Origin of the sequence: Streptococcus wuxiensis (assembly GCF_040888245.1) — a bacterium.
Classification (GTDB): domain Bacteria; phylum Bacillota; class Bacilli; order Lactobacillales; family Streptococcaceae; genus Streptococcus; species Streptococcus wuxiensis.
Genome location: NZ_JBFNFE010000004.1, coordinates 115,344 through 173,014, shown reverse-complemented (window position 1 = coordinate 173,014; position 57,671 = coordinate 115,344). Strand labels below are relative to the sequence as shown.

Sequence of the window (57,671 nt, the reverse complement as noted above, 5' to 3'; positions counted from 1 at the left end):
TTGGAAAACCGCATCTCTTCTATAGAGGAAGAAATGCTAGCAAATGGGTCTGACTTTGGGAAACTAGCTACCCTTCAAAAAGAGTTAGACGAGAAAAATGAAGACTTACTGGAAAAATATGAACGCTATGAATATTTAAGTGAGTTAGTATAATGGAAGAAACAATTATTAAATGGAGTAGTAAGAAAATCGTCTTGAGCCTTATTCTTTACCTACTAGAATTGGCTCTTCTACTTTGGATTTTTTCGTTTTTGCTGAGCTATCCCGAAGAAGCACCTGCGGGATTGGTGGCTTTAATTCTCTTTATCGGTTTCTTAATCATCATCGTTTGCTTCATTTTGTATCAACATTTGCGACGGCTTTTTTCTGATAAAGAGTATTTGAAATGTACGGCTCAAGGATTTTTCTATAAACCATATCCAAAGAAAGACTGGCAGTTTTATTCCTGGGGACAGGTAGAAAAGTATGCTCTCACGAGAATTAAGGGTAGTAGAAATGCAAGGGATTTTTATATGATTGAGGTTCAGTTTTATGACAAGGAACTTTTAAAATCCAACTTTTTCTGGTATCGTCTTCGAAGTAGATTTACAAGTTCAAAACATTCTAATGTTTTGAACTTGTAAATCTATTTGCTGAATGTGGGTTTGCCGCGAAGAGTATTTGAAACCATGTCTTACTTTGAGCGAGAGTGGCGCATCGAACAAAATCGTCAACGAAACCAAAACTCTAAAAGCAAAAAGAAGTAAGTACTTCATTCAGCGAATGCTAGCAACAATTGAAGAAAAAATGAGAAGTCTTGTACCAAGTATCAAGGCTTCTTTCTATTTTGCTTTTCTAGGAATTATGGTATAATAGGGAGTAAAAACTTTAAAAGAAAGAAACGCTATGAACTTAAAAGATTACATTGCAAGCATTGAAAATTATCCACAAGAAGGAATTACTTTCCGTGATATTAGCCCATTGATGGCAGATGGAAATGCCTACAGCTACGCTGTTCGTGAAATTGTTCAATATGCTACTAACAAACAGATCGATATGATTGTAGGACCAGAAGCGCGTGGATTTATCGTTGGATGTCCAGTCGCTTTTGAGTTGGGAATTGGTTTTGCACCTGTTCGTAAACCAGGGAAATTGCCACGTGAAGTGATTTCAGCTGACTACGAAAAAGAATATGGTGTTGATACTTTGACCATGCACGCAGATGCTATCAAACCAGGTCAACGTGTTCTTATTGTAGATGACCTCTTGGCAACAGGTGGTACTGTTAAAGCAACCATCGAAATGATTGAAAAATTGGGTGGAGTCGTAGCAGGTTGTGCCTTCTTGATCGAACTGGATGAACTCAAAGGTCGTGAAGCTATCGGAGATTACGACTATAAAGTGCTGATGCATTATTAATGAAAAACAGTCCCTAGGGCTGTTTTCTCTTCATTTGATATAAAAATAAGCTATATCTAGTTAGAGAAAAACTATAATTGAAAACTATATCTTCATACAGTATAATAAAGGGAAAGAGAAACGTCAGCATTTTTCCCCGTTGACGATACCATGTTTACTTGAGTCCAATATGATACAGTAAGGAGATTTCTATGCCGATTCGAATTGATAAAAAATTACCAGCAGTTGAGATTTTACGAACGGAAAATATTTTCGTCATGGATGACCAGAGGGCGGCTCATCAGGATATTCGACCACTGAAAATTCTGATTTTAAACTTGATGCCACTGAAAATGGTTACAGAAACTCAGCTTTTACGCCATTTAGCCAATACTCCTTTGCAGTTAGATATTGAATTTTTATATATGGAAAGTCATCAGTCGAAAACAACTCGTTCTGAGCATATGAAGACTTTTTATAAGACCTTCTCAGAAGTTCAAGACCAGTATTTTGATGGCTTGATTATTACAGGTGCTCCAGTTGAACATCTCCCTTTTGAAGAAGTGGACTATTGGGAGGAATTTACTAAGGTTATCGATTGGTCTAAGACTCATGTCTTTTCAACCCTGTATATTTGCTGGGGGGCACAGGCGGGTCTATACTATCGCTATGGCGTAGATAAATACCAGATGGACCAGAAGCTTTCTGGGATTTATCCTCAAGATGTTTTGAAAGAAGGTCATCTCCTATTGAGAGGATTTGATGATTTATATGTATCTCCTCATTCTCGCCATACAGAAGTCCACAAAGAAGATATCCTGAATAAAACAAATCTAGAGATTTTAGCATCAGGAAAAGAGGTGGGAATCTCTATCCTTGCGAGTCGAGATTTGAGAGAAGTCTATAGCTTTGGGCATTTAGAGTATGATCGCGATACGCTTGCAAAGGAATATTTTAGAGATCTAGATGCTGGTTTAGATCCACATATACCAGAAAATTATTTCAAAAATGATGACATTCATGAGCTTCCTTGTATGCGGTGGAGTTCATCTGCAGCTCTCTTCTTTAGTAACTGGGTAAACTATGCAGTTTACCAAGAAACGCCGTTTGAGTGGAAAAGTGTGGAAGATGATGTGTCTCATTTTGGATATTTATAAGAGGAATTATGACATATTTAGATGCTTTCAAATCAGGAAACTTAGTGTTACCGAGTGACCTGCTCTTACATTACAATCAACTGTTCTCGTCAAGCGATGATTTCTTGGTTTGGCAGTTCTTTTACCTACAGAATACAACGGCTTTAGGTGAATTGTCTCCAAGTCAGATTGCTGAAAAAATCGGCAAAAATGTCACTGAAGTCAATCAAGCTATTTCACGATTGACTGAGAAAGGGTTGCTTCAATACCGAACCATTGAACTGAATGGCGAAATAGAAGTAATCTTCGATGCAACTCTTGCCTTGGAGCGCCTAGACCAACTGTTTGAAAAACAAGCTCCAAACCAGGTGCAATCTGCCCCAAATGATTTAAAGAGCTTGGTAGATACTTTCCAACAGGAGCTAGGTCGTCTATTGAGCCCGTTTGAGATTGAAGACTTGGAAAAGAGTTTGAAAGAAGACGGAACTAGTGCGGATTTGATAAAAGAAGCCTTACGAGAAGCTGTTCTAAATGGAAAACCAAATTGGAAATATATCCAAGCTATCCTACGAAACTGGCGTCATGAGGGGATTAGGAGCGTAGCCCAGGTAGAAGCGAAACGTCAAGAGAGAGAGGCAACAAACCCTCAAAATGTTCAGGTTTCATCTGATTTTAAAAATGCTATGGATCTATGGAAAGACTAATAATGAATAACAAAAAAACTTGCCTGCTTGGCAAGTTCTTTTATTTTTAATTAGCAAGTCCCCAAACACTTACAGAACGTTCAGAAACTGGGAAGTCACCATATCCTTCAGCATTAATAGTCACTTGGTCTGAATGGTTGCCAAGAATATCAACAAAAGTATGATCAGCCCATTCTGGACCTACAAACATGGTTTTGTAATTCTCTTGAGCGTTTGAGATAAGAACAGCTAAAGGTGATTGGTTGTCAGCTCCAGAACGAACCCAACCGATACAATTAGGGTCATCAAAGTAGTCTGTCTGCTCTCCATAAGCCAAATCTTTTCGGATAGCTAAGAGACAGTCAAGAACTTCTTTAAAATCTTGCTGAGCATATTGACCAGAGATACCGTAGTAGTCTCCGTAAAATACACAAGGAAGCCCTTGTTCACGTAGGAGGATGAGAGCATAGGCTGCTGGTTTAAACCATTCTTCTACAGTAGATTCTAAAGCTTGTCCTCGTTGAGTATCATGGTTTTCGACAAAGGTTACAGCTTTATCTGGTTTGATTTGAACCAGACTATCATTAAAGATGGTACGCAAATCGTAGTCTGCACCAGCCTGGCTTGCTTCAAAGAGATTCATATGGAGGCGGACATCGACAAGGTCAAAGCGCTCTTCGATTTTATCAAGGTATTCTAGGTTTGCATCCTTGTCTGGATTCCAGAATTCTCCAAAGACATAGAAGTCTTGTCCATATTTCTCTTTGATGTCACGAATGAAATTACGCATAAAGAAGGAATCGATATGCTTGACTGCATCTAAGCGAAAACCAGCTACGCCAGTCGTTTCCATGAACCAATCAGCCCAATCGTATATATTTTGTATGACTTCTGGATGCTTAAAATCTAAGTCCGCATACATGAGATAGTCATAGTTACCATTTTCGTTATCGACTAATTCTTCGTGGGCCCAGCCCTTATTATCTCCCTGGATAAGGTAGATACCAGACTTCCGTCTTTTGGCATCATAGTCAGTTCCAGTGAAATGGTACCAGTGCCAGTGGAAATCATTGTAGGTGTTTTGTCTTCCATCAAAAGTAAAGTTTGTCCAACCATTGATGGTGAAAGGTTCTCCAAGTTCAATTGTGCGATCTTCTGGGTCGACTTCAATAACCTGGAAGGATTCTAAATGATCGGCAGCTGCCTTGTGGTTTAAGACGACGTCAGCCATAGGTTGAATCCCGTGAGATTTAAGTGTTTGAATGGCTTGAAGATAGTCTTCTTTGAAACCGTACTTGGTACGGATAGTTCCTTTTTGGTCAAATTCACCGAGGTCAAAAAGGTCATAGACACCATAACCGACATCTTTTTCGTTGGTAGCTTTAAAGGCAGGTGGCATCCAGACGTGGCTAATTCCTAGATTTGCAAGGTGCTCAGCATCATCGGTAAGTCGCGTCCAGTGTTGTCCATCGTGGGGAAGGTACCACTCAAAATATTGCATTAGGGTTTGATTTTTCATAGATAGTCCTCATACTTAACAATTTGAGAATCATTTTACCACAAAGCAAGTAAATGCACAAACGTTTGCGCTATAAAAATAGACCTCAGGATGTGAATGTCTATTTTTACGGTAATAGAATGAAATTTCTCAACACAAATGACCATTCTCATTTAGAAATCATCAAGCGGAAACAAAAAGCTTGGATAGTTCCTATGACATCAATGGAGAAATCACTTTCTACTTTGTGAATTTTCAACAAATTTGATATAATTGTATCTATGAATAAAGTATTCGTCAGTCGGCGTGTCGAAAAAAAGCTCCACAAAGGTCAGGCTCTTTTGGAAGAAGTTGATTTTCCAGACTTATCTGAAACTGATCAGGAAGTTGAACTTTTCAGCCAACGCAAAGAATTTTTAGGGAAGGCTTATTTATCCCGACAAAATAAGGGAATTGGTTGGTTTGTAACCAACCAGAACATTTCTTTTAAACAAACCTTCTTTGAAAGTTTGTTTAAGCAAGCCAAACTAAAACGTTCTTCCTACTATCAAGATGAGTTGACAACTGCCTTTCGTTTGTTTAATCAAGAAGGTGATGGATTTGGTGGAATGACGCTGGATCTCTATGGAGATTATGTTGTTTTCTCTTGGTACAACTCCTATATCTATGGAATTCGACTAGAGATTATAGCAGCCTTCTCTCAGGTATTCCCGGAAGTCTTAGGTGCCTATGAAAAGATTCGCTTTAAAGGTCTAGACTATGAGTCTGCTCATATCTATGGTCAAGAAGCAGCTGAATATTTCACTGTTCTCGAGAATGGAGTCTTGTACCAAGTCTTTATGAATGATGGTCTTATGACAGGGATTTTCTTGGATCAGCATGAAGTTCGTGGGAGCTTAGTTGATGGTTTAGCAATGGGGAAATCCTTGCTTAATATGTTTTCCTATACAGCGGCCTTCTCAGTTGCTGCAGCTATGGGAGGAGCTAGTGAAACAACCTCTGTAGACCTAGCCAAACGTTCAAGAGAACTATCAGAAGCTCATTTTCATGCTAACGGTTTGAGTCTAGACAATCATCGACTGCTTGTCATGGATGTCTTTGAATACTTTAAATATGCTAAAAGAAAAGGTTTAAGCTATGACGTGATTGTTCTGGATCCGCCTAGCTTTGCCCGAAATAAAAAACAAACATTCTCTGTAGCTAAGGATTATCATAAGTTGATTTCCCAAAGTCTAGAGATTTTAAACCCAGGTGGAATCATTATTGCTAGTACCAATGCGGCTAATGTTTCCCGTCAAAAATTCACAGAACAAATCGACAAAGGATTTGCAGGTAGAAAGTATCAGGTCCTTCATAAATATGGACTTCCAGCAGACTTTGTCTACAATGAAAAAGATGAAAGTAGTAATTACCTCAAAGTGATTACCATGAAGGTTAGTAAATGAAATTAATTGTTTCTGTCATGCCAAGAAGTATAGAAGAGGCTCAGGCTATTGATGTTATGCGGTATCATGATGCAGATATCATTGAGTGGAGAGCAGACTTCTTACCCAAGGAAGCTATCTTGCAGGTAGCGCCAGCTATTTTTGAAAAATTTGCAGGTCGTGAGCTTGTTTTTACTTTACGTACTCGTTCCGAGGGTGGTCAAATTGAGCTCTCTTCAGAAGAATATGTCCAAATCATTAAGGAAGTGGCACAGCTTTATCAACCAGATTATATTGATTTTGAGTATTTTAGCTACAAGGATGTTTTTGATCAGATGTTGGACTTTCCAAATCTCGTCTTGAGCTACCATAACTTCCAAGAGACACCTGAAAATCTAATGGAAATATTGTCTGAGTTAACAAGTTTAAATCCTAAGGTTGTGAAAATAGCTGTTATTGCTAATACAGAACAAGATGTGTTGGATCTGATGAACTTTACACGTGGCTTTAAAACACTGAATCCTGAACAAGAATATGTAACGATTTCTATGGGAAAAGTGGGCAAGGTCTCTCGTATTACTTCAGATGTGACTGGTTCTAGTTGGTCTTTTGCAAGTCTAGATGAAGCTAGTGCTCCAGGACAAATTTCACTATCTAGCATGAAAAAAATTAGGGAGCTTCTAAATGAAGATTGATGGCTACACACGTTTAGCAGCTGTAGTCGCAAATCCTATCAAACACTCCATTTCTCCCTTTATTCACAATAGCGCTTTTGAAGCAACCAATACCAATGGTGTTTATCTTGCTTGGGAAGTAGATGCTACTGAACTAGCAGAAACAGTTGCTAATATTCGTCGCTACCAGATGTATGGAATCAATCTTTCCATGCCTTACAAGGAACAAGTGATTCCTTATCTGGACCAGTTGAGCGAAGAGGCTTGTTTAATTGGTGCAGTTAATACAGTTGTGAATCGAGAGGGAACATTAATTGGATATAATACAGATGGCAAGGGATTCTTTAAGAGCTTGCCTTCTTTTAAAATATCAAGGAAAAGACTGGTTTTGTTAGGAGCAGGCGGTGCAGCCAAGGCAATTTTGGCACAGGCAATCTTGGATGGAGTCAGTCAGATTTCTGTCTTTGTTCGTTCTTCATCCATGGAAAAAACAAGACCTTACTTAGAAAAAATACAGAATGCGACTGGATTTAGAGTAGATTTATTTGCATTAGAGGATGTTCAAGATCTTCAAGACAGCATCACTCAAGCAGACCTCTTGGTTAATGCTACTAGTGTGGGCATGGATGGAACCTCTCAGCCGATCCCAACCAGCATCGTTTTACCTGAGAAACTCATGGTAGCAGATGTGATTTATCAACCCTTTGAAACACCATTTTTAAAATGGGCAAGAAACCAGGGAAATCAATCTATCAATGGCCTTGGCATGCTGCTTTACCAAGCTGCTGAAGCTTTTGAGTTCTGGACAGGCAAGGAAATGCCAACAGATCAAATCTGGGAATTATTAAAACAAAAGTACCAATAAAGAAAAAGGAGACCTGCTATGAAAATTAGAATAGACCTTCCACATCATCCTTACGATATTCAGATTGAAAAAGGATGCTTGTCTCAAGCAGGAAAATGGTTGCGCGAACTTTGGCAACCACAAAAAATTGTTATCATAACGGATAACCGTGTGGCTTCACTCTATGCAGAAAAGGTTAAATTGAGTTTGGAGGATGCTGGCTTTCAAGTGGCAGTTTTTGACTTTTTAGAGGGCGAAGAACGAAAAAATCTGACTACAGTTCAAAAAGTCTATGAATTTTTAGTCAAACAGGATATGACTCGTAGTGATGGAATAGTAGCCCTCGGCGGTGGTGTAGTTGGCGATTTGGCTGGTTTTGTGGCTTCAACCTACATGCGAGGAGTTCATTTCGTTCAAATTCCAACTAGTTTGACAGCCCAGGTGGATTCTTCAATCGGTGGTAAGACAGGAGTGAATACTCCTTTTGCTAAGAATATGGTAGGAACTTTTGCCCAGCCGGATGGTGTTTTGATTGACCCAACTGTTCTTGAGACCTTGGGTAAGAGAGAGTTGATTGAAGGAATGGGTGAAGTCATCAAGTATGGCCTGATCGAAGATTCAGAGCTTTGGGACCTATTATCTGATATGGATGGTTCTGTCGAAAGCATATTGGAACATTCCGAGAGTTTGATTGAGCATTCTTGTCAGGTTAAGCGCAAGATGGTAGTTGAGGATGAGTTGGATAATGGCGTTCGTTTATATCTCAACTTTGGTCACACAATTGGCCATGCCATCGAAGCAACTGCTGGTTACGGAAAAGTCATGCATGGTGAGGCAGTAGCTATGGGAATGGTTCAGGTCTCTAAGGTAGCCGAAGAAAAAGGCCTCATGCCAGTGGGAATAACTCAGTCCATCCGAGAGATGTGTCAGAAATTTGGGCTTCCTGTTGATTATGAAAACTGGGATCTTGAAAAGCTCTATCAAGCTTTGACTCATGATAAAAAAGCGCGTGGGAATACCATGAAGTTAGTTTTGGTACCTGAGCTTGGTTCAGCGACGATTCACCCAGTTTCTCTCGAAGAAATGAAAGATTACTTAGTAAAATAAGGAGAATGTATGAGATATTTAACAGCAGGAGAATCACATGGTCCTCGTCTGACAGCAATTATTGAAGGAATTCCAGCAGGACTGCCTTTGACTGCAGAAGATATCAATGAGGATCTCAAACGTCGCCAAGGCGGTTACGGTCGTGGTGGACGCATGAAAATCGAGAGTGATCAGGTTGTCTTCACTTCTGGGGTTCGTCATGGTAAGACGACAGGGGCTCCCATTACCATGGATGTCATTAACAAAGACCACCAAAAATGGCTAGATATCATGTCTGCCGAGGATATTGAAGACAAACTCAAAAGTAAACGAAAAATCACACATCCTCGTCCAGGTCACGCAGACTTGGTTGGGGGCATCAAATACCGCTTTGATGATTTACGAAATTCTTTGGAACGTTCATCTGCTCGTGAAACAACTATGCGAGTGGCAGTTGGAGCTGTTGCTAAGCGGCTTTTAGCTGAGCTTGATATCGAAATTGCTAACCATGTTGTTGTCTTTGGTGGTAAGGAAATCAATGTTCCAGAAAACTTAACAGTCTCAGAGATTAAGAAATTGGCTGCCCAGTCTGAAGTTTCTATCGTCAACCAAGAACGTGAGCAGGAGATTAAGGACTATATTGACCAGATTAAGCGAGATGGGGATACCATCGGTGGAGTTGTTGAAACGGTTGTCGGTGGTGTTCCGGTTGGTCTTGGTTCTTATGTTCAATGGGATCGTAAACTAGATGCAAGGCTAGCTCAAGCTGTTGTTTCTATCAATGCCTTTAAGGGTGTGGAGTTCGGCCTCGGTTTTAAAGCAGGCCATCTTAAGGGTAGCCAAGTCATGGATGAAATTCTCTGGTCATCAGAAGATGGCTATACTCGTCGGACTAATAACCTTGGAGGCTTCGAAGGTGGTATGACCAACGGCCAACCGATTATCGTTCGTGGAGTTATGAAGCCAATTCCGACTCTCTACAAGCCGTTGATGAGTGTTGATATTGAAACTCATGAGCCTTATAAAGCAACAGTAGAGAGAAGTGATCCTACTGCTCTTCCAGCAGCAGGTGTCGTTATGGAGGCAGTCGTAGCAACGGTTTTGGCTCAAGAAATCCTTGAGAAATTCTCCTCTGATAATCTGGAAGAATTAAAAGAAGCTGTTGCGAAACATCGGGAGTATACAAAGAATTATTAAGGAGTTCTTATGGCAAAAACCATCTATATCGCAGGACTAGGTTTGATTGGTGCTTCCATGGCACTCGGAATCAGGCGGGATCATCCTGATTATGAAATTTTAGGATACAATCGTAGTCAAGCGTCTAGAGATATTGCCTTGGAGCGAGGGATGATTGATCGTGCGACGGATGACTTTGCCAGTTTTGCTCCACTTGCAGACGTCATCATTCTTACCCTGCCAATCAAGCAAACTATTGCTTTTATCAAGGAATTGGCCAACTTGGACTTGAAAGAAGGTGTCATTATTTCCGATGCTGGATCGACCAAGTCAGCTATCGTGGCTACAGCTGAGAAGTGTTTTGCTGATAAGTCTGTTCGCTTTGTTGGAGCTCATCCTATGGCAGGGAGTCATAAGACAGGAGCAGCCTCTGCTGATGTCAATCTTTTTGAAAATGCCTACTATATTTTTACACCGTCAAGTCTGACCACTTCAGATACTCTTGAAGAAATGAAGAACCTGTTGTCTGGTCTCCATGCTCGCTTTATCGAGATTGATGCTGAAGAGCATGACCGAGTGACTTCTCAGATTAGCCATTTTCCGCATATCTTAGCATCAGGCCTAATGGAACAAACTGCAAGTTATGCTGAAGAGCATGAAATGGCGCGACGCTTTGCGGCAGGTGGTTTTCGTGATATGACTCGGATTGCCGAAAGTGAGCCTAGTATGTGGACTTCTATCCTCTTATCCAATCGGGATACCATTATTGAACGCATCGAGGATTTCAAGGGCCGTTTGGACGAGATTGGACAAGCTATCAGTAAGGGTGATGAAAACCAAATCTGGAACTTTTTCAATCAAGCGCGTGAGCAACGTCAGGCTATGGAAATCCATAAACGTGGTGGTGTAGATAGTTCTTATGACCTTTATGTTGATGTTCCCGATGAGGAAGATGTGATTTTACGCATCTTGGAATTGCTACGTGGAACTTCTTTGGTCAATATCCATATCAATGAGGAAAACCGTGAGGATGTTCACGGGATTCTGCAAATTTCCTTTAAGAATGCTCAGGATTTAAAACGTGCTGAGCAAGTCATTACAGAAAATACTGACTACACAGTCGTTATTAAATAAGGAGGACAATTATGTCAAATATTTATGATAGTGCAAATGCACTAAGTCGTGGACTACGCGAATTGCCTGAATACAAGGCAGTTAAAGAAGCTAGAGATGCCATCCAAGCGGATGCAGAAGCAAGCAAAATTTTTGCAGATTATATTGCTTTTCAACATGAAATCCAAATCATGGCACAGACTGGTCAAATTCCAGATGTTTCTTTCCAAGAAAAAATGGAAAGTTTTGGCAAGCAGATTCAAGGTAACTCTCTCTTGTCAGAATTCTTTGCCAAACAGCAACAACTTTCGATTTACCTTTCTGATATTGAAAAAATTGTCTTTGAACCAATATCAGAACTTTTAAAATAAGAATTTACCTCATAAAGTCAGGAATTTTTAAGAAATTTCTGACTTTTTATGATAAAATAAGAAAAAGTATTGTCAGTATGAGGGCCTGTATGAAATTAAAAACAAACGTTAACCATTTGAATGGTAGTATTCGCGTACCTGGGGATAAGTCCATCAGTCATCGCTCGATCATTTTTGGGAGCTTGGCTGAAGGTGAGACAATGGTTTATGATATTTTACGTGGTGAAGATGTCTTGTCAACCATGCAGGTATTTCGTGACCTCGGCGTAGAGATTGAGGACGAGGATGGTGTCGTTACTATTCAAGGTGTTGGCATGGGTGGATTGAAAGCCCCTCAGAATGCCCTGGATATGGGGAATTCTGGGACATCTATTCGTTTAATTTCAGGTGTCCTTGCTGGTGCAGACTTTGAAGTAGAGATGTTTGGAGATGATAGTCTTTCTAAACGCCCAATGGATCGTGTAACTCTTCCCTTGAAAAAAATGGGAGTTAGCATTTCAGGTCAGACAGAGCGAGACTTGCCACCGTTGTACTTGAAAGGAACGAAAAACTTAAGACCTATTCGATACGAATTGCCAATCGCTTCTGCACAAGTCAAGTCAGCCTTGATTTTTGCAGCTTTGCAGGCTCAAGGACAGTCAGTCATTATCGAGAAGGAGTGCACTCGTAATCACACAGAAGATATGCTACGTCAATTTGGTGGGGAGTTAAGTGTCGATGGTAAGAAAATCACTGTTCAAGGGCCACAGAAACTTAGTGGACAAACGGTTGTCGTGCCAGGAGATATTTCTAGTGCAGCCTTTTGGTTGGTAGCAGGTTTGATTGTGCCAAATTCTCGAGTGGTACTTAAGAATGTCGGTATTAATGAAACACGTATAGGTATTATCGATGTTATCCGAGCTATGGGCGGGAAATTAGAGATTACTGATATGGATCCAATTGCCAAATCTGCAACCTTGACTGTCGAGACTTCAGAACTAAACGGGACAGAAATTGGTGGAGCCTTGATTCCACGTTTAATTGATGAATTGCCGATTATCGCGCTTCTTGCTACCCAAGCTCAAGGTCAAACAGTTATCAAAGATGCAGAAGAACTCAAGGTTAAAGAAACGGATCGCATTCAAGTTGTCGCAGATGCTTTAAACAGCATGGGAGCAACTATTACTCCGACAGCAGACGGAATGATTATCAAAGGGAAATCTGCCCTCCATGGGGCCAGAGTCAACACCTTTGGAGACCATCGTATCGGTATGATGACAGCCATTGCAGCTCTCTTGGTTGCAGATGGAGAAGTTGAATTGGATCGAGCCGAAGCTATTAATACTAGCTACCCAAGCTTCTTTGATGATTTGGAGACTTTGATTCATGGCTAAGGTTTTACTAGGTTTTATGGGTTCAGGAAAAACGACTATTGCTAGAAAGCTAGATCCTGACTTCGTAGATATGGATGCCTTGCTGGAAGACCGACTGGGGATGCCGATTGCTCGTTTCTTTGAAGAAAAAGGAGAAGCAGCCTTCCGTCAGCTGGAAGAAGAGGTCCTATCTGATTTGCTAAAGACAGATAAAGTTATTTCCACAGGAGGAGGAATAGTCATTTCTCCACGTAATCGTGCCTTGCTCAAGCAAAATCCAGACAACATTTACCTTAAAGCAGATTTTGAGACACTTTACCAGCGAATTTCAGCTGATAAGGACAATCAACGTCCACTATTTTTAAAGAATAGCAAGGAAGGTTTAGCTGTGATTTTTAAAGAAAGACAGGCTTGGTATGAGGAAGTGGCTAGTCAGATTGTAGATGTATCAAGTTTAAACCCAGATGAAATTATAGAGGAACTGAGATGAAAATTGCCTATCTAGGTCCCAAAGGATCTTTTTCGCACCATGTGGTGCAAACGGCTTTTCCTCATGAGGAACTAGAGCCTTTTTCAAATATTACAGACGTTATCAAGGCTTTCGAACAGGGCTTAGTAGACTATTCAGTAGTGCCAGTTGAAAATTCCATTGAAGGTAGTGTTCATGAGACCTTAGACTATCTTTTTCATCAAGCTCGTATTCAGGCTGTGGCGGAGATTGTGCAGCAAATTCATCAACAGTTGATGGCGGTACCAGGGCAAGTTAAAATTGAGAAAATCTTTTCTCATCCGCAGGCCTTGGCGCAGGGGAAGAAATTTATCGATGAACATTTTCCAAATGCTCAACTAGAAGTCACTGCCAGTACAGCCTACGCTGCGCGCTATGTTTCCGAGCATCCAGATCAGCCTTTTGCGGCCATTGCCCCCAAAAGTTCGGCTGGTGAATATGGTTTGGAATTAATTGCTCAAGATATTCAAGAGATGGAAGCCAATTTCACTCGCTTTTGGGTGTTAGGTCCCAAGGCACCGCAAATGCCCTTGAATGCAAATGCTAAGAAAATGAGTCTAGCATTGACCTTGCCAGACAATCTTCCAGGCGCTTTATATAAGGCACTTTCTACCTTTGCTTGGCGCGGGATTGACCTAACTAAGATTGAGAGTCGCCCCCTAAAAACAGCACTAGGTGAGTACTTTTTTATCATTGATGTGGACTATGCTGATAAAGAATTGGTCCATTTTGCTCAAAAAGAATTAGAAACGATTGGGATCCACTATAAAGTACTAGGAGCTTACCCTATCTATACCATACAGGATAAAGGGAAGGAGAAGGAATGACTAGAGAAAATCCTCTAACACACCATGAGAAACTACGTTACGACTATCTATTAAAAAACATCCACTATCTAAATGATAAAGAAAAGAGAGAGTTTGCTTTTTTACAAGCTAAGCTGGATGGTCAACAAGAAGCTCGTTCAGTTGTCGTAGAAGAAGCAGAAAGCCAAGACTATACAGAACCTAACACAGGGCTTCCGAGTTATACTAATCGAAGTCGAGCTACTCGACGTAGTAGTCTACCGCAACCAAAAGCTAAGATTCCTAAGCAGAATAAACCAAAGAAAAAAAGAGTCTTTCGCTTTAAACGCATACTTGCTTGGTTAGGAATGCTGTTGCTTTGTGCTGCAGTGGGAATGATTTTCATGTTCTTGAAAGGTTTCCAGTCAGCCAATCCGAATGGCTCAAGCGGGTCGAAAGATGCCAAGGCTGCCCAAGTTGAAGTTTTCAATGGACAGGATACAAGAGATGGTGTCAATATTCTTATCTTAGGAACAGATGGCCGTATTGGACAGAATAGTTCAGAAACACGGACGGATTCTATAATGGTTCTAAATGTAAGTGGTAAGGATAAAAAGCTTAAGCTTGTAAGTTTTATGCGTGATAACCTAGTATACATTGATGGCTACAGTCAGGTTGTTGATGGTCAAAAACAAGCTGACCATAAGTTGAACTTGGCCTACGAATTGGGGGAACAAGAAGGAAAACAAGGGGCTGAAATGGTACGTAAGGTTCTCAAAGATAACTTTGACCTAGATATCAAATACTATGCTCTTGTAGATTTTCAAGCCTTTGCGACTGCCATTGACACCCTTTTCCCTAATGGTGTGACTATTGATGCTCAATTTTCAACTCTAAATGGCGTTCCAGTTACAGAAGCGACAGTTGGTGATGACTTGCATGCGACAGAAACCGAATCACCTACACAAACTATTAAAGTTGGAACGCAACAAATGAATGGTTCTACTCTTCTCAACTATGCACGTTTCCGTGATGATGATGAAGGGGACTATGGCCGTACTCGTAGACAGCAACAAGTCATGACTGCTGTTTTACAGCAAATTAAAGATCCTACAAAACTTTTCACAGGTTCAGAAGCACTTGGTAAAGTATTCGCTATGACATCTACAAACCTTCCTTATACCTTCTTATTGACCAACGGTTTATCCGTCCTTGAAGGAGGTCAGAACGGTATTGAAAGACTAACAGTGCCGGAACTTGGAGACTGGGTAGATGACTATGATGTCTATGGAGGCCAAGCCCTTCGAGTGGATCAAAAAGCTTACCAGAATAAGCTAGCCCAAATGGGATTCAGATAAAAAAATTAATTAAAGTCAAAGCTTGAAACATCTAACTAAATGGGTGTCTCAGGCTTTGATTTTTCTTAGTATCTGATGGATTTTTTGGGCTTCTTTATGGTATAATAAAACGATATAACTCGTTATTGGACAGAAGAGGAGAGACATGAGTGATTTGAAAGCGATTCAAGCTCGTAGTTTAGAGATGGCTGAATATTTTGTCGCCTTTTGTAAAGAACATGGCTTGCTCTGTTATTTGTGTGGCGGAGGAGCAATTGGAGCTTTACGAAATAAAGGTTTCATCCCTTGGGATGATGATTTGGACTTCTTTATGCCACGAAAGGACTATGAAAAACTAGCAGAGTTATGGCCTCAATATGCGGATGAACGTTACTTTCTATCAAAGAGTTCTAAAGACTATGTAGACCGTAACCTCTTTATTACCATTCGTGATAAGGAGACGACTTGTATCAAGCCTTATCAACAAGATTTAGATCTTCCCCACGGCTTAGCTTTGGATGTTCTTCCCTTGGACTACTACCCTAAAAATCCAGCAGAGCGCAAGAAACAGGTCCGCTGGGCTTTGATTTATTCTCTATTTTGTGCACAAACAATTCCAGAAAAACATGGAGCTCTCATGAAGTGGGGTAGTACCATTTTACTAGGGTTGACTCCTAAATCGCTTCGCTATCGTATCTGGAAAAAGGCTGAGAAAGAAATGACCAAGTATGGACCAGCCGAAAGTGATGGCATTACAGAATTATGTTCAGGGCCAGGATACATGAAGAAAAAGTATCCAATTCAGGCCTTTGAAGACAACATCTTCCTACCATTCGAAGGAACAGAAATGCCTATTCCGGTTGGTTATGACGCTTATCTTAGCACAGCTTTTGGTGACTATATGACACCACCGCCTGCAGACAAGCAAGTACCTCACCACGATGCCATAATAGCAGATATGGATAAGAGCTATACAGAATATAAGGGAGAATACAATGCAAGAAAAAATTAGTATCATTGTTCCTGTATACAACGTAGAAAATTATCTTGAACGATGTGTTGAGTCGATTTTAAAGCAGACTTATACCAATTTTGAATTGCTACTTATCAATGATGGTTCGACAGACCAGAGTGGTGACTTGTGTGATCAGCTGGTTTCTAAAAATGAAAATATCAAGGTTTTTCATCTTGAGAACGCTGGAGTTTCCAATGCCAGAAATGTAGGTATCCAAAACTCAACTGGAGAATGGATTACTTTTATTGATAGTGATGATTTTATTACGCCAGATTATTTGGAAACTTTGATAAGCGCAGTAAAATCAGATATTTCTGTTGGTTTCTCAGTTGCTCGTTTGCATCATGTAAAAAATGGACAAGTGACAGATTTGCCTGAGTTTTCAGGTCAAGAGTCAATATGGTCTGCTGAGCAAACCATGAAAGAACTATTGATGACTACTCGAACTTCTTTTTTCCCTGTTGCAAAATTATTTAAAAAGGAATTAATTGAAGATTTTAAATTTAGTACAGATTATCATTTAGCAGAAGATGCTCTATTCTTAACAGAAGTTTTACTTGAAACAAAATGTAAGAGTGTATTTATAGACAAACCAATATACTATTACGATCATAGAGAAGGGAGCGCAACTACATCTGTTAATAGTCATGTTTTTGACACTATAGAAGTATATAAAATCATTATTCCTAAAGTTTACCAATGTTTCCCTCAATTAAAACCTGAATTAGTAAATAGAGAATCTTGGTCTTATATTACAGTCTACGATAAAATAATCTTCACAGATTCGACTGAATATCAAGATGAGAAAACTCAATTGAGAAAGTGGATAGTTAGTCATACCTCGCAAATATTGAGTGATCCTTATTTTACTAGTTTTCGGAAAATAGCCATTTTGTCACTGGGAATTTCTCCATGGATTTATAGACAAATTGTAGGCTTGAATAAATAATGTCATTAAAGGAGTTGAAGATGAATTTTTCAAAAATGAATGAATGCTTTGAAAAATCAAAACTGTGGATTTCATATCTTTTTGTTTTCATTTCGATTTTAAGTATGAGTTCACTAATTTATAAAATAACAAATCCGATTTATAAGGGACTTTCAGCAGTTGTTGTTCTGTCAATTTGTTTAACTTTATTTTTTAATTGGAAACGAATAGAGATAGATAAGAAGTTTCTTACCCTATTTGGTCTTTTAGTGGGCAGTCACTTTTTATCAGCGCTCATTAATAGATCTGGACACCTGCTCGGAAATATGGTTGAAATTTTCTTTATGCTGGCTTATGTTTTATTATTTACCATGGTAAAACCTGATCAGCTAAGGAAGTTATTAGGTATGATTGCAGGAACCATACAGATTGTCTCATTTGCTTCGGCTATATTTGCTTTTGCTTTATTACTTTCAAGAGTTTTAATTCTATTTCAGATTGGAGAGAACTCTTATTATTACGGAGTAATGAATGGCCGATTATGGGGACTTGTTAACCCTAATGCCAGTGCGATTTTCTCATACATTAGTATAGTTTTTGCTATGTATTTAATACATAAGGGAAGCAAATACTCTGTTTATCTTAAAATTAATAATGTCGTTCAGTTAGTTTATTTTGCAACTATGCAGAGTAGAGGCGCTCTCTTATCAGTTCTTCTAATGCTAGTATTCTATTGTATTTTTATCACTAGGGGAAAATTTGCCAAAAAATGGCTAACTTTTCTAGTAGCTAGTATCTTACTAACAGGTAGCAATATTGGTATTAGTTATTTAACTTCAGTATATATTTCAGCAGCCAAGGCAACTGTACTTGACTTAAATAAAGGTAAATCTTATTCTGAAACTGATTCGGATGTTTCTAAGAAAAATGGGGAACTTCACTTGATTGAAACAACTCCAAGTGGACGTACATATATTTGGAAAAATGCAATCAAAATGGGAAGTGCAAAACCTCTATTTGGTTATGGTGTTCGAAACGTATCAGATTATTACACAAAATATTTTAGTAAATTTGAAATTGAAAACTCACTTATTGGAGGTAATTTCCACAATATCTTTGTTACGATTTTTGTGAGTTCCGGATTCTTGGGTCTTATTTCTTTCATACTCATCATTGTTTATGTTGGTTTCCGCTTTGTTTCTTACTTAGTTAAATCAAAGAAAAATAGTGAAAAACTGATTATGATTCTATTCTTTGGAATTTTATTTGGTCAGTTGTTTGAGAGCCAAATTATGTATTCGACTAACTTCATCAACATCATTTTTTGGTTAGTTGTAGGATATGGTCTAATGATTTGTGAGAAAGAAAAAAATATTCGTTACAAAGAAGTAACTGATATTTCTGAAATTCAACAAATGGAGTTAGGAATCATGGAGTATATCCATGAAGTGTGTCATAAAATTGGTGTCAAATACTTCTTGTCCTATGGTAGTTTAATTGGGGCTGTTCGTCATAAAGGTTTTATTCCTTGGGACGATGACATGGATATTTGTATGCTTCGTGATGATTATGAAAAGCTGCAAGATTATATGATTGCACATCCAGACGAGCGCTATGAATTAATGTCTTATAAAAATAATGTCAACTATGTCTATCCATTCATGAAAGTTCAAGATAATCATACCTATTTGGTAGAAGAAGATGTTCGAATTGATTCAGACATGGGAATTTATGTTGATATTTTCCCTGTTGACGGGTATGAAGATGATCAGGCATTTAAAGATAAGATGACCAAGATTATTAAAAAGCGTCAATTAAGTTGCTACACTTTCAAAGGAATTACGAATAGTAAAAGTGTAGTGAATTCAATTATCCGCTATATTTCTGTTATTATCTTTTATTTCACTAACACAAATAAGTATGTTGCCCAAATTGATGAGCTTGCTAAATCTAGAAAAGTAGAAGATTATGAACTTGTAGACTATGTTATCTATAAGGATATGAATAAGCCTGTTTGGAAACGTGAATGGTTAGAACAAGTTGAAAGTGGTAGCTTTGAAGGTAAGGAATTTATGATTCCAAAACATTATCATGAAATTCTAACTTCAGATTATGGAGATTACATGCAGTTACCTCCAGTCGAGCAGAGAGTATCTCACCATGATTTTAAGTTGTGGAAGATTATAGGGAAGTAATAGATTTTTGTTTAGATAAAAAAGAAGTAAAGATTAGGAGTGACAAATAATGTCAGAAAGAATCTTAAGCCTTGAAGAAATCAAGCAAATTGAGCTTGGAATTCTAGAATACTTACACCAAGTTTGTGAAAAAAATGATATCAAATATTTTATCGATTTTGGAACTTTATTAGGAGCAGTTCGTCACAAAGGTTTTATTCCTTGGGATGATGATACAGATATTTCTTTAGCTAGAGATGAATTTGAAAAGTTATACGCAGTTCTAAAAAACGATAACCACCCATACTATAAGCTGATTTCTTTTAGAGAAACGAAGGGTTATCCATATAGTTATATGCGTGTTTACGATATTCGAACACGGAGAGATTCGAATCTTTTAGATCCAAGTGTTGTGCTTGGAACTTGCGTAGATGTCTTCCCGTACGATGGTCTTGTTACAGACGAACAAGATCGTAAGAAAATGAAACTATATAAACAACTAATTCGTCTATCGTCTTTGAACTTTAAAGGAATTAAATACGAAAACGGAGGGATTAAAAATCTTCCTCGTTATATCGCTTCAGCAATATTCAGATTTACATCTCCTCAATTCTGGAATCAAAAGCTAGAACAACTTGCCTTAAAATACAGTGTTGAAAATTCTACAGACTTGGTTTGTTCAACTTATGACTCTTACTATCCAGCTGGTATTAAAACAGAATGGTTATACGATACAATTGATATGCCTTATGAAAATCTAATCCTAAAAGTACCAAGAAGATATCATGAGATTCTTGTCTATGAATTTGGGGAAGATTATATGACTCCACCTCCTGCTGACAAACAGATACCAGGAAATGAGAAGAATTATTGGATTGATTAGCGAAAGAGTAGAGAATTAATAGAGAAAGCTGAATGCCTTATGAAAAGTTTTACAAAATCAATATTACTTAGTGCCGTGCTTCTATCTGCAACAATAATTCATGCACAAACAGTAAATGCAGATACTATCTCAGCAGGTGCAGGGAATCGAATCCATTTTATCAATACAAAAGCTAAATCTGGAAGTGATGCTATTCTTTTAGAGAGTAATGGACACTATGCTTTGATTGATATGGGAGAGGATTATGATTTCCCAGACGGAACTGATCCACGATACCCTAATCGCTGGGGAATTTCCATGAAAAATTATCAAGTGTTGGAAGATCGTTTAATTCGCCATCTTGATCAGTTAGGAGTAAAGAAATTAGATTTTATACTGGGGACTCATGTCCATAGTGACCATATAGGAGGAGCAGATGAGATTCTCAATCGCTATCAGGTAGATAAGTTTTATTTAAAAAAATATTCGGACCAACGAATTACAAGTTCTTGGGGATTGTGGGATAACCTTTTCAATTACGATAATGCTCTTCGTGCTGCACAGAATAAGGGTGTTACATTAATTCAAGATATCAAAGATCAGGATAGTCATTTCAAATTTGGTGACATGGATATTCAGCTTTATAATTATAAAAATGAATATGATTCTGACGGGAACTTAAAGAGAGTTCTTGATGATAATTCCAATTCAATTGTAGCAGTAGTAACTGTAGCAGGAAAAAGAATTTATCTTGGTGGTGACTTAGATAACGCTGAGGGAGCAGAAGATAAGCTAGGTCCTGTGATTGGCAAAGTAGATATGATGAAATGGAATCATCATTATGATGCTAAAATTTCTAATACAATCAACTTCATCAATCATCTATCTCCTAGTATGGTTATTCAAACAACTGGAGGGGATATTAATGTTGCTTCAACGAGAGAATATCTCCAAAAGAAAAATATTCAAGTGATTCACGCATCTAGCCAAACTCAGGATGCAACAGTATTTGATATTAGTGATAAAGGTTTTACAAACGTTTCAGGAGATTTCCCAAATATTCCTACTGTTGATGAGAAATGGTATCAAGAAGATGGTCATTGGAAATATCGCTTGAAAGATGGCCAGATGGCTATTGGTTGGCAAGAAATCGGTGGTAGTAGCTATTTCTTTAACGGAAAAGGCCAAATGCAGGCAGATCGCTGGCTTAATGTAAATGATAGTTGGAACCCATATGGTGAAGGAAATTGGTATTATCTTAATAAAGATGGTAGAATGCAAACTGGTGGGTGGTTCTACCATGATAATACTTGGTACTATATCCAATCAAATGGTGCAAGACGATTTAATGAATTAGCCGAAATCGGTGGAAAAAAATATCTCTTTGATAAAGATGGTAAAATGCTGACTGGCTTACAAGTCTTTAATGGTAAGAAGATGCTCTTTGCAAGTAGTGGTGCCCTTCAAACAGAAGGAAGCGCATCTAGTTGGCAAAAGCTTGGCTCTAGCTGGTATTATTATGATGAAGATGGTATTCGATCAGTTGGTAAAAAGAATATCAACGGCACTGCCTATTACTTTAATCAAAATGGTATCATGCAAACTGGCTGGGCCTTCCTTGATGGTCATTGGAACTATTTTGCTAGTTCCGGAGCTATGAAAACTGGCTGGGTCAAGGATAAAGATACTTGGTACTACTTAGATAAAGAAGGTGTGATGCTAACAGGGCTTCAAGAGATTAATGGTTCTCGCTATTATCTCAATGCAAGTNCTGGCTGGGTCAAGGATAAAGATACTTGGTACTACTTAGATAAAGAAGGTGTGATGCTAACAGGGCTTCAAGAGATTAATGGTTCTCGCTATTATCTCAATGCAAGTGGTGCTATGCAGACCGGTTGGAAATGGCTCGATAACCATTATTATTACTTCACAAGCAGTGGAGCGATGAAGACTGGCTGGTTAAAAGATAAGGACATCTGGTATTATCTAGATAAAGACGGTGTGATGCTAACAGGGCTTCAAGAGATTAATGGTTCTCGCTATTATCTCAATGCAAGTGGTGCTATGTAGACCGGTTGGAAATGGCTCGATAACCATTATTATTACTTCACAAGAAGTGGAGCTATGAAGAGTGGCTGGTTAAAAGAGAAGGACAACTGGTATTATCTAGAGAAAGACGGTGTGATGCTAACAGGCCTTCAAGAAATTAATGGTTCCCGTTATTATCTCAATGCAAGCGGTGCTATGCAGACCGGTTGGACATGGCTTGATAACCATTACTATTACTTGACAAGTAGTGGTGCTATGAAGATAGGTTGGCTCTAAGACAAGGAACAATGGTACTATCTCGACCAAGACGGTGTGATGCTAACAGGCCTTCAAGACATTAATGGTTCCCGTTATTATCTCAATGCAAGCGGTGCTCTGCAGACCGGTTGGAAATGGCTTGATAACCATTACTATTACTTCACAAGTAGTGGTGCTATGAAGATAGGTTGGCTCAAAGACAAGGAACAATGGTACTATCTCGACAAAGACGGTGTGATGCTCACAGGCCTTCAAGAGATTGATGGTTCCCGTTATTACCTGAACAAACGTGGCGCTATGCAGACCGGTTGGAAATGGCTGGATAACCATTACTATTACTTGACAAGTAGTGGTGCTATGAAGAGAGGTTGGCTCAAAGACAAGGACCAATGGTACTATCTCGACAACGACGGTGTGATGCTAACAGGCCTTCAAGAGATTGATGCTTCCCGTTATTACCTGAACTCAAGTGGCGCTATGCAGACCGGTTGGAAATGGCTTGATAACCATTATTATTACTTCACAGGAAGTGGTGCCATGAAGACTGGTTGGTTCAAAGACAAAGGTCTTTGGTACTATCTCGACAAGGAAGGTATCATGCTAACAGGCCTTCAAGAGATAAATGGGGCACGCTATTACCTCAATGCAAGTGGTGCCATGGAAACTGGTTGGAAACAACTGAATGGTAACTGGTACTATTTCCAAACAGATGGTTCTCTCCTAAGAAATGGAACAAGTCCTGACGGGTATAAGCTCAATGCAGATGGAATTTGGACGACTGTTACAACCGAGGTGACAACTCAGGAACAAACTGTGGCAAATAGTCAGGGGCATATTTTCGAAACAACAGAAGTTGAGAGAACTCAACAAACAGAAAGCTCATCTGTTACGTCTGAGGAAAAGAATCAATCTACTGAACCTAAGACACAAACGATCCAAGAAAAGAATTAAGTTTCTAACTGATTTTTAATTAAATTTTTCTACAATAAAAACACCTATAAAGCATAAGCTTTATAGGTGTTTTGTTAACTTCGTTTGATTTTTGCACGAACTAGATCTATTGCATAGTGAAGGGTTTTATCCTTAATGATAAAGAGAGCGAAAGCATAATAGATAGCACATCCGGCAATTGTAGCTACTACCATACTGAGCATAGCCATATTTACTGTGTATGAATCAACTTGGAAGAGAATTTTACAGATATAGTAAATTGGAATAAAGCCTAGTGACACAATTGTGTAGCGAGCTAATGTTCCAAAAATTTCTTTCAAATCTAAGAGTTTATGCTTCTGAATAAAGTAGATTTCAAGTAGAACGACGATTGACTCGGCAATAATCGTTGTTCCGATGTAGTAGGCAGGAGTAAAGATGTTGTTGAAAAGGAGGAGAGAGTTTAGGACTACATTGACACCACCGCCGATAAAGTAAAAGGCTGTTAGTCGGTTTTCGTGGTCATTGATAAAGATGATTTGCTTTCCAAGGATTAATTCGATAGCCCAGATAATAGTTCGAAAGGCAAAGACGCTGGTTACAATTCCTGCTTCTATGTATTTCTCAGAAGAGTAAATAACAGTCGCGTAGGTTCCTAAAACCATGATTCCGATACTAGTCGGAATTATAAGGAAGAAAAAGAGGGCTGCTCCTTGATTAACCAAATACTTATAAGAATTAAAATCTTTTTTTCCTAAATAGTAACCAAGTCGAGGAATGCTGACATTGATAGCTCCACTGAGGACACTAGCAATCAGCATAACAATACTTGAAGCAATAGTGTAGTAGGAGATGTAATTCTCATCCGGTCCTTTGGTAATGAACATACGGTCTAGCAAGGTGTAGAGCATATTGGCATTTGCTAGAAGCAACATGGTCAGAAGAGGCTTAGAAGCTTTGATGAGTTCAATGACTTCAATCTTGACAAAGGAAACTTCTCGTTTAATCCATAGGAAGCTGAGTAGATAGTTGATAATGGTTGTCGCACTCATGATTGTGGCATAAGGAACAATATCATCAGGTGTCTTAACGAAGGCGAAGATAGCAACCAACATTCCAATACGAATCACTAGTGTTTTATAAAGGATAAATGAATAATTCTCATAGGCTTCATTCATCCACTCGATATTCAGAAATTGGAAGAGAGCTTGGATTCCAAGGATATAGTAAAGAATTTTTAGATTGACAATACTAGTATCAAAATAAATAAAGAGGAAATAAATAGCGGTTGTTACAACGGAAGTAATGAGCGAAATATAGAACAACTTAGAAAAGACATAATTAATCTTATTTTTGTCATCCTTTACTTTACTAATTGCTCGAATCCCATAATTGTATATCCCAAAGGCAGCTAGTGGAATGACGAAGCTCGCCCAGGTGTTAGCTGTGTTAAAGTAGCCGTAATTTGATTTACTAAGAATCCGTGTTAGATAGGGATTGGTAATCAGGGGAAAAACGATGTTTAAAATATTGACCAGCAAGCTAGCCAGAGCATTAACTTTTATATTTTTCATGAAACTTTCTTTCTTACATTCTAAAATAGATACTAGTATTATATCACATTCCAACGCCATTCTTTTGATAAAATCATTTAAATCTTGTATAATAGATAGAACTGAAAGTATGAGGTTACGAACTATGAAAATGAAACAAATCAGTGATACCACACTAAAAATCACTATGTCTTTAGAAGATTTGATGGATCGTGGAATGGAAATCGCAGACTTTCTCGTTCCACAAGAAAAAACAGAAGAGTTCTTCTACGCCATTCTGGATGAGTTAGAGATGCCAGACAGTTTCTTGGATACAGGTATGCTTAGCTTCCGAGTGACACCGAAGCCTGATAAGGTCGACGTCTTTGTAACCAAGTCTAAGATTGACCAAAATTTGAATTTTGAGGACTTGGCAGACCTTCCAGATATGGATGAACTAGCAAAAATGTCTCCAGATGAGTTCTTGAAAACATTAGAAAAAACCATGGCAGAGAAAACTAAAGAAGATATTGAAGCTATCCAATCTCTAGAGCAGGTTGAAAAAGAAGAGGAAGCAGCGATTGATGAAATTTCTGAGGTAGATGAAGGGAAAAGAGAACCTTATATCTACTACATCCTACGCTTTGACGACTTAACTAGTTTAGTTTCTTTTGCGAAAACAGTTGATTACCAAATGGAGACTTCAGAACTTTACAAAATGAACGACCAATACTATCTAACAGTCTTGGTTGATGTAGAGGATCATCCAAGTCTTTATCCAGCGTGGTTATTGGCTCGCATGCGTGAATTTGCGGATGATAGTGATATCAGCCGTTCAGTTCTCCAAGAATACGGTCAAATCATCATCAATCACGATGCCGTCCAAGGACTCCAGAAAGTATAAATAGAATTATAAATGAGACAGAGATGGACATTCTCTGTCTTTTTTAGTTAAAAAATAGATGAGTCAACAGAACGTGCGCTATGTCCCTAGCTTGCTAAAATGATGAAAAAACGATATCATAGAAAGGAGTAAGTGAGGTAAAGTATGGACCAAGGACAATTACAAAAAGAGGTAAAGGAAATCCTAGAAGATGTATTAGCAAAAGCTTCTCTCCATGAGGGAGCTCTCTTTGTTTTGGGTTTATCTTCCAGTGAGGTGATAGGAGGACACATCGGGAAAGCCTCTAGTCAAGAAATTGGAGAATTAATTGTTCAAAAAATCTTAGAAATTTTGTCATCAAGAGGTATCCATCTAGCAGTTCAGGGATGTGAACATGTCAATCGGGCCTTGGTAGTAGAACGAGAGGTTGCAATCAAATACAATCTCGAAATTGTGAGTGTTCTTCCGACACTGAACGCTGGAGGATCAGGGCAATTGGCGGCCTTTCTCTATATGAAAGACCCAGTTGAGGTCGAATTTATCAAGGCAGATGCAGGACTCGATATTGGAGATACGGCTATAGGGATGCATATCAAGCATGTTCAAGTACCGATACGTCCAGTTTTGAAATCAATCGGCCAAGCCCACGTAACTGCCCTAGCTAGTCGTCCAAAACTAATCGGAGGGGCGCGTGCACAATATCCTCAAGATTTTATAAGAAAAATATAGATAAAAAGTTGAAAGCTCTCATCTGCTCAGCAGGTGGGAGTTTTCTTGTCATCAAGAAGTGCTATTAATTTCCGAGCAGATTCCAAGTATTTTTAGAAAGGTAGGTATATAATAGAGCTATGAAATCGTTATCTATATTCATATATCTAATAAGAAAGGTGATGGAAATGAAAAAATGGCAAGCAACTGTATTGGTCTGTGCTAGTCTGGTCTGTCTATCGGCTTGTAACAATCAGACGACGAGCGAGGCTGATAAACAAAATGAAGACAAACAAGCGCAAGTTAGCTCTCAGGTAGCAAAAAAAGGAGAAGAAGTTCCAGATTTTGAGCTTACGGGAGTTGATGGAAAAACTTATCGTCTATCAGATTACAAAGGCAAAAAGGTCTATCTCAAATTTTGGGCTTCATGGTGCTCTATTTGTCTAGCTAGTCTGCCTGATACAGATGAACTGGCAAAAGAAGCTGGCGATGACTTTGTCGTTTTGACAGTCGTTTCTCCGGGTCAAAAAGGGGAGCAGTCAGAAGAAGCCTTTAAAAAATGGTATCAGGGTTTGGACTATAAAGCTTTACCAGTATTGCTAGACCCTTCGGGACAACTTTTAGCGAGTTACGGAGTTCGTTCTTATCCGACTCAGGCATTTATTGATAAAGAAGGCAAATTGGTGAAGACTCAACCAGGCTTTATGGACAAGGAAACTATTTTAGAGAATTTAAAGACTATGAATTAGAGGCTTATTATGAATGATAAATTGAAAACAATACTCTTAATTGGAGTGTTCATTTGCATCATCATCGGAATTTTATTTCTTTTGGAAAAAAGAAGCGCTAGCTACACCGATACCTCTCAAATTGAGAAAGCAGCTGTTAGCCAAGGTCAAGGTGCTAAGAAAAAAACGGAGCCAGATAAAGATGCTGACTTACATGATATTTATCTAGCGGGAGGCTGTTTCTGGGGAGTTGAAGAGTATTTTTCAAGAGTAACAGGTGTGACAGATGCTGTTTCTGGCTATGCGAATGGTAGAGGAGAAACAACCCAGTATGAATTGATCGGCCAAACAGGACATGCTGAGACTGTTCATGTGACCTACGATGCCAATCAAATTTCTCTAAAAGAAATCTTGCTCCATTATTTCCGCATTATCAATCCAATTAGTAAGAATAAGCAGGGAAATGATGTGGGGACTCAGTACAGAACGGGAGTTTACTATAAGGATGAGCAGGACCTAGAAGTCATCAATCAAGTCTTTGATCAAGTTGCTCAAAAGTATGACCAGCCTATAGCGGTTGAAAAGGAAGCCTTAAGAAATTTTATCGTAGCTGAGGACTATCACCAAGATTATCTCCAGAAAAATCCAAATGGATATTGCCATATCAATGTCAATCAAGCAGCCTATCCTGTCATTGATGCGAGTAAATATCCAAAACCGAGTGACGATGAATTGAAAAAACTCCTGTCTCCAGAGGAGTATGCTGTAACTCAAAACGGTCAAACAGAACGCGCCTTTTCAAATCGTTACTGGGATAAGTTTGAAGCAGGAATTTATGTGGATGTGGCAACTGGAGAACCTCTCTTTTCTTCAAAAGATAAATTTGAATCGGGCTGTGGTTGGCCAAGCTTTACCCAGCCTATCAGTCCAGATGTTGCGACCTACAAGGAAGACAAGTCTTATAATATGGTCAGAACAGAAGTCAGAAGCCGAACTGGTGATTCCCACTTAGGACATGTCTTTACAGACGGACCTCAGGACAAGGGAGGGCTTCGCTATTGTATTAACAGCCTGTCTATCCGTTTTATTCCAAAGGATCAAATGGAAGAAAAGGGTTATGGTTATTTGTTAGATTATGTTGAGTGAGTTTTCTCAACCATATTAGTTAAAAAGCCAGATCTCCTGCTTGGGGTCTGGCTTTTATGGTATACTTAGGATATGCATAGAAAAACAGTGATTGATTTTAGGTCTTTGGGCGAGAGATACACCTTTACCCAGCCAATTAAAGAGTTAAAAACCAGAGATTTAGCAGAAGTAGCAGACTTGCTAGCTCAAGTAGAAAGCTACCAAGAGCAGGGCTATTATATAGTTGGTTATGTTAGTTATGAGGCCGCACCTGCTTTTGAGGAAAAATTAGCAGTTCACAAGGCTCCCTTACTGGGGGAGTATTTGCTTTACTTCACTGTTCATAACAGTGTTGAAACCTCTAACATTCCTCTGACTTATGAGGAGGTGGATTTGCCATCAAACTGGCAGGAAGTAACATCTGCTGAGGACTATAAAAAGGCTATTGCCCAAATTCACCATCATTTACGACAAGGCGATACTTATCAGGTCAATTATACTGTCCAACTCAAGCAGAATTTAAGTGCTAATCCTTTTGCTATCTACAATCGTATGGTGGTGGAGCAGGAAGCGGGCTATAATGCCTACGTGGAGCATGATGATATGGCAGTGATTTCCATGAGTCCAGAACTCTTTTTTGAACAAAATGATCGTGAATTGACGACTCGTCCTATGAAGGGCACAACTAAACGTGGTTTGAATAACGATGACGACTTGAAAGAGGCGGCTTGGTTGGAACAGGATCCCAAAAATCGTTCAGAAAACATGATGATAGTGGACCTCTTGCGAAATGACATGAATCGTATTTCTGAGGTTGGTAGTGAGCATGTGGAGCGTTTATGCCAAGTTGAGCAGTATTCTACAGTTTGGCAGATGACTTCAACTATCAAGAGTCAGTTACGACCAGATGTTGATCTAGTTGAAATCTTTCGTTCGCTCTTTCCATGTGGCTCCATCACAGGGGCTCCCAAGATAGCGACCATGGAAATTATCAAGAACTTGGAACCACAAGCTAGAGGAGTTTACTGTGGGACTGTTGGTCTCTTACTGCCCAATGGACGACGGATTTTCAATGTGGCTATTCGAACTATTCAACTGCATGGAGGGCAAGCCATCTATGGTGTCGGAGGTGGCATCACTTGGGATAGTACTTGGGAGTCAGAATACCGTGAAGTCCAGCAAAAAGCAGCGGTTCTTTACCGAAAACAACCTCGTTTTCAGCTGATTACGACAGGGAAAATCAGCCAGAAAAAATTGCTCTTTGAAAAGCAACATCTAGAAAGATTGAAAAAGGCTAGTCGTTATTTTGCATTTCCATTTGACCAAGAAGTTTTAAGACAAAAGTTAGAGAAGGAGTGCCAGGCTTTTGACCTTCATCAAGACTACCGTTTGCGAATCAGTCTCAGCAAGTCTGGAGAGATTGAAATTGAACGACAAGTATTGACACCACTTAGCTCTAGTTTTTGTCAGGCCAAGCTTTGTCTACAAGAAGCTGATTTGGAGCAGGCCTTTACCTACTTTAAGACAACACACCGACCGCATTTGACAGTGGGAGAGCAGGAAATCATCTATCACACTGCTGATGGAAAATTGCTTGAAACCTCTATTGGGAATCTGGTCTTAAAAATGAATAGCAAGCTCTATACCCCACCTAGTAGTCTTGGCATTTTACCAGGGATTTATCGCCAGCATTTACTTGAAAGCGGGCAGGTAGAAGAGAAGGTCTTAACTTTATCAGATTTGAAACAAGCAGAAGTTATTTATGCCTGCAATGCGGTTAGGGGCTTGTATGAGTTAAAAATATAATGGCTATTAAATATTATTTGTGAACATTAAATATTGAAATTGAAATAAAGTTAAGCATTTGATATAATGTAGGCGTCATTAAATTTAAAAATAGGGATAGTTTAAGATGAAATCAAAAAAATATATAGTAACAAGCATAGCGACAGCAACACTTGGACTTGCTTTGCTTACAGATACAGCAGGTATGTCCCCTTTTTCAATACAGCAAGTTTCTGCTCAAGAAAAGAGTACGCCTAAGAATGGTAACGTAAAAGAAAATAATTTACCTAAGCAATCAGAGAAGCCTAAAGATAGTGCTCCAAATCAATCAGAGAAGCCTAAAGATAGTGCTCCAAATCAATCAGAGAAGCCTAAAGATAGTGCTCCATAACAATCAGAGAAGCCTAAAGAGAGTGCTCCAAAACAATCAGAGAAGCCTAAGGATAGTGCTCCAAAACAATCAGAAAAACCTAAATCTAGCGCTCCAAAACAAACAGAGAAGCCTAAATCTAACGCTCCAAAACAGTCAGAGAAGCCTAAATCTAGCGCTCCAAAACAATCAGATAAGCCAAAAACTAGCACTCCAAAACAAACAGAGAAGCCTAAATCTAACGCTCCAAAACAGTCAGAGAAGCCTAAATCTAGCGCTCCAAAACAATCAGATAAGCCAAAAACTAGCACTCCAAAACAAACAGAGAAGCCTAAATCTAACGCTCCAAAACAGTCAGAGAAGCCTAAATCTAGCGCTCCAAAACAATCAGATAAGCCAAAAACTAGCACTCCAAAACAAACAGAGAAGCCTAAATCTAACGCTCCAAAACAGTCAGAGAAGCCTAAATCTAGCGCTCCAAAACAATCAGAAAAGCCAAAAACTAGCACTCCAAAACAAACAGAGAAGCCTAAATCTAGCGCTCCAAAACAAACAGAGAAGCCTCAATCTAGCGCTCCAAAGCAAACAGAGAAGCCTGAATCTAGCGCTCCAAAACAATCAGATAAGCCAAAAACTAGCACTCCAAAACAAACAGAGAAGCCTAAATCTAGCACTCCAAAGCAATCAGAGAAATCCAAAGGTACTGCACCAAAGCAATCTGATAAACAAAAAAATACGACACCTAAACAGGATAAGCCAAAGTCTACAGTCCAATCTGGCTGGGTAGGGTCTTCGTACTATGAAAATGGTGTTAAAGTCACTAATAAGTGGATTTTTGATAAAAAAGCTAATTCTTATTTCTACCTAAATGCTTCGGGAAACGCTGTCCGAAATGCTTGGGTAGGGAATTACTATCTTAAATCAGATGGTAAGAGGGCAAAAAGCGATTGGATCTATGATAAAAATTCTGGTTCTTATTACTATTTGACAGCTGAAGGAAGTTCTGCCCGTAATAAATGGATAGGAAATTACTATCTAAAATCAGACGGTAAGATGGCCAAGAATGAATGGGTAGATGGTGGCCGTTCCTATGTTGAATCAGATGGTAAAAAGGCTAGGGATAAATGGGTAGATGGTGGCCGTTCCTATGTTGAATCAGATGGTAAAAAGGCTAGGGATAAATGGGTAGATGGTGGCCGTTACTCTGTTGAATCAGATGGTAAAATGGCTAGGGATAAATGGGTAGATGGTAGCCGTTACTATGTGGGAAACAATGGTGTCCGGCAACCAAAACCAGCAGTCGGGAATCAAAACAATGCTGCTTTAACTAAAGCGAAAAGCTATAATTCGGCTTTACATATGTCAAAAAAAGCTCTTTATGAACAGTTAACATCACAAGTTACTCATGGTTTTTCAAGCTCAGCAGCACAGTATGCCATTGATCACTTGAATGCGGATTACAAAGCAAATGCCTTAGTTAAAGCAAGAGAATACCGAAAATACAGCAATTTATCAAAGAAAGAAATTTATGAGAGGCTAACTTCTCCTCGTATTGGAAAATTTACAAAAGAAGAAGCAAACTATGCCATTCAAAAACTAGATTTAACACCAGAAGGAAGCCCTGCCCGCAATAAATGGGTAGGATACTATTATTATAAATCAGATGGTAAGATGGCCAAGAATGAATGGGTAGATGGTGGCCGTTACTATGTTGAATCAGATGGTAAAATGGCTAGGGATAAATGGGTAGATGGTGGCCGTTACTATGTGGGATACAATGGTGTATGGCAACCAAAACCAGCAGTCGGGAATCAGTACAATGCTGCTTTAACTAAAGCGAAAAGCTATAATTCGGCTTTACATATGTCAAAAAAAGCTCTTTATGAACAGTTAACATCACAAGTTACACATGGTTTTTCAAGCTCAGCAGCACAGTATGCCATTGATCACTTGAACGCAGATTACAAAGCAAATGCCTTAGTTAAAGCAAGAGAATACCGAAAATACAGTAATTTATCAAAAACAGAAATTTATAACAGGCTAACTTCTCCTTGGATTGGAAAATTTACAAAAGAAGAAGCAAACTATGCCATTCAAAAACTAGGGGATAAATAGTTATTGATTATTAGATGTAACTTTTTCATGCCAAACTTTGTCAGCAAGAAGCTGATTTGAAGCAGTCCTTTACCTACTTTAAGACGACATACCGACCACATTTGACAGTGGGAGAGCAGGAAATTATCTATCACACTGCTGATGGAAAATTGCTTGAAACCTCTATTGGGAATCTGGTCTTAAAAATGAATAGCAAGATCTATACCCCACCTAGTACACTTGGCATTTTACCAGGGATTTATCGTCAACACTTGCTTGAAAATGGGCAAGTGGAAGAAAAAATCTTAACCATAGAAGATTTGAAGCAAGCAGAAACTGTCTATGGCTGTAATGCAGTTAGGGGCTTGTATGAATTGAAAATAGATTTTTAAAACTCTGTATATTAATTATGATTAATTGTTTGAATTGTAGAATAAAGTTTGATAGAATAAAAGTAAAACGATTTCATTTTTAGGAGGATATGATGAGAAACAAAGGTCTTTTTAAAGCTAGCTTGCTAAGTCTTCCAATTTTAGTTATGCTCGTTCAACCCGTTAATGCTGAAGAAAACATACATTTTTCTAGTTGTACGGAAGCCTGGCGAAATGGCTACTCCGATATTCATAGAGGAGAACCTGGATATTCTTATAGACTAGACAAAGATGGTGACGGGGTTGCTTGTGAACGTTCAAAAGCTCCTCGCGGCGTATTTAAACCGCGCCAATCAAATTCTCAAGCAAGGCAAACAACTAGTGGTTGGATAAATAAAGATGGGTATTGGTACTATCTAAAAGCAGATGGTTCTTATGTAAAAAATAGTTGGAATGGTAATTACTATCTTAAGTCAGATGGCAAAATGGCTAAGAATGAGTGGATTTATGATGGAGCTTACCAAGGCTGGTATTATTTTAAATCAGATGGATCCTATGCTAAAAACAGCTGGCAAGGCAACTAGTAGCTTAAATCAGACGGTAAAATGGCTAAAAGCGAATGGCTATATGATAGCACCTACCGAGCTTGGTATTACCTTAAATCAGATGGATCCTATGCTAAAAACAGCTGGCAAGGCAACTATTATCTTAAATCAGACGGTAAAATGGCTAAAAGCGAATGGCTTTATGATAGCACCTACCGAGGTTGGTATTACCTTAAATCAGATGGATCCTATTAAATCAGATGGATCCTATGCTAAAAACAGCTGGCAAGGCAACTATTATCTTAAATCAGACGGTAAAATGGCTAAAAGCGAATGGCTTTATGATAGCACCTACCAAGGTTGGTATTACCTTAAATCAGATGGATCCTATGCTAGAAACAGCTGGCAAGGCAACTATTATCTTAAATCAGACGGTAAAATGGCTAAAAGCGAATGGCTTTATGATAGCACCTACCGAGGTTGGTATTACCTTAAATCAGATGGATCCTATGCTAGAAACAGCTGGCAAGGCAACTATTATCTTAAATCAGACGGTAAAATGGCTAAAAGCGAATGGCTTTATGATAGCACCTACCGAGGTTGGTATTACCTTAAATCAGATGGATCCTACGCAAAAAACAGCTGGCAAGGTAATTACTACCTTAAGTCAGATGGTAAAATGGCTAAGAACGAATGGGTTTATGACAGAGCTTATCAAGCTTGGTATTATCTTAAGTCCGATGGCTCCTATGCTAAAAACAGCTGGCAAGGTAATTACTATCTCAAGTCAGATGGTAAAATGGCCAAGAATGAATGGGTCGATGGCGGTCGATACTTTGTTGGTGTCGATGGTAGTTGGCAAAAACAGAAGGATGATAAGCAAACTACAACACAATCTATCACAACACAAACTACCACAACTGAACCAGCAACACAATCTACTACAACTGAACCAACAACACAAACTACCACAACTCAGCCAACCACTAATTAGGATGATTTTGAATATATAATCCTAAAAAATAAAATATCATAGAAAATCATGAAACCCTTTGCCTAGTCAAAGGGTTTTTGATATACTATTCCTGTAGGTATTTAAAAAAGATTGAAAATATAAAGGAGAAAAAGATGAGTCAAAAGATTATTGGGATTGACCTTGGTGGAACTTCTGTCAAGTTTGCAATTTTAACTCAAGAAGGAGAAATCCAAGAAAAATGGTCTATTAAGACTAACATTTTGGATGAAGGAAGCCATATCGTAGACGATATGATTGAATCAATTCAACATCGTTTGAACTTGCTTGGATTGTCAGCTACGGATTTCCAAGGGATTGGTATGGGTTCACCTGGTGTGGTTGACCGTGAAAAAGGAACTGTTATCGGTGCCTACAACCTCAACTGGAAAACTCTTCAACCGATCAAAGAGAAAATGGAAAAAGCCTTGGGTATTCCATTCTTTATCGACAATGACGCCAACGTAGCTGCTCTTGGTGAGCGTTGGATGGGTGCTGGTGAAAACCAACCAGACGTTGTCTTTATGACTCTGGGTACAGGTGTTGGTGGCGGTATCGTGGCAGAAGGGAAATTGCTCCACGGTGTTGCAGGTGCTGCAGGTGAACTTGGACATATCACAGTTGACTTTGACCAACCAATCGCATGTACGTGTGGTAAAAAAGGTTGTCTTGAGACAGTAGCTTCAGCTACAGGGATTGTCAACTTGACTCGTCGTTATGCAGATGAATACGAAGGCGATGCAGAGTTGAAACGCTTGATTGATGACGGAGAAGAAGTAACAGCTAAAACTGTCTTTGACTTGGCAAAAGAAGGGGACGACCTTGCTTTGATCGTTTACCGTAACTTCTCACGTTACTTGGGTATTGCATGTGCCAACATTGGTTCCATCCTAAACCCATCAACAATCGTTATCGGTGGTGGTGTATCAGCTGCAGGAGACTTCCTTCTTCAAGGCGTGCAAAAGGTTTATGATGAAAATACCTTCCCACAAGTTCGTACAACAACTAAATTGGCTCTTGCAACTCTAGGTAATGACGCTGGAGTTATCGGAGCAGCATCTCTTGTCTTGCAATAAGAAACAAAATAAGGAGAAAATCACTATCTTGGAGCGAGTGATTTTCCTCCTTTCTTTTTTTATGCTATACTAGTTAAGAATAAACGTTGAGGAGAGAGTAAATGACAAAAGCAGATAAGATTTTTAAAGAAAATATTGAGCGAATTCTCAATGAAGGTGTCTTTTCAGAACAAGCTCGTCCCAAGTATAAGGATGGAACAGTAGCTAACTCCAAGTACATTACAGGTGCTTTTGCGGAGTATGATTTGTCCAAGGGTGAATTTCCCATCACAACCCTACGTCCAATTGCTATCAAATCAGCTATCAAAGAAGTTCTTTGGATCTACCAAGACCAGACAAATAGCCTAGAAGTTCTCAATGACAAGTACAATGTTCACTACTGGAATGATTGGGAAGTTGGAGATACAGGGACAATCGGTGAGCGTTATGGGGCTGTGGTTAAAAAGCACGACATCATTAACAAGATTCTCAAACAGTTAGAAGCTAATCCTTGGAACCGTCGCAATATCATCTCTCTCTGGGATTACCAAGCTTTTGAGGAAACAGACGGCCTTCTTCCATGTGCCTTCCAGACCATGTTTGATGTCCGTCGTGTAGATGGGGACATCTATCTGGATGCAACCTTGACCCAGCGTTCTAATGATATGCTGGTGGCCCACCATATCAATGCCATGCAGTATGTGGCTCTTCAAATGATGATTGCCAAACACTTTGGTTGGAAAGTTGGGAAATTCTTCTACTTTATCAATAACCTTCATATCTATGACAATCAATTTGAACAAGCTCAGGAATTGCTCCGTCGTGAACCTTCAAATTGCCAACCACGTTTGGTCTTGAATGTACCAGACAAGACCAACTTCTTTGATATTAAAGCAGAGGATTTTGAGTTGGTTGACTATGATCCAGTGAAACCGCAGTTGAAGTTTGACCTAGCTATTTAATATTCTTCGAAAATCTCTTCGAACCACGTCAGCGTCGCCTTACCGTAGATATATGTAACTGACTTCGTCAGTCATATCTACAACCTCAAAGCAGTGCTTTGAGCAACCTACGGCTAGCTTCCGCGTTTGCTCTTTGATTTTCATTGAGTATAAAAGAATAGAAAAAAAAGAAGTTGGAAATTCCAACTTCTTTTTTTTAATTAGCGTGATACGCGACGGCGAGCTGCTTTTTTACGATTTTCTTCGATGAAAGCTGCTTTTTGTTCTTCTGGTTCAATCACTTTCTTTTTGAATGCGTATACTGCACCTGCAACAGCAGCAACAGTTCCTGCAACACCTGTTACGAGACCTTTAGCAAATCCTTTAGCCATGAGTCTTCCTCCTTTTATTTATAAATCAGACGGAAAAAGCTTAAGATATAGCATTTTTCTGACTGTGCTTTTTGTGATATAATAATAGTAACGAAAAAATGGGAATTTTTCAAGGAAAAACGATGAAAAGCAAAATAATTGTGATTGTTGGCCCAACAGCTGTTGGAAAGACTGCCCTAGCCATTGAAGTTGCTCAGCGATTCAATGGTGAAGTAGTCAGTGGGGATAGCCAACAAGTATACCGAGGACTGGATATTGGAACAGCAAAGGCTAGTCCGGAGGAGCAGGCAACTGTCCCTCATCATTTGATTGATGTGAGAGATGTAACCGAGTCTTACTCGGCTTTTGATTTTGTTTCTGAAGCCAAGATGGCCATTGAGGATATTCAAAATCGTGGTAAACTTGCTATTATCGCTGGTGGAACAGGCCTTTATATTCAGAGTCTACTAGAGGGATATCATCTAGGTGGAGAGACACCACACGAGGATATTTTAGCCTACCGAGCTAGCTTAGAACCTGTTTCAGATGAGGAGTTAGTTCATCTCGTAGAGAAAGCAGGTCTTGAAATTCCCCAATTTAATCGTCGTCGTGCTATGCGTGCCTTGGAAATTGCTCATTTTGGTCGAGACTTGGAAAATCAAGAAAGTTTATATGATCCGCTGATTATTTGCTTGGATGATGAGCGTAGTCAGCTTTATGAGCGTATCAATCACAGAGTGGACCTGATGTTTGAAGCTGGACTTCTAGACGAAGCCAAGTGGTTGTTTGACCATTATCCAGATGTGCAGGCTGCTAAAGGGATTGGCTACAAGGAACTCTTTCCCTATTTTCGAGGAGAGCAGAGTTTGAAGGAGGCTAGCGATAGTCTCAAGCAGGCGACTCGTCGATTTGCCAAGCGCCAGCTAACCTGGTTCCGTAATCGCATGCAGGTGACCTTTTATCAGATAGGAGAATCTGGTGTAAAAGACCGTATTTTAAGCCAGATTGAGGAGTTTTTAAATGATTGAAACGGAGAAAAAAGAGGAGCGAGTCCTGCTCATTGGTGTTGAACTCCAGGGCATGGATAATTTTGACCTCTCCATGGAAGAGCTGGCTAGTCTGGCTAAGACAGCTGGAGCTGTTGTAGTTGATAGCTACAGACAGAAGCGTGAAAAATACGATTCTAAGACATTTGTTGGTTCTGGTAAGTTGGAAGAAATTGCTCAAATGGTGGACGCAGAAGAAATCACGACTGTCATCGTCAATAACCGTCTGACACCACGGCAAAATATTAACCTAGAGGAAGTTCTCGGTGTCAAGGTCATTGACCGTATGCAGTTGATTTTAGATATCTTTGCTATGAGAGCTCGAAGCCATGAAGGTAAGCTACAAGTTCATCTTGCACAACTCAAGTATCTCTTGCCTCGTTTGGTTGGTCAGGGGATTATGCTCAGCCGTCAGGCAGGGGGAATTGGTTCCCGTGGTCCAGGTGAAAGTCAGCTGGAGCTTAACCGTCGTAGTGTTCGCAACCAGATTACAGATATCGAACGTCAACTCAAGGTGGTTGAGAAAAACCGAGCGACAGTTCGAGAAAAACGTTTGGAGTCAAGTACCTTTAAGATTGGTTTGATTGGTTACACCAATGCTGGGAAGTCAACTATTATGAATACTTTGACCAGCAAGACCCAGTATGAAGCGGATGAGCTTTTTGCAACTCTAGATGCGACAACTAAAAGCATCCATCTGGGGGGCAATCTACAGGTAACCTTGACAGATACCGTTGGATTTATCCAAGACCTACCGACAGAGTTGGTGTCTAGTTTTAAATCAACCTTGGAAGAAAGCAAGCATGTAGATCTCCTGGTCCATGTCATCGATGCTAGCAATCCTTACCATGAGGAACATGAAAAAACGGTCCTCTCCATCATGAAAGATTTGGAAATGGAGGATATTCCTCGCTTAACCCTTTATAATAAAGCAGATTTGGTGGAGGATTTCACACCTACTCAAACGCCTTATGCATTGATTTCTGCTAAATCTAAGGATAGTCGCGAACAGCTGCAGGCTTTATTGCTAGATAAGATTAAGGAAATTTTTGAACCCTTTACTCTGCGCGTGCCTTTTTCTAAATCTTACAAAATTCATGATTTAGAAAGTGTAGCGGTTCTGGAAGAACGTGATTACCAAGATGATGGCGAAGTCATTACAGGTTACATTTCTGAGAAAAATAAATGGAGATTAGAAGAATTTTATGACTGATATCAAAACGTTAGCTCTCAAATATGGTGGCTATACAAGTCTAGACAAGGTCTATCTGGACCAATTTTTAGCTGGTAGATCTGAAGAGGAGCAACTAGCTCTCATTACACCTCCACCCAGCGTAGTGAATGCCTACTTTGCCGAGCTCTACCAGAAAAAAAGTCCTGAAGCTGCGACGGATTATTTTTCAGAAGTCAGCCAAGAACTGAACCTCTATAATGCTGAGCCAAGTTTCGCTTTGGAAAGCAAGCCCTTTATTCGCCTCAATCTATCTGGTAAATCCTTTGGATTTTGCTACGAGAAAGAAGGACTAGGTCGCATTTTCTCAGAGAACGAGGAAGCAATTACGGATGAATTACTCTTTGAGATAGCGCAAATTTTTCCTCATCAGCTAGTTTTTGTGGAGTCTGGGAAGATTTACATGAAGGCGATTGGAGAAGAGGAAGTTGTTAACGTGGAAAATCTCACAGCTTTGACAGATTTGGAAACCTTGGCAGATGGAAGCAAGCGACTTAAAGGCTACAGCCAAGAGGATTTACTACAAGAAGCTAGAGCGTTTTCTGGCAAGTTTTATTATCGCTCGGAAAATAGAACTGCTATGTTATATATTGATTAATTAGAAAGTATCGAATGGATATTCAATTTTTAGGAACTGGGGCTGGTCAGCCCTCTAAAGCCCGCAACGTTTCAAGTCTCGCCCTGAAACTCTTGGACGAGATTAACGAAGTTTGGCTCTTTGACTGTGGAGAAGGAACGCAAAATCGCATTCTGGAAACTACGATTCGACCACGAAAGATCAGCAAAATCTTTATCACCCACTTGCATGGAGATCATATCTTTGGATTGCCTGGTTTTCTCTCTAGTCGTGCCTTTCAAGCCAATGAAGAGCAGACAGATTTGGAAATCTATGGTCCCCAAGGCATTAAATCTTTTGTCTTGACAAGTCTACGAGTGTCAGGTTCACGCCTGCCCTATAAGATTCATTTCCATGAGTTCGACCAAGTTTCTCTAGGGAAAATTCTTGAAACCGATAAATTTACAGTTTATGCGGAAGAGTTGGATCACACTATTTTCTGTGTTGGCTACCGTGTCATGCAAAAGGATCTAGAAGGCACTCTGGATGCTGAAAAATTAAAGGCTGCCGGTGTACCATTTGGACCACTCTTTGGAAAAATCAAAAACGGGCAGGATGTCATCCTAGAAGACGGCACCGAGATTAAGGCAGCAGACTATATCTCAGCCCCACGCCCTGGTAAGATTATCACTATCTTAGGTGACACTCGAAAAACTAATGCCAGCGTGCGTCTGGCTGTCAATGCAGATGTCCTTGTCCATGAATCCACTTATGGTAAAGGTGATGAGAAAATTGCCCGCAATCATGGCCACTCAACCAATATGCAGGCTGCGCAGGTGGCAACAGAAGCGGGAGCCAAACGACTCTTGCTCAACCATATCAGCGCCCGTTTTCTTTCAAAAGATATCAGCCAGCTTAAGAAAGATGCTGCAACGGTTTTTGAAAACGTCCATGTGGTCAAAGACTTGGAAGAAGTGGAAATCTAGAAGATTGAGAAAGGAAAAGTATGTCTACTATTCTCATTACAGGTGCTAGCGGGGGTCTAGCCCAAGAAATGGTCAAACTCTTGCCTCAAGACCAACTCATTTTGCTAGGTAGAAATAAGGAAAAACTAGTTCAACTATACGGAAATCATCCTCAGGCTGAATTGGTTGAGATTGATATTACCGATGCTCAAGCCTTAGAAGAACTAGTTGTTGAACTTTACCAGCGTTATGGCAAGATTGATGTTTTAATTAACAACGCTGGTTACGGAATTTTTGAAGATTTTGACAAGATTTCTAATCAAGACATTCATCAAATGTTTGAGGTTAACACCTTTGCTCTCATGAATCTATCACGTTTGGTTGCTTCTCGTATGAAGGAGACTCGAAAAGGCCATATCATCAATATCGTCAGCATGGCAGGATTGATTGCGACTTGCAAGTCTAGTCTATACTCTGCGACCAAGTTTGCGGCTATCGGTTTTTCAAATGCTCTTCGACTTGAGCTCATGCCCTATGGTGTCTATGTGACAACTGTTAATCCAGGACCTATCCGTACAGGATTTTTTGACCAGGCAGACCCAGATGGGACCTACCTCAAATCGGTCGATCGCTTCCTACTCGAGCCAGATGCAGTAGCTAAAAAAATTGTTAAGACTATAGGCAAAAACAAACGCGAGCTCAATCTCCCAGCCTTGCTAAATTTAGCTCATAAATTTTATACCTTCTTTCCCAAGTTAGCAGATAAGTTGGCAGGAGAAACTTTTAATTATAAGTGAAAAGGCTGTTCCCTTGAGGAATGGCTTTTTATTTTTTTCGGTTGCTAAATTGTAGAAAAATACCACATGATAAACAGGCAGTTTATAACGATTAAGCCCATTTAAGGTATAAATAGAGATAAGAAAGCAGAAAAGAGAGGATAAACTTCGAGTCTAACATAACTGAAAGTATATCTATAGCCGAAGCTTATGAAGTCAAGATAAAATAGGATTAAAAGAACTTGCCCTTTGTCAGATTGATTAGACTGTAAATTGGAGTTAGGAATATTCTTAGAATAGATGAAGAAAATAAAAAAAAGTAAAAATGTTAAAACATCTTGACATTTTATCGATTTAGAGTATAATAAGAAATGTAAAGAGCTCTTGACATTATTACAAAAATTTGGAGGAACAAAGCCATGAAAAAGATGGATGAAATGGACAGAGATATTCAGTTGCGTTCTGAGGAGTGGGGCTATAAAACAGCGCTTTTGGGTTTATGTGCATGGACAGGATTTAATATCTATCAAGCACTTGTTGGTGGTGGCAAACTTGAAATGCTTCCTTGCTTAATTTTGATCTTATCTGTAAGTGTGCAAGGATTTGCTCAAACCGCAATGAAACGTAATATGATTGCTGGTGATGAAGAGTATAAAGAACCAAATAAACTTGTTCAAGGAGTGATTTTGATGGTTGTTATCCTTATCGTAGTATTGGCTGTTGGCGTTTATTTTTTTCAGAAAGACTAATGCTGTATGAAAAATAATATCAAACAGTTAAGAAAATCTGAGGGACTACGTCAGGAAGATATGGCAAAAATATTAGGCGTTAGTCGACAAACCATTATTGCTATCGAGAATGACAAGTACAATCCTACACTTGAACTAGCAATGAAAATTGCAAGGCTGCTACGACTACATGTTGAAGAAATTTTCATTTTAGAAGATTAAAGATATCAGATAGCATTTATTCTAATCATCTGATTCGTAATGATGGAGAGTTTTCCGGTTCATGGAAACTCTCTTTTTAAAGCTCTTAAAGAGTCTACTCAATTTTACCTTGTCCATCTATATATCTATCTATCTATCGTAAAACTGGTATAAAAATTGCAAATCGAATCTTAAAATAGTATACTAGTTCTGTTAGTTATGAAACGTTTGCGTTTTATTAATTTTAGGAGACAAATGATGGAATTAACAGCCATTTATCATAGACCAGAATCAGAGTATGCTTATCTTTACAAAGAAGGTCAGCTACATATCCGAATCAGAACCAAGAAAAATGATGTCCAGAAGGTTATCTTACACTATGGAGATCCCTTTATTTTCATTGAGGATAAGTATGAAGCCAAGAAAGAAATGACTAAAGTAACCTCGGATGCTTTATTTGATTATTGGCAGGTTACGGTCTCTGTTGATTTTGCACGGATTCAATATCTCTTTGAGCTCCTTGATAAAGAAGGTCAAGGTGTTTTTTACGGTGATAAGGGTTGCGTAGAACATACTCAAGAAAACTTGGATGCTGATGGAAACGGCTTTAAACTTCCATACATTCACGAAATCGACGGATGTCAGGTTCCTAGCTGGGTTTCAAATACCGTTTGGTATCAAATTTTCCCAGAACGATTTGCTAATGGAAATCCTAATTTGACTCCAGATGGAGCTCGAGAGTGGGATGCTGTTATTGCACCTAACATGGATGATTTTTTTGGTGGAGATTTACAAGGGATTATTGACCATTTAGACTATCTTAAAGATTTGGGAATCACTGGACTTTACCTATGTCCAATTTTTGAAGCAACGACCAATCACAAGTATGATACGACGGATTATTTTGGAATTGACCATCACTTTGGAGACAAGGAAGTCTTTCGTAATCTAGTCGAGGAAGCCCACAAACGGGGCATCAAGATTATGCTAGATGCTGTTTTCAATCATATCGGCTACCAGTCTGCCCAATGGCAGGATGTTCTAAAGAATGGAGAAAAGTCACCTTATAAAGATTGGTTCCATATTCAAGAATTCCCAATTACAGAGGATAAACTTAAGAGCCCAAGAGAACTCCCTTATCATACCTTTGCCTTTGCTAGCTATATGCCTAAGTTGAATACAGCTAATCCGGAGGTTAGGGACTATCTTTTAAGTGTTGCGACCTACTGGATTGAAAATTTTGATATTGATGCTTGGCGCTTGGACGTTGCCAATGAAATTGACCATCAGTTCTGGAGAGATTTCAGAAAGGCAGTTCTAGCTAAAAAGCCTGATTTGTATATTTTAGGTGAAATCTGGCATACGTCTCAGCCTTGGCTACAAGGGGATGAGTTCCATGCGGTTATGAACTATCCACTCTCTGAAAGTATCAAGGATTATTTCTTGCGTCAGCGTAAAAAGACAGAGCAGTTTATTTCAGAAATCAACAGCCAGTCTATGTACTACAAGCAACAAATCTCAGAGGTGATGTTTAACCTTTTAGATTCTCATGATACAGAGCGTATCCTTACAACTGCCAAAGGAAATATCCAGCATGTCAAGGCTGCCCTAACTTTCCTCTATCTTCAAAAAGGGACCCCTTGTATCTATTACGGAACAGAGCTTGCATTAATAGGTGGACCAGACCCTGATTGCCGTCGTGTCATGCCTTGGGACCGTGTTTCTGAAGACAATGACATGCTGAATTTCATGAAGAAATTAATCAAGGTCCGTAAGGAAGTTGCAAGCATTATTCAGCATGGAAATTATCGCTTGGAAGAAGTGGAACCAGATGTTATTGCCTTGAGATGGAACTACCAAGGGAAAGAAGTTCAGGCCATCTTTAATCAGTCTTCTGAGAAATATACTTTAGACAGAGATTCAGTTGACTTAGCGAGCCATTGCCAGTTTGAAGATGGTCAGCAAGTCATCTTACCAGATGGATTTGTCATTACTGTTTCGAAATAAAGCAATCACCTGCAACAAGTATCTAGTTACAAAAAATGAAGGGATTATGTGACTTTAGATGCATAAAAAAACAAGAAGCTGTCCTCTAGTAGGACAGTTTTTTGGTAAATTTCACTAAATGTACATTCAGATTTTTATAGTTTTCTACAAAATATAGAAAAAACAATCAAAAGTATGATTTTTACAGTCATAGTATTGAAGTTTCCTATATTATTTTATAAAATAGAAGTAATCATTACAAAAAAAGTATAGCGCTTTCAACGAAAATGGAAGCGGTTACTTAACAAGGAGAACCCTATGGGAAAAGATTATTGGAATCGCAAAAGTATCTATAGCATCCGTAAATTTACGGTCGGAACATGCTCGGTACTTATTGGGACTTGCTCTGTTTTATTTGGAGCAAATCTAGCAGGTGTAAATTCTGTATCTGCGGATGAAACTCCAGTCGCTGTTGCTACAGAAAAAGTGGAGAAAGAAACTCCTACAGAGGAGGCTGTAGATTCAAAAGCTTCTGAACAACCTGTAACAACAGAAACTGTTAACAGTGAAGCAGTAGAAACTAAGCATGAAGTAGAGAAAAAAGTGGAAGCCTCAACTACTGAGACTACTCCTGAGAAAAAAGAAACCTCTGATGTAGAAAAGCAAGCTCCAGCTGTGACTCAGGATCAATCTGCTCAAACAGAAAAACCAGAGCTCAAACCTGCAACTAATGATGAGGTAAAACAGTTGATTGAGGATAGAAAAGTAGAATTCAACCAAAACTGGCATTTCAAGCTCAATGCCAATGCTAAAGATGCGGTCAAGCCAGATGCCGATGTTTCTAGTTGGAAGAAATTAGATCTTCCTCATGATTGGAGTATCTACAATGACTTTGACCATGACTCACCTGCCCAAAATGAAGGTGGGCAACTCAATGGTGGTGATGCTTGGTATCGTAAGACCTTTAAACTTGATGAAGAAGACCTCAATAAGAATGTACGCATCACGTTTGATGGTGTTTACATGGATTCTCAAGTTTATGTAAATGGTCAGCTAGTTGGTCACTATCCAAATGGTTACAACCAATTCTCGTATGACATCACTGACTATCTCCATAAAGACGGTCGCGAGAATGTCGTAGCAGTGCATGCCATCAACAAACAACCAAGTAGCCGTTGGTACTCAGGAAGCGGGATTTACCGTGATGTTACTCTTCAAGTCACAGATAAGGTCCATACTGAGAAAAATGGAACAACTATCTTAACTCCAGACCTTGAAAAACAACAAAATGGTAAGGTTGATACTCATGTAACCAGTAAGATTGTCAATACTGATGATAAAGATCATGAAATTCTTGCTGAGTATCAAATCATTGAACGTAATGGTCAAGCTGTAACTGATCTAGTTCGTACCGCTAGTCAAGTCTTGAAAGCTCATCAATCAGCTAGCTTGAATGCTATTTTACAAGTTGATAAACCAAAACTTTGGACAGTTAATAGCGACAAGCCTGCCCTTTACGAATTGGTGACACGTGTTTATCGTGATGGTCAATTGGTCGATGCTAAGAAGGACTTGTTTGGTTACCGTTACTACAACTGGACACCAAATGAAGGCTTCTCTTTGAATGGTGAACGCATTAAATTCCATGGGGTTTCTCTTCACCATGACCATGGAGCTCTTGGAGCTGAAGAAAACTATAAAGCAGAATACCGTCGTCTGAAACAAATGAAGGATATGGGTGTGAACTCTATCCGTACAACTCACAACCCAGCTAGTGAGCAGACTTTGCAGATTGCTGCTGAGCTTGGTTTGTTGGTCCAAGAAGAAGCCTTCGATACTTGGTATGGTGGTAAGAAACAGTATGACTACGGTCGCTTCTTTGACAAAGATGCTACTCACCCAGACGCTAAGAAAGGTGAAAAATGGTCTGATTTTGACCTTCGTACCATGGTTGAACGAGGAAAGAACAACCCTGCTATTGTTATGTGGTCTATCGGTAATGAAATCGGTGAAGCAGATGGGAAACCTCGTTCTCTAGCAACTGTTAAACGTTTGGTTCAAGTTATTAAGGCTGTTGATAAGACACGCTATGTCACTATGGGAGCAGATAAGTTCCGTTTTGGTGATGGTAGTGGTGACCATGAAAAGATTGCCAATGAACTTGATGCCGTTGGTTTTAACTACTCAGAAGACAACTACAAGAAACTTCGTGCGAAACATCCAAACTGGTTGATTTACGGTTCTGAAACTTCTTCAGCTACTCGTACACGTGGAAGTTATTTCCGTCCAGAACGTGAATTGGTCCACAGCAATCAGGCTTACCGTCATTACGAGCAATCAGACTACGGTAATGACCGTGTTGGTTGGGGTAAAACAGCTACAGCATCTTGGACTTTTGACCGTGACAATGCAGGTTACGCAGGTCAGTTCATCTGGACAGGTACGGACTATATCGGTGAACCGACTCCATGGCACAACCAAAACCACACACCGGTTAAAAGCTCGTACTTTGGTATCGTAGATACAGCTGGTATTCCAAAACATGACTACTTCTTGTATCAAAGCCAATGGGTTCCTGCTGAGAAGAAACCAATGGTTCACTTGCTTCCTCACTGGAACTGGGAAAATCCTACCCTAAAAGAGAATGTAGCGGATGCAGACGGTAATATTCCAGTCCGTGCCTATTCTAATGCAGCAAGTGTAGAACTATTCTTGAATGGTAATACTCTAGGCAAGAAGACATTTACTAAAAAACAAACAAGTGATGGACGTACTTACCAAGAGGGTGCTAAACCGAATGAACTTTACCTTGAATGGAAGGTTGCTTTTGAAGCTGGTACTTTAGAAGCAGTAGCTCGTGACGAAGCTGGTAATATCGTTGCTCGTGATAAGATTGTGACTGCTGGAGAACCTGCAGGGGTTCGTTTGGTCAAAGAAGAAAATGCTATCGCAGCTGACGGAAAAGACCTCACTTATATCTATTACGAAATTGTTGACAGTAAAGGTAACGTAGTTCCTACAGCCAATAATCTTGTTCGCTTCCAGTTGCATGGACAAGGTCAGATTGTCGGTGTGGATAACGGGGAACAAGCCAGCCGTGAACGTTATAAAGAACAAGCAGATGGTTCATGGATTCGCAAAGCCTTTAATGGTAAGGGTGTTGTGATTGTCAAATCAACTGAGCAAGCAGGTAAATTCACCTTGACTGCCCACTCTGATTTCTTGAAATCTGGTCAAACAACTATCTTCACAGGTAAGAAAGACCAAGAGGAAAAAACTGTTTTAGGTACAGAGGTTCCTAAAGTTCGTACAGTAATCGGTCAAGCAGCGAAAATGCCTTCAAAAGTAGGATTTATCTACAGTGATGGCAGCCGTGCAAAACTTCCAGTAGAATGGTCCGCAGTTGATGTCAACCAACCTGGTATTTTTACTGTTAAAGGTGTGGCAGAAGGAAGAGATGTAGAAGCACGTGTTGAAGTCTTGGCGCTCGAAGCAGAATTACCTGTAGTTAAGAGAATTGCACCAAGTACAGATCTGAGTACGGTTGATCCATCTGTTAGCTATGTATTGTCAGATGGTACTCTAGGAAGCTATGACGTTGATAGGTGGGAAGTTGCAGCTGAAGATCAAGCTAAATTAACTATCCCAGGCTCTCGTATCCAAGCTAAAGGAATTTCAGGTGATGATGAAATCGCTGCTACATTCGTAGTTGCCGAAGGTCAAGCGGCTTCACCAGTAGTACCGACTGTAACTGTTGCAGACCAGCCTGTAGAAGGGCTCTCAACTGACCAACCGGTTCTATACCATAAACTTGCTTATGGAGCTACTTTGCCTGAAGTCAAAGCTTTAGCTGAAAATGCGCAAGTTACTGTTATTCAAGCTAACGAAGCAAATGGTATGCGTGCTAGTATTTATGTTCAACCAAATGATGGTGGAGCACTTCAGACTTATGCTATCCAATTCTTACAAGAAGCTCCTCAGATTGAACGTTTAAGCCTAGAAGTTGAAAATGCAGACGCACTGAAAGAAGACCAAACAGTTGGTATCAAAGTCTTGGCTCATTATCAAGATGGAACTCAGGCCGTATTAAAAGCTGACAAGGTAACCTTCTCAACATCAGGTGAGGGAGACGTAGCTGTTCGTAAAGGTATGCTTGAATTGCATAAACCTGGTCAAGTAACTTTGAAAGCTCAATTTGAAGGAGCTGAAGGTCAGATTGACTTGAACATTCAGGCAAATACTGAAAATAAAGTTGTCCAGGCCATTCGTCCAGTAAGTGTCGTGACAGGTTTGAACCAAGAACCAAGTCTACCTGATACAGTAACGGTAGAGTACGATAAAGGATTTCCAAAAGTTCACAAGGTAACTTGGCAAGCAGTTGCTAAGGAAGACCTTGCTAAATACCATAGCTTTGATATTCTTGGTAAAGTAGAAGGAATTGAAAACGAAGCTCATGCTAAAGTTTCTGTAGAAGGTATCATTGCAGTCGAAGAAGTGACTACAACAACTCCAGTTTCAGAAGCTCCTCAATTACCAGAGAGCGTCCGTACTTACCATTCAAATGGACAAGTATCTTCATCTAAAGTGACTTGGGATGCTATTGATCCAAGCCAGTATGCACACGAAGGTAGCTTTACAGTGACAGGACATGTGGAAGGTACTCAGTTACCAACAAAACTTCATGTTCGTGTATCTGCTCAGACAGAAACTGGTGCCAATATTTCTGACCAGTGGACAGGTTCAGAGTTACCACTTGCCTTTGCATCAGACTCAAATCCAAGTGACTCAGTAGCAAATGTCAATGACAAACTAATCTCATTTAATGATCAACCGGCAAACCGCTGGACAAACTGGAAACGTACAAGTGAAGCATCGGTGGGAATCCTATTTGGTGACTCTGGAATCATGTCTAAACGTTCAGTTGACAATCTCAATGTTGCCTTCCACGAAGATCACGGTGTTGGTGCACCTAAGTCTTATGTCATCGAATACTATGTAGGAAAAGATGTTCCAACAGTTCCTAAGAACCCAAGCTTTGTAGCTAGTGAAGACCACGTCTTTAACGATGACAATAACTGGAAACAAGTGACAAATCTTAAAGCTCCAGATCAAGTGAGAGCTGGAGAAATGACTCACTTTAGCTTTGATAAAGTCAATACCTATGCGGTTCGTATCCGTATGGTTAGACCAGATGGTAAATGGGGTACTTCCATTACAGAAATTCAAATCTTCTCTAAACAAGTAGCTGCAGCTAAGAAAGCTCAAGCTCAAATCCAAGTAGATGGAAAAGATTTGCCAAACTTTAACCCTGGCTTGACTGACTATTATCTAGAAGCTAAAGAAGACCAAGCACCAACTGTAACAGCAAGTGTATCAGATAATGGTATTGCTACAGTGATTCCAAGCGTTCGTGAAGGGGATCCAGTTCGTGTTGTCGTTAAGGCTGAAAACGGAGATATTCTAGGTGAATACCTTCTCCACTTTACAAATGATAAAGACTTGCTAGCAAGTAAACCTGTTGTTGCTGTGAAATCATCACGCTTGGTTGCTAAGGGCCATACTCTTGAGTTACCTGCGAAAGTCGCTGTTTACTTCACAGGTAAAGATGGCTATGAAGTCAAAGACTTGGCAGTTGAATGGGATGAAGTTCCGACTGAAAATCTAGCGAATTCAGGTGAATTTACAGTTCGTGGTCGCGTTTTAGGTACTGATTTAACTGCTGAAGTAGCAGTACGTGTGACTGATAAACTCGGTGAAAACCTATCAGACAACCCAGACTTCGATGACGATAGCAACCGTTCATTTGCTTCTGCAACCAATGATATTGATCCAAACTCTCATGACCGTGTGGACTATGTTAACGATGGTTCAGATGATGAAACCCGTCGTTGGACCAACTGGTCTCCAACTCCATCTGATAATCCAGAAGTTTCAGTAGGGGTTATCTTTAGAGAAGCTGGTAAGATTGTTGAACGTACAGTCGCTGAAGGAAGTATTCGATTCTTCTCAGATGGTGGTACAGATGCACCTTCTAAACTAGTCTTAGAGCGCTATGTGGGACCAGAATTTGACTCACCAGAATACTACTCTAATTACCAACCATACGATCCAGAACATCCATTCAACACTCCTTCTAACTGGGAGAAAGTTGAATACCGTGCGGATCAAGAGATTCAAGCAGGTACTGATATCCATGTAACCTTTGCCCCAGTTAAAGCTAAGGCTATGAGATGGCGCATGGATAGAAAAGCTGATACTAAGGGTGTAGCTATTACAGAAATGGCCTTCATTGCTCCAAGTGAGGAACCTAAGGATAGTACAGCTGCAAAACTTCTTGTGGATGGTAAAGAGATTGCTAACTTCTCTGAAGATCGTGTGGATTACCAAGTGACCTACAGTGGAAATCGTCCTCAAGTAACAGTTGAAGCTGGCGAAAACGTAGCAGCAACTATTGTTGATAGTGGTGATGATAAACTTCCAGTCTTGATTCATCTTGTTTCAGAAAGTGGTAAACATATTAAGGAATACCGCATTCAATTGACTAAGGCAGATGCTGAAAGCGCCAAGACAGAACCAGCTGTACACGAAGTTCCAGAGTTCACAGGTGGTGTGAATGGAGAAGAGGCAGCAGTTCACGAAATTCCAGAATACACTGGAGGCGTGAATGGAGAAGAACCAGCAGTACATGAAGTTCCAGAGTTCACAGGTGGCGTGAATGGAGTTGAAGCAGCAGTTCACGAAGTACCAGAACATACTTTAGGAGCGAATGTAGTCGAACCAGCAGTTCACGAAGTTCCAGAATACACTGGTGGTGTGAATGCAGTCGAGGCAGCGGTTAACGATGTGCCAGAATACAAAGGTGGTGCCAATGCAGTCTTTGCAGCGGTGAACGAAGTACCAGAATATACTGGTGGCGTGAATGCGGTCGAAGCAGCGGTTAACGATGTGCCAGAGTACAAAGGTGGTGCCAATGCAGTCTTTGCAGCGGTGAACGAAGTACCAGAATATACTGGTGGCGTGAATGCGGTCGAAGCAGCGGTTAACGATGTGCCAGAGTACAAAGGTGGTGCCAATGCAGTCTTTGCAGCGGTGAACGAAGTACCAGAATATACTGGTGGCGTGAATGCGGTCGAAGCAGCGGTTAACGATGTGCCAGAGTACAAAGGTGGTGCCAATGCAGTCTTTGCAGCGGTGAACGAAGTTCCAGAATATACTGGTGGCGTGAACGCAGCCGAAGCAGCGGTCAATGAAGTACCGGAGTACAAAGATAATCAATCTCTTGTAGCCCTCGCTATGTCACAAGACAAGACTTACCAGGCGCCTGCGAGTCGTCAACATATTCTCCCTGAAACAGGTACTAAGGAAAATGCAACCCTTGCAACAGCAGGTGTTATGGGAGCGCTTCTTGGGCTCTTTGCAATGGGAAAGAAGAAAGACGAAGAATAAAATAATCTGACAGTATTTAGATTATAGAGATTGGACAAGAAAACAATCTCAACTATAAAAAGTGGACAAACTAGTTTCAAGAAACAGAACTAGATCTTGTCCGCTTTTTTATGTTTCTTGGTAGAAAAAAATCCTTAACAAAGATGCTAAACTTGATAATTGAGTTTTCAAATAACAAAAAACAAATAAGAAAGCCCTTTGTGGCTTTTTTATTTTCATAAAAATGGTAAAATAGTAAGAGTAGAAATGGAGTTCTAGATATGAAACGAATTGATCAATTTGAAAATAAGAAAGTATTAGTCCTAGGTTTAGCCAAATCAGGTGAGTCTGCAGCTCGTCTCTTGGACAAGTTGGGTGCCATTGTAACGGTTAATGATGGCAAGCCTTTTGAGGAAAATCCAGCTGCTCAAAGCCTTTTGGAAGATGGTATCAAGGTTGTAACAGGGGGGCATCCCTTGGAATTGTTGGATGAAGATTTTGCCCTCATGGTGAAAAACCCTGGTATTCCTTATAGCAATTCTATGATTGAAAAAGCTCTAGAAAAAGGCATTCCAGTTTTGACTGAGGTTGAGTTGGCTTACTTGATTTCAGAGGCACCAATTGTAGGGATTACGGGTTCAAATGGTAAGACAACGACCACAACCATGATTGGTGAAGTTCTGACTGCTGCAGGACAAAATGGACTCTTATCAGGGAACATCGGTTATCCTGCTAGTCAGGTTGCTCAAACTGCGACAGATAAGGACACCCTTGTCATGGAACTTTCTTCTTTCCAATTAATGGGAATCCAGGAATTCCATCCTGAAATTGCTGTTATTACCAACCTGATGCCAACGCATATTGACTATCACGGTTCTTTTGAGGACTATGTGGCAGCCAAGTGGAATATCCAAAGCAATATGACAGCAGCTGATTACCTAGTATTGAACTTTAACCAGGAATTAGCTAAAGAACTTGCGACAAAGACAAACGCGACTGTAGTACCATTCTCAACACTTGAAAAGGTTGACGGTGCTTATCTTGAAGATGGTCTTCTTTACTTCCGTGGTGAAAAAGTCATGGCAGCTGATGAAATCGGTGTTCCAGGTAGCCACAATGTGGAAAATGCTCTTGCAACCATTGCCGTTGCTAAATTGCGTAGCGTTGATAATGAAACCATCAAGGAAACCTTGTCAGGCTTTGGTGGAGTTAAACACCGTCTCCAATTTGTAGACCAAATTAATGGCGTTAAATTCTATAACGATAGTAAGTCAACCAATATTTTAGCAACTCAAAAAGCCTTGTCAGGATTTGATAATAGCAAGGTTATCTTGATTGCCGGTGGCTTGGACCGTGGTAATGAGTTTGACGAATTGGTTCCTGATATTACTGGACTTAAGAAAATGGTCATCCTCGGTCAATCTGCCGAACGTGTCAAGCGTGCAGCAGATAAAGCTGGTGTGGCTTATGTCGACGCGACTGATATTGCAGATGCGACTCGTAAGGCTTATGAACTTGCGGAAGAGGGAGATGTTGTTCTCCTCAGTCCTGCCAATGCGAGCTGGGATATGTATGCTAACTTTGAAGTACGTGGAGACCTTTTCATCGACACTGTAGCGGAATTAAAGGGATAATATGAAAAAAATAGTATTTACTGGTGGGGGAACGGTTGGACACGTTACCCTCAACCTTTTGTTAATGCCTAAGTTCATCGAAGATGGCTGGGAAGTCCACTATATTGGTGATAAAAATGGGATTGAGCATCATGAAATTCTCAAGTCAGGTTTAGATGTTACCTTCCATTCGATTGCAACAGGGAAATTACGTCGATATTTCTCATGGCAAAATATGGTTGACGTCTTTAAGGTTGCTTTTGGAATTCTTCAATCGCTCTTTATCATGCTTCGAGTTCGTCCACAAGCCCTCTTTTCTAAGGGTGGATTTGTATCTGTTCCGCCTGTTATCGCAGCGCGAGTATGCAGAGTACCAGTCTTCATCCACGAGTCTGACCTCTCTATGGGATTGGCCAATAAAATTGCCTATAAGTTTGCGACTAAGATGTACTCTACTTTCGAGCAAGCGTCTAGTCTCACTAAGGTAGAACATGTAGGAGCTGTGACCAAGGTTTCTGGTCCAGTTATGGAAGAACCTGAAGAAATGGTGGATATCCGAACTTCTTTCAACGACAAGTTACCAACTCTTCTATTTGTTGGAGGTTCTGCTGGGGCGCGTGTCTTTAACCAACTAGTAACAGACCACAAGGAAGAGCTGACTAGTCGCTATAATATCATCAACCTGACAGGTGATGCTAGTTTAAATGAACTAAGTTCAAACCTCTACCGTGTTGGCTATGCGACGGAACTCTATCAACCACTCATGAATATGGCTGATGTGGTCATCACTCGTGGTGGTGCCAATACGATTTTTGAACTCCTTGCTATGGCTAAATTGCACGTCATTGTGCCACTGGGTCGTGAAGCCAGCCGTGGAGACCAGATTGAAAATTCAGCCTATTTTGTGAAGAAAGGCTATGCTGAGGAGTTGCAAGAGAGCGATTTGACTTTGTCAACTTTAGAAGAAAAAGTAAATCAACTCTTGACCAACAAAGAGATTTACCAAAACAAGATGAAGAATTCTCAGGAATTAAAATCTGTGGCAGATTTTTATGAGCTACTCAAAAAAGATTTATCATAAGGAAAATTGATGTCAAAGGATAAAAAGAATCAGCACACTCAAGGCAAGGAATTGTCAGAGTGGCAAAAACGAAATCAAGAATATCTTCAAAAAAAAGCTGAAGAAGAGGCGAAACGTGCCGAAGAAGAAGCACGTGAAAAAGAAGAACAAGTATCAGAGTCTTCTGAAAGCGCTCAAGAAGTGTCAGAATGGCAAAAACAACACCAGGAGTATTTGAGCAAAAGAACGGAAGAAAACTCTACGAGTTCTGAAGAAGTGGACCAAGAATCCGAAAAATCTGAAGAGAAGGATTCGGATACTAGCGATGAGACTTCAAATGAAGAGAAAGATTCGGAGGAAACTCCTCAAGAAGACTCTAAGAGTCAGGCTCAAGTAGAGAAAGAAAAAGCTGATGAAAAGGTTAAGAAACAGAAAAAGGTAAAAACCAAGAGTAAACCTCCAAAACCGGCCATTCCTTCTATACATATCTGGCGAGCAGTTACAATCCTCGTCCCAAGTTTTATAATCTTATTCTTGTCTATTTATCTTCTAAGCCCTCTAGCTACAATGAAACATATTGAGGTTACAGGGACGGTTCAGACAAGTGCAGACCAAGTCAAAGAAGCGTCTGGCATTCGTGACAGTGACTATACAATCAGCTTGCTCTTAAATAAAGATAAGCATGCGGAAATGGTCAAATCAAATCACTGGATTGAATCGGCTAAGATAGTTTATCAATTCCCAGTTCACTTTACTATTGAAGTGAAGGAATTTGAGATCGCGGCCTACTCTGTTTCAGGAGATAACTATTATCCAATCTTATCTAGTGGAAGCATTGAATCAACTGCCGTTACCCCTGATAACTTACCTGAGAAATACATATCTGTTCTCTTTAACGATGAGGAACAGATTAAAACCCTAATTTCTCAGTTAAATGAAGTTAGTCCAGAAATTAAGCAAGAGATTGAGAAGATTGAACTTGCACCAAGCAAGGTAACAAGTGACCTTCTAAAGATTACCATGTATGATACAGACGAGATTTTGGTGCCATTATCAGAACTAGGGAAGAAATTACCCTACTATAGTAAGATAAAACCACAGTTGACAGTTCCTAGTGGTATTGACATGGAGGTCGGTATCTATAGCTATAGTCTAGTAGATAAGGCTCTGGATGACGAAAGAGTCAAAGCCAAAGAAGAGGAAAAGAAGAAGCAGGAAGAAGAGAAGAAAAAACAAGCTGAACAAGGAAATCAAGATCAAACAACACAGACGACTCAAACAACACAGAGTCGCTAAGTTTCAAATGATTCGTTCAGTTACTGGTTTTTACTTGACAAGTACCGCTTTAAATAATAGAATAGTAAAAAACCTTTAAAGCAGTCCAGAGAGGCAGCTAAGGTTAGACGGTGAAAGGGTGGAGACTACCCATTTTTCGTGGAACCTTGCTGTAGGCAGGTTCCTTTTTTCATGCTCTCTTGCTGACAAAGGTAAAAGGAGAAAAGTATGCGTGAAGCTCGTCCAGTTATTGCTCTTGATTTTCCAAGTTTTGAGGCAGTCAAGCAATTTTTAGCTCTTTTTCCAGCAGGGGAGAGCCTCTATCTAAAGGTAGGTATGGAGCTCTATTACGCCACAGGTCCGGAGATTGTTTCTTATTTGAAAGACTTAGGTCATAGTGTCTTTCTAGATCTCAAACTTCATGATATTCCCAATACAGTTAAGTCTGCCATGAAGGTTTTGTCTCATCTGGGTGTTGATATGACCAATGTTCATGCCGCAGGTGGTGTAGAGATGATGAAGGCTGCGCGGGAAGGCCTTGGGAAAGAAGCCAAATTGATTGCTGTCACTCAGTTAACTTCAACCTCTGAGGAACAAATGAGAGACTTTCAAAATATTCAAACCAGTCTTCAAGAATCAGTTATTCATTATGCTAAGAAAACCGCTGAAGCTGGATTAGATGGTGTTGTTTGCTCAGCTCAGGAAGTGAAACTCATCAAAGAAGCTACTAGACAAGACTTTATCTGTCTGACACCAGGTATTCGTCCATCAGGCGCTGCAGTAGGAGATCAAAAACGAGTCATGACACCAGCAGATGCATATCATATTGGTAGTGACTATATCGTTGTCGGACGCCCAATCACTCAAGCCACTGATCCAGTAGTAGCTTATCACGCTATCAAGGATGAATGGACCCAAGACTGGAAATAAGAATATAGTTTAAAATACAAAGGAGAATCCCATGACACTTGCTAAAGACATTGCTAGCCATCTATTGAAAATTCAAGCTGTTTACCTCAAACCAGAAGAGCCCTTCACTTGGGCATCAGGTATCAAGTCACCAATTTATACGGACAACCGTGTAACACTTGCCTACCCAGAGACACGTACCTTGATTGAGAATGGTTTTGTGGAAGCCATCAAGGCAGAATTCCCAGAGGTAGAAGTGATTGCAGGAACAGCGACTGCAGGTATCCCACATGGTGCTATCATCGCTGATAAGATGAATCTGCCATTTGCTTATATCCGTAGCAAACCAAAAGACCACGGAGCAGGAAACCAAATCGAAGGCCGTGTAGCTCAAGGTCAAAAAATGGTCGTTGTGGAAGACCTCATTTCAACAGGGGGATCAGTTCTTGAAGCCGTAGCTGCTGCGAAACGTGAAGGAGCTGATGTGCTTGGTGTCGTGGCTATCTTCAGCTATCAATTACCAAAAGCAGATAAAAACTTTGCGGATGCTGGTGTCAAACTGGTGACACTTTCAAACTACAGTGAGCTTATCCACCTAGCCCAAGAAGAAGGTTACATTACATCAGAAGGACTTGCTCTCCTCAAACGCTTTAAAGAAGACCAAGAAAATTGGCAAAAAGCCTAATCTATTGAGATTACAAAGCTTTATACTCCGATTTTAACTGAAATATCATATCTAAAATCATAACCACCCGTTTAACGGGTGGTTATGATTTTTTTAAAAGAAATTCATTTTTAAA

At 39.8% G+C, this 57,671-nt stretch carries 49 protein-coding genes and 3 pseudogenes (1 of these 52 only partly in view); 48 read left to right on the top strand and 4 right to left on the bottom strand.

Annotated features, from left to right (window positions below):
* From AB2B47_RS06375 to AB2B47_RS06355, 5 genes are all read left to right on the top strand, one after another.
* A protein-coding gene (locus AB2B47_RS06375) for an ABC-F family ATP-binding cassette domain-containing protein (protein WP_320693888.1) crosses the window boundary here: on the top strand, nucleotides 1–153 show its final stretch. The gene continues 1,716 nt to the left of window position 1, outside the view; 153 of the gene's 1,869 nt are visible here — the last part of the coding sequence; the start codon falls outside the window, past its left edge; its stop codon occupies nucleotides 151–153.
* A complete protein-coding gene (locus tag AB2B47_RS06370; RefSeq protein ID WP_320693887.1) occupies nucleotides 153–623 on the top strand; it encodes a hypothetical protein in 471 nt (156 codons plus the stop codon). The genes AB2B47_RS06375 and AB2B47_RS06370 overlap by 1 nt, the downstream gene beginning before the upstream one ends.
* 262 nt (nucleotides 624–885) lie before the next feature.
* Entirely contained in the window at nucleotides 886–1,398 is a 513-nt protein-coding gene (locus tag AB2B47_RS06365) for an adenine phosphoribosyltransferase (protein ID WP_320693886.1), read from the top strand.
* Nucleotides 1,399–1,589: 191 nt separating this feature from the next.
* Entirely contained in the window at nucleotides 1,590–2,534 is a 945-nt protein-coding gene (gene metA, locus AB2B47_RS06360; protein WP_036757166.1) for a homoserine O-acetyltransferase MetA, read from the top strand.
* A gap of 8 nt (nucleotides 2,535–2,542) precedes the next feature.
* Nucleotides 2,543–3,217 carry a DnaD domain-containing protein gene (locus tag AB2B47_RS06355; protein WP_004252223.1) on the top strand — a complete coding sequence of 225 codons (675 nt, stop codon included), beginning with the start codon at nucleotides 2,543–2,545 and terminating at the stop codon, nucleotides 3,215–3,217.
* Between the two features lie 46 nt (nucleotides 3,218–3,263).
* Here AB2B47_RS06355 and AB2B47_RS06350 read toward each other — a convergent pair whose 3' ends face one another.
* Nucleotides 3,264–4,715, bottom strand: a complete 1,452-nt coding sequence (locus tag AB2B47_RS06350; protein ID WP_036757168.1) for an alpha-amylase — start codon at nucleotides 4,713–4,715, stop codon at nucleotides 3,264–3,266.
* Nucleotides 4,716–4,975: 260 nt separating this feature from the next.
* Between AB2B47_RS06350 and AB2B47_RS06345 the strand changes: the two genes are divergently transcribed.
* The 17 genes and pseudogenes from AB2B47_RS06345 to AB2B47_RS08635 form a co-directional block, all read left to right on the top strand.
* Nucleotides 4,976–6,139, top strand: a complete 1,164-nt coding sequence (locus AB2B47_RS06345) for a class I SAM-dependent rRNA methyltransferase (protein ID WP_320693885.1) — start codon at nucleotides 4,976–4,978, stop codon at nucleotides 6,137–6,139.
* Nucleotides 6,136–6,813: a type I 3-dehydroquinate dehydratase gene (gene aroD / locus AB2B47_RS06340; RefSeq protein WP_320693884.1), complete on the top strand. Its 678-nt coding sequence runs from the start codon at nucleotides 6,136–6,138 to the stop codon at nucleotides 6,811–6,813. Before AB2B47_RS06345 ends, aroD begins: the two co-directional genes overlap by 4 nt.
* On the top strand, nucleotides 6,803–7,657 hold the full coding sequence (locus AB2B47_RS06335; protein WP_006152101.1) for a shikimate dehydrogenase: 855 nt from the start codon (nucleotides 6,803–6,805) through the stop codon (nucleotides 7,655–7,657). Before aroD ends, AB2B47_RS06335 begins: the two co-directional genes overlap by 11 nt.
* An 18-nt stretch (nucleotides 7,658–7,675) precedes the next feature.
* Entirely contained in the window at nucleotides 7,676–8,743 is a 1,068-nt protein-coding gene (gene aroB / locus AB2B47_RS06330) for a 3-dehydroquinate synthase (protein WP_320693883.1), read from the top strand.
* Between the two features lie 9 nt (nucleotides 8,744–8,752).
* Nucleotides 8,753–9,919 carry a chorismate synthase gene (aroC, locus tag AB2B47_RS06325; RefSeq protein ID WP_006151452.1) on the top strand — a complete coding sequence of 389 codons (1,167 nt, stop codon included), beginning with the start codon at nucleotides 8,753–8,755 and terminating at the stop codon, nucleotides 9,917–9,919.
* A gap of 9 nt (nucleotides 9,920–9,928) precedes the next feature.
* Nucleotides 9,929–11,032 (top strand): prephenate dehydrogenase, encoded by a 1,104-nt coding sequence (locus tag AB2B47_RS06320; RefSeq protein WP_006151543.1) that lies wholly within the window; start codon nucleotides 9,929–9,931, stop codon nucleotides 11,030–11,032.
* Nucleotides 11,033–11,043: 11 nt separating this feature from the next.
* Nucleotides 11,044–11,382 carry a YlbF/YmcA family competence regulator gene (locus AB2B47_RS06315; protein ID WP_195183758.1) on the top strand — a complete coding sequence of 113 codons (339 nt, stop codon included), beginning with the start codon at nucleotides 11,044–11,046 and terminating at the stop codon, nucleotides 11,380–11,382.
* Nucleotides 11,383–11,471: 89 nt separating this feature from the next.
* Entirely contained in the window at nucleotides 11,472–12,755 is a 1,284-nt protein-coding gene (aroA, locus tag AB2B47_RS06310; protein ID WP_006151403.1) for a 3-phosphoshikimate 1-carboxyvinyltransferase, read from the top strand.
* On the top strand, nucleotides 12,748–13,224 hold the full coding sequence (locus AB2B47_RS06305; RefSeq protein WP_006152033.1) for a shikimate kinase: 477 nt from the start codon (nucleotides 12,748–12,750) through the stop codon (nucleotides 13,222–13,224). Before aroA ends, AB2B47_RS06305 begins: the two co-directional genes overlap by 8 nt.
* On the top strand, nucleotides 13,221–14,069 hold the full coding sequence (pheA, locus tag AB2B47_RS06300; protein ID WP_006151607.1) for a prephenate dehydratase: 849 nt from the start codon (nucleotides 13,221–13,223) through the stop codon (nucleotides 14,067–14,069). The genes AB2B47_RS06305 and pheA overlap by 4 nt, the downstream gene beginning before the upstream one ends.
* Nucleotides 14,066–15,385 (top strand): LCP family protein, encoded by a 1,320-nt coding sequence (locus tag AB2B47_RS06295; protein WP_006151801.1) that lies wholly within the window; start codon nucleotides 14,066–14,068, stop codon nucleotides 15,383–15,385. The genes pheA and AB2B47_RS06295 overlap by 4 nt, the downstream gene beginning before the upstream one ends.
* Nucleotides 15,386–15,530: 145 nt before the next feature.
* Nucleotides 15,531–16,376 (top strand): LicD family protein, encoded by an 846-nt coding sequence (locus AB2B47_RS06290; RefSeq protein WP_320693882.1) that lies wholly within the window; start codon nucleotides 15,531–15,533, stop codon nucleotides 16,374–16,376.
* Nucleotides 16,360–17,328 (top strand): glycosyltransferase family 2 protein, encoded by a 969-nt coding sequence (locus AB2B47_RS06285; protein WP_036757202.1) that lies wholly within the window; start codon nucleotides 16,360–16,362, stop codon nucleotides 17,326–17,328. The genes AB2B47_RS06290 and AB2B47_RS06285 overlap by 17 nt, the downstream gene beginning before the upstream one ends.
* A gap of 20 nt (nucleotides 17,329–17,348) precedes the next feature.
* Nucleotides 17,349–19,502, top strand: coding sequence for a LicD family protein (locus AB2B47_RS06280; protein WP_320693881.1), 2,154 nt, complete (start codon nucleotides 17,349–17,351; stop codon nucleotides 19,500–19,502).
* Nucleotides 19,503–19,551: 49 nt separating this feature from the next.
* The gene (locus AB2B47_RS06275; protein ID WP_036757208.1) at nucleotides 19,552–20,364 is read left to right on the top strand and encodes a LicD family protein; all 813 of its coding nucleotides are present in this window, start codon (nucleotides 19,552–19,554) and stop codon (nucleotides 20,362–20,364) included.
* Between the two features lie 39 nt (nucleotides 20,365–20,403).
* The gene (locus AB2B47_RS08650) at nucleotides 20,404–22,413 is read left to right on the top strand and encodes an MBL fold metallo-hydrolase (protein ID WP_414170699.1); all 2,010 of its coding nucleotides are present in this window, start codon (nucleotides 20,404–20,406) and stop codon (nucleotides 22,411–22,413) included.
* Between the two features lie 24 nt (nucleotides 22,414–22,437).
* Nucleotides 22,438–23,601: pseudogene (locus AB2B47_RS08635) on the top strand (N-acetylmuramoyl-L-alanine amidase family protein); the annotation flags it as partial.
* A gap of 74 nt (nucleotides 23,602–23,675) precedes the next feature.
* On the opposite strand, the gene AB2B47_RS06265 reads toward AB2B47_RS08635, so the two are convergent.
* Complete coding sequence (locus AB2B47_RS06265) at nucleotides 23,676–25,154, bottom strand: oligosaccharide flippase family protein (protein WP_320693880.1); 1,479 nt, start codon at nucleotides 25,152–25,154, stop codon at nucleotides 23,676–23,678.
* A gap of 124 nt (nucleotides 25,155–25,278) precedes the next feature.
* Here AB2B47_RS06265 and mecA point away from each other — a divergent pair, with 124 nt between their 5' ends.
* The 6 genes from mecA to AB2B47_RS06235 all read left to right on the top strand — a co-directional run bounded on the left by mecA (nucleotide 25,279) and on the right by AB2B47_RS06235 (nucleotide 30,732).
* Nucleotides 25,279–26,016, top strand: a complete 738-nt coding sequence (gene mecA / locus AB2B47_RS06260) for an adaptor protein MecA (protein WP_036757233.1) — start codon at nucleotides 25,279–25,281, stop codon at nucleotides 26,014–26,016.
* A gap of 144 nt (nucleotides 26,017–26,160) precedes the next feature.
* A complete protein-coding gene (locus tag AB2B47_RS06255) occupies nucleotides 26,161–26,724 on the top strand; it encodes a TIGR01440 family protein (protein WP_006151960.1) in 564 nt (187 codons plus the stop codon).
* Between the two features lie 167 nt (nucleotides 26,725–26,891).
* Nucleotides 26,892–27,452: a TlpA family protein disulfide reductase gene (locus AB2B47_RS06250; protein WP_036757216.1), complete on the top strand. Its 561-nt coding sequence runs from the start codon at nucleotides 26,892–26,894 to the stop codon at nucleotides 27,450–27,452.
* 9 nt (nucleotides 27,453–27,461) lie between these two features.
* On the top strand, nucleotides 27,462–28,577 hold the full coding sequence (gene msrB, locus AB2B47_RS06245; RefSeq protein WP_006152142.1) for a peptide-methionine (R)-S-oxide reductase MsrB: 1,116 nt from the start codon (nucleotides 27,462–27,464) through the stop codon (nucleotides 28,575–28,577).
* 72 nt (nucleotides 28,578–28,649) lie between these two features.
* Nucleotides 28,650–30,362 carry an aminodeoxychorismate synthase component I gene (pabB, locus tag AB2B47_RS06240; RefSeq protein WP_320693879.1) on the top strand — a complete coding sequence of 571 codons (1,713 nt, stop codon included), beginning with the start codon at nucleotides 28,650–28,652 and terminating at the stop codon, nucleotides 30,360–30,362.
* Between the two features lie 106 nt (nucleotides 30,363–30,468).
* Complete coding sequence (locus tag AB2B47_RS06235) at nucleotides 30,469–30,732, top strand: hypothetical protein (protein WP_320693878.1); 264 nt, start codon at nucleotides 30,469–30,471, stop codon at nucleotides 30,730–30,732.
* Here the strand turns inward: AB2B47_RS06235 and AB2B47_RS06230 are convergent.
* Nucleotides 30,699–31,220, bottom strand: a complete 522-nt coding sequence (locus tag AB2B47_RS06230; RefSeq protein ID WP_320693877.1) for a hypothetical protein — start codon at nucleotides 31,218–31,220, stop codon at nucleotides 30,699–30,701. The two genes, AB2B47_RS06235 and AB2B47_RS06230, sit on opposite strands and share 34 nt — an antisense overlap.
* Before the next feature lie 382 nt (nucleotides 31,221–31,602).
* Between AB2B47_RS06230 and AB2B47_RS06225 the strand changes: the two are divergent.
* The 6 genes and pseudogenes from AB2B47_RS06225 to AB2B47_RS06195 all read left to right on the top strand — a co-directional run.
* Nucleotides 31,603–32,826, top strand: a pseudogene (locus AB2B47_RS06225) (Ltp family lipoprotein); the annotation flags it as partial.
* A gap of 29 nt (nucleotides 32,827–32,855) precedes the next feature.
* Nucleotides 32,856–33,197, top strand: a pseudogene (locus tag AB2B47_RS06220) (aminotransferase class IV); the annotation flags it as partial.
* A gap of 92 nt (nucleotides 33,198–33,289) precedes the next feature.
* The gene (locus AB2B47_RS06215) at nucleotides 33,290–33,760 is read left to right on the top strand and encodes an excalibur calcium-binding domain-containing protein (protein WP_368037996.1); all 471 of its coding nucleotides are present in this window, start codon (nucleotides 33,290–33,292) and stop codon (nucleotides 33,758–33,760) included.
* Entirely contained in the window at nucleotides 33,654–34,715 is a 1,062-nt protein-coding gene (locus AB2B47_RS06205; RefSeq protein ID WP_463260677.1) for a hypothetical protein, read from the top strand. The genes AB2B47_RS06215 and AB2B47_RS06205 overlap by 107 nt, the downstream gene beginning before the upstream one ends.
* 134 nt (nucleotides 34,716–34,849) lie before the next feature.
* Nucleotides 34,850–35,809 (top strand): ROK family glucokinase, encoded by a 960-nt coding sequence (locus AB2B47_RS06200; protein WP_006151472.1) that lies wholly within the window; start codon nucleotides 34,850–34,852, stop codon nucleotides 35,807–35,809.
* 101 nt (nucleotides 35,810–35,910) lie between these two features.
* Nucleotides 35,911–36,750, top strand: a complete 840-nt coding sequence (locus tag AB2B47_RS06195) for a thymidylate synthase (RefSeq protein WP_006148085.1) — start codon at nucleotides 35,911–35,913, stop codon at nucleotides 36,748–36,750.
* A 200-nt stretch (nucleotides 36,751–36,950) separates the two neighbouring features.
* Here the strand turns inward: AB2B47_RS06195 and AB2B47_RS06190 are convergent, their stop codons facing one another.
* Nucleotides 36,951–37,121: a DUF3042 family protein gene (locus AB2B47_RS06190; protein ID WP_001051780.1), complete on the bottom strand. Its 171-nt coding sequence runs from the start codon at nucleotides 37,119–37,121 to the stop codon at nucleotides 36,951–36,953.
* A gap of 122 nt (nucleotides 37,122–37,243) precedes the next feature.
* Between AB2B47_RS06190 and miaA the strand changes: the two genes are divergently transcribed.
* The 14 genes from miaA (at nucleotide 37,244) to pyrE (ending at nucleotide 57,556) form a co-directional block, all read left to right on the top strand.
* Nucleotides 37,244–38,128 carry a tRNA (adenosine(37)-N6)-dimethylallyltransferase MiaA gene (gene miaA / locus AB2B47_RS06185; RefSeq protein ID WP_320693875.1) on the top strand — a complete coding sequence of 295 codons (885 nt, stop codon included), beginning with the start codon at nucleotides 37,244–37,246 and terminating at the stop codon, nucleotides 38,126–38,128.
* Nucleotides 38,121–39,359 carry a GTPase HflX gene (hflX, locus tag AB2B47_RS06180; protein WP_320693874.1) on the top strand — a complete coding sequence of 413 codons (1,239 nt, stop codon included), beginning with the start codon at nucleotides 38,121–38,123 and terminating at the stop codon, nucleotides 39,357–39,359. Before miaA ends, hflX begins: the two co-directional genes overlap by 8 nt.
* Complete coding sequence (locus tag AB2B47_RS06175) at nucleotides 39,352–39,975, top strand: cystathionine beta-lyase (RefSeq protein ID WP_320693873.1); 624 nt, start codon at nucleotides 39,352–39,354, stop codon at nucleotides 39,973–39,975. The genes hflX and AB2B47_RS06175 overlap by 8 nt, the downstream gene beginning before the upstream one ends.
* A 14-nt stretch (nucleotides 39,976–39,989) precedes the next feature.
* Nucleotides 39,990–40,919 (top strand): ribonuclease Z, encoded by a 930-nt coding sequence (gene rnz, locus AB2B47_RS06170; protein ID WP_320693872.1) that lies wholly within the window; start codon nucleotides 39,990–39,992, stop codon nucleotides 40,917–40,919.
* A gap of 20 nt (nucleotides 40,920–40,939) precedes the next feature.
* Nucleotides 40,940–41,695, top strand: a complete 756-nt coding sequence (locus AB2B47_RS06165; protein ID WP_320693871.1) for an SDR family NAD(P)-dependent oxidoreductase — start codon at nucleotides 40,940–40,942, stop codon at nucleotides 41,693–41,695.
* Nucleotides 41,696–42,093: 398 nt separating this feature from the next.
* Nucleotides 42,094–42,423, top strand: coding sequence for a hypothetical protein (locus AB2B47_RS06160; protein WP_320693870.1), 330 nt, complete (start codon nucleotides 42,094–42,096; stop codon nucleotides 42,421–42,423).
* A 6-nt stretch (nucleotides 42,424–42,429) separates the two neighbouring features.
* A complete protein-coding gene (locus tag AB2B47_RS06155; protein WP_006148098.1) occupies nucleotides 42,430–42,624 on the top strand; it encodes a helix-turn-helix transcriptional regulator in 195 nt (64 codons plus the stop codon).
* A gap of 237 nt (nucleotides 42,625–42,861) precedes the next feature.
* Entirely contained in the window at nucleotides 42,862–44,610 is a 1,749-nt protein-coding gene (locus AB2B47_RS06150; protein ID WP_320693893.1) for a glycoside hydrolase family 13 protein, read from the top strand.
* 297 nt (nucleotides 44,611–44,907) lie between these two features.
* Nucleotides 44,908–52,035 (top strand): SIALI-17 repeat-containing surface protein, encoded by a 7,128-nt coding sequence (locus AB2B47_RS06145; protein WP_320693869.1) that lies wholly within the window; start codon nucleotides 44,908–44,910, stop codon nucleotides 52,033–52,035.
* A 260-nt stretch (nucleotides 52,036–52,295) separates the two neighbouring features.
* The gene (murD, locus tag AB2B47_RS06140; RefSeq protein ID WP_006151573.1) at nucleotides 52,296–53,648 is read left to right on the top strand and encodes a UDP-N-acetylmuramoyl-L-alanine--D-glutamate ligase; all 1,353 of its coding nucleotides are present in this window, start codon (nucleotides 52,296–52,298) and stop codon (nucleotides 53,646–53,648) included.
* Nucleotide 53,649: 1 nt separating this feature from the next.
* Nucleotides 53,650–54,708, top strand: a complete 1,059-nt coding sequence (locus tag AB2B47_RS06135) for a UDP-N-acetylglucosamine--N-acetylmuramyl-(pentapeptide) pyrophosphoryl-undecaprenol N-acetylglucosamine transferase (RefSeq protein WP_195184140.1) — start codon at nucleotides 53,650–53,652, stop codon at nucleotides 54,706–54,708.
* 9 nt (nucleotides 54,709–54,717) lie between these two features.
* Nucleotides 54,718–55,983 (top strand): cell division protein FtsQ/DivIB, encoded by a 1,266-nt coding sequence (locus tag AB2B47_RS06130; protein ID WP_320693868.1) that lies wholly within the window; start codon nucleotides 54,718–54,720, stop codon nucleotides 55,981–55,983.
* 207 nt (nucleotides 55,984–56,190) lie between these two features.
* On the top strand, nucleotides 56,191–56,892 hold the full coding sequence (gene pyrF, locus AB2B47_RS06125; RefSeq protein ID WP_006152089.1) for an orotidine-5'-phosphate decarboxylase: 702 nt from the start codon (nucleotides 56,191–56,193) through the stop codon (nucleotides 56,890–56,892).
* A gap of 31 nt (nucleotides 56,893–56,923) precedes the next feature.
* Nucleotides 56,924–57,556, top strand: a complete 633-nt coding sequence (gene pyrE / locus AB2B47_RS06120) for an orotate phosphoribosyltransferase (protein WP_320693867.1) — start codon at nucleotides 56,924–56,926, stop codon at nucleotides 57,554–57,556.
* Nucleotides 57,557–57,671 lie beyond the last annotated feature (115 nt).

Bases quoted from the DNA above. Each gene is read 5' to 3' on its own strand.
- AB2B47_RS06370 (WP_320693887.1), top strand. From the start codon at position 153: ATGGAAGAAACAATTATTAAATGGAGTAGTAAGAAAATCGTCTTGAGC.
- AB2B47_RS06365 (WP_320693886.1), top strand. From the start codon at position 886: ATGAACTTAAAAGATTACATTGCAAGCATTGAAAATTATCCACAAGAA.
- metA (WP_036757166.1), top strand. From the start codon at position 1,590: ATGCCGATTCGAATTGATAAAAAATTACCAGCAGTTGAGATTTTACGA.
- AB2B47_RS06355 (WP_004252223.1), top strand. From the start codon at position 2,543: ATGACATATTTAGATGCTTTCAAATCAGGAAACTTAGTGTTACCGAGT.
- AB2B47_RS06350 (WP_036757168.1), bottom strand. From the start codon at position 4,715: ATGAAAAATCAAACCCTAATGCAATATTTTGAGTGGTACCTTCCCCAC.
- AB2B47_RS06345 (WP_320693885.1), top strand. From the start codon at position 4,976: ATGAATAAAGTATTCGTCAGTCGGCGTGTCGAAAAAAAGCTCCACAAA.
- aroD (WP_320693884.1), top strand. From the start codon at position 6,136: ATGAAATTAATTGTTTCTGTCATGCCAAGAAGTATAGAAGAGGCTCAG.
- AB2B47_RS06335 (WP_006152101.1), top strand. From the start codon at position 6,803: ATGAAGATTGATGGCTACACACGTTTAGCAGCTGTAGTCGCAAATCCT.
- aroB (WP_320693883.1), top strand. From the start codon at position 7,676: ATGAAAATTAGAATAGACCTTCCACATCATCCTTACGATATTCAGATT.
- aroC (WP_006151452.1), top strand. From the start codon at position 8,753: ATGAGATATTTAACAGCAGGAGAATCACATGGTCCTCGTCTGACAGCA.
- AB2B47_RS06320 (WP_006151543.1), top strand. From the start codon at position 9,929: ATGGCAAAAACCATCTATATCGCAGGACTAGGTTTGATTGGTGCTTCC.
- AB2B47_RS06315 (WP_195183758.1), top strand. From the start codon at position 11,044: ATGTCAAATATTTATGATAGTGCAAATGCACTAAGTCGTGGACTACGC.
- aroA (WP_006151403.1), top strand. From the start codon at position 11,472: ATGAAATTAAAAACAAACGTTAACCATTTGAATGGTAGTATTCGCGTA.
- AB2B47_RS06305 (WP_006152033.1), top strand. From the start codon at position 12,748: ATGGCTAAGGTTTTACTAGGTTTTATGGGTTCAGGAAAAACGACTATT.
- pheA (WP_006151607.1), top strand. From the start codon at position 13,221: ATGAAAATTGCCTATCTAGGTCCCAAAGGATCTTTTTCGCACCATGTG.
- AB2B47_RS06295 (WP_006151801.1), top strand. From the start codon at position 14,066: ATGACTAGAGAAAATCCTCTAACACACCATGAGAAACTACGTTACGAC.
- AB2B47_RS06290 (WP_320693882.1), top strand. From the start codon at position 15,531: ATGAGTGATTTGAAAGCGATTCAAGCTCGTAGTTTAGAGATGGCTGAA.
- AB2B47_RS06285 (WP_036757202.1), top strand. From the start codon at position 16,360: ATGCAAGAAAAAATTAGTATCATTGTTCCTGTATACAACGTAGAAAAT.
- AB2B47_RS06280 (WP_320693881.1), top strand. From the start codon at position 17,349: ATGAATTTTTCAAAAATGAATGAATGCTTTGAAAAATCAAAACTGTGG.
- AB2B47_RS06275 (WP_036757208.1), top strand. From the start codon at position 19,552: ATGTCAGAAAGAATCTTAAGCCTTGAAGAAATCAAGCAAATTGAGCTT.
- AB2B47_RS06265 (WP_320693880.1), bottom strand. From the start codon at position 25,154: ATGAAAAATATAAAAGTTAATGCTCTGGCTAGCTTGCTGGTCAATATT.
- mecA (WP_036757233.1), top strand. From the start codon at position 25,279: ATGAAAATGAAACAAATCAGTGATACCACACTAAAAATCACTATGTCT.
- AB2B47_RS06255 (WP_006151960.1), top strand. From the start codon at position 26,161: ATGGACCAAGGACAATTACAAAAAGAGGTAAAGGAAATCCTAGAAGAT.
- AB2B47_RS06250 (WP_036757216.1), top strand. From the start codon at position 26,892: ATGAAAAAATGGCAAGCAACTGTATTGGTCTGTGCTAGTCTGGTCTGT.
- msrB (WP_006152142.1), top strand. From the start codon at position 27,462: ATGAATGATAAATTGAAAACAATACTCTTAATTGGAGTGTTCATTTGC.
- pabB (WP_320693879.1), top strand. From the start codon at position 28,650: ATGCATAGAAAAACAGTGATTGATTTTAGGTCTTTGGGCGAGAGATAC.
- AB2B47_RS06235 (WP_320693878.1), top strand. From the start codon at position 30,469: ATGAAATCAAAAAAATATATAGTAACAAGCATAGCGACAGCAACACTT.
- AB2B47_RS06215 (WP_368037996.1), top strand. From the start codon at position 33,290: ATGAGAAACAAAGGTCTTTTTAAAGCTAGCTTGCTAAGTCTTCCAATT.
- AB2B47_RS06205 (WP_463260677.1), top strand. From the start codon at position 33,654: ATGGCAAAATGGCTAAGAATGAGTGGATTTATGATGGAGCTTACCAAG.
- AB2B47_RS06200 (WP_006151472.1), top strand. From the start codon at position 34,850: ATGAGTCAAAAGATTATTGGGATTGACCTTGGTGGAACTTCTGTCAAG.
- AB2B47_RS06195 (WP_006148085.1), top strand. From the start codon at position 35,911: ATGACAAAAGCAGATAAGATTTTTAAAGAAAATATTGAGCGAATTCTC.
- AB2B47_RS06190 (WP_001051780.1), bottom strand. From the start codon at position 37,121: ATGGCTAAAGGATTTGCTAAAGGTCTCGTAACAGGTGTTGCAGGAACT.
- miaA (WP_320693875.1), top strand. From the start codon at position 37,244: ATGAAAAGCAAAATAATTGTGATTGTTGGCCCAACAGCTGTTGGAAAG.
- hflX (WP_320693874.1), top strand. From the start codon at position 38,121: ATGATTGAAACGGAGAAAAAAGAGGAGCGAGTCCTGCTCATTGGTGTT.
- AB2B47_RS06175 (WP_320693873.1), top strand. From the start codon at position 39,352: ATGACTGATATCAAAACGTTAGCTCTCAAATATGGTGGCTATACAAGT.
- rnz (WP_320693872.1), top strand. From the start codon at position 39,990: ATGGATATTCAATTTTTAGGAACTGGGGCTGGTCAGCCCTCTAAAGCC.
- AB2B47_RS06165 (WP_320693871.1), top strand. From the start codon at position 40,940: ATGTCTACTATTCTCATTACAGGTGCTAGCGGGGGTCTAGCCCAAGAA.
- AB2B47_RS06160 (WP_320693870.1), top strand. From the start codon at position 42,094: ATGAAAAAGATGGATGAAATGGACAGAGATATTCAGTTGCGTTCTGAG.
- AB2B47_RS06155 (WP_006148098.1), top strand. From the start codon at position 42,430: ATGAAAAATAATATCAAACAGTTAAGAAAATCTGAGGGACTACGTCAG.
- AB2B47_RS06150 (WP_320693893.1), top strand. From the start codon at position 42,862: ATGGAATTAACAGCCATTTATCATAGACCAGAATCAGAGTATGCTTAT.
- AB2B47_RS06145 (WP_320693869.1), top strand. From the start codon at position 44,908: ATGGGAAAAGATTATTGGAATCGCAAAAGTATCTATAGCATCCGTAAA.
- murD (WP_006151573.1), top strand. From the start codon at position 52,296: ATGAAACGAATTGATCAATTTGAAAATAAGAAAGTATTAGTCCTAGGT.
- AB2B47_RS06135 (WP_195184140.1), top strand. From the start codon at position 53,650: ATGAAAAAAATAGTATTTACTGGTGGGGGAACGGTTGGACACGTTACC.
- AB2B47_RS06130 (WP_320693868.1), top strand. From the start codon at position 54,718: ATGTCAAAGGATAAAAAGAATCAGCACACTCAAGGCAAGGAATTGTCA.
- pyrF (WP_006152089.1), top strand. From the start codon at position 56,191: ATGCGTGAAGCTCGTCCAGTTATTGCTCTTGATTTTCCAAGTTTTGAG.
- pyrE (WP_320693867.1), top strand. From the start codon at position 56,924: ATGACACTTGCTAAAGACATTGCTAGCCATCTATTGAAAATTCAAGCT.